This is a genomic window from Streptomyces sp. AMJ-169 (genome assembly GCF_055597585.1).
Window position 1 is genome coordinate 631,558 of sequence record NZ_JBVLTJ010000001.1, and the last position, 57,671, is coordinate 689,228.

At 72.6% G+C, this 57,671-nt stretch carries 43 protein-coding genes; 27 read left to right on the forward strand and 16 right to left on the reverse strand.

What is annotated here, in order from left to right; all coding sequences use genetic code 11:
• Positions 1–413 precede the first annotated feature (413 nt).
• The 5 genes from ACYUD3_RS02705 (at position 414) to ACYUD3_RS02725 (ending at position 12,128) form a co-directional block, all read left to right on the forward strand.
• A complete protein-coding gene (locus tag ACYUD3_RS02705) occupies positions 414–4,517 on the forward strand; it encodes a molybdopterin-dependent oxidoreductase (RefSeq protein ID WP_470963917.1) in 4,104 nt (1,367 codons plus the stop codon).
• 125 nt (positions 4,518–4,642) lie between these two features.
• Positions 4,643–5,965 carry an aminotransferase class I/II-fold pyridoxal phosphate-dependent enzyme gene (locus tag ACYUD3_RS02710; RefSeq protein WP_470962822.1) on the forward strand — a complete coding sequence of 441 codons (1,323 nt, stop codon included), beginning with the start codon at positions 4,643–4,645 and terminating at the stop codon, positions 5,963–5,965.
• Positions 5,966–6,173: 208 nt separating this feature from the next.
• Entirely contained in the window at positions 6,174–10,067 is a 3,894-nt protein-coding gene (locus ACYUD3_RS02715; RefSeq protein WP_470962825.1) for a glycoside hydrolase family 2 TIM barrel-domain containing protein, read from the forward strand.
• Positions 10,068–10,149: 82 nt separating this feature from the next.
• On the forward strand, positions 10,150–11,613 hold the full coding sequence (locus ACYUD3_RS02720; RefSeq protein WP_470963920.1) for an AlkA N-terminal domain-containing protein: 1,464 nt from the start codon (positions 10,150–10,152) through the stop codon (positions 11,611–11,613).
• A 26-nt stretch (positions 11,614–11,639) separates the two neighbouring features.
• Positions 11,640–12,128, forward strand: coding sequence for a methylated-DNA--[protein]-cysteine S-methyltransferase (locus ACYUD3_RS02725; protein ID WP_470962828.1), 489 nt, complete (start codon positions 11,640–11,642; stop codon positions 12,126–12,128).
• Between the two features lie 94 nt (positions 12,129–12,222).
• Here the strand turns inward: ACYUD3_RS02725 and ACYUD3_RS02730 are convergent, their stop codons facing one another.
• Positions 12,223–12,714 carry an NUDIX domain-containing protein gene (locus ACYUD3_RS02730; protein ID WP_470962831.1) on the reverse strand — a complete coding sequence of 164 codons (492 nt, stop codon included), beginning with the start codon at positions 12,712–12,714 and terminating at the stop codon, positions 12,223–12,225.
• Positions 12,715–12,938: 224 nt separating this feature from the next.
• Here ACYUD3_RS02730 and ACYUD3_RS02735 point away from each other — a divergent pair, with 224 nt between their 5' ends.
• The gene (locus tag ACYUD3_RS02735; RefSeq protein ID WP_470963923.1) at positions 12,939–14,057 is read left to right on the forward strand and encodes a glycerate kinase; all 1,119 of its coding nucleotides are present in this window, start codon (positions 12,939–12,941) and stop codon (positions 14,055–14,057) included.
• 160 nt (positions 14,058–14,217) lie between these two features.
• Here ACYUD3_RS02735 and pssA read toward each other — a convergent pair whose 3' ends face one another.
• From pssA to ACYUD3_RS02780, 9 genes are all read right to left on the reverse strand, one after another.
• The gene (gene pssA / locus ACYUD3_RS02740) at positions 14,218–15,072 is read right to left on the reverse strand and encodes a CDP-diacylglycerol--serine O-phosphatidyltransferase (protein WP_470962834.1); all 855 of its coding nucleotides are present in this window, start codon (positions 15,070–15,072) and stop codon (positions 14,218–14,220) included.
• Positions 15,059–15,715 carry a phosphatidylserine decarboxylase gene (locus tag ACYUD3_RS02745; protein WP_470962837.1) on the reverse strand — a complete coding sequence of 219 codons (657 nt, stop codon included), beginning with the start codon at positions 15,713–15,715 and terminating at the stop codon, positions 15,059–15,061. The genes pssA and ACYUD3_RS02745 overlap by 14 nt, the downstream gene beginning before the upstream one ends.
• Positions 15,716–15,886: 171 nt before the next feature.
• A complete protein-coding gene (locus tag ACYUD3_RS02750) occupies positions 15,887–17,092 on the reverse strand; it encodes an acyl-CoA dehydrogenase family protein (RefSeq protein ID WP_470962839.1) in 1,206 nt (401 codons plus the stop codon).
• Between the two features lie 5 nt (positions 17,093–17,097).
• Positions 17,098–17,604 (reverse strand): MaoC family dehydratase, encoded by a 507-nt coding sequence (locus ACYUD3_RS02755; protein WP_470962842.1) that lies wholly within the window; start codon positions 17,602–17,604, stop codon positions 17,098–17,100.
• 5 nt (positions 17,605–17,609) lie between these two features.
• A complete protein-coding gene (locus ACYUD3_RS02760) occupies positions 17,610–18,623 on the reverse strand; it encodes an HpcH/HpaI aldolase/citrate lyase family protein (protein WP_470962845.1) in 1,014 nt (337 codons plus the stop codon).
• Entirely contained in the window at positions 18,620–20,692 is a 2,073-nt protein-coding gene (locus tag ACYUD3_RS02765) for a protein meaA (protein WP_470962848.1), read from the reverse strand. The genes ACYUD3_RS02760 and ACYUD3_RS02765 overlap by 4 nt, the downstream gene beginning before the upstream one ends.
• A gap of 17 nt (positions 20,693–20,709) precedes the next feature.
• On the reverse strand, positions 20,710–22,047 hold the full coding sequence (gene ccrA / locus ACYUD3_RS02770) for a crotonyl-CoA carboxylase/reductase (protein ID WP_470963926.1): 1,338 nt from the start codon (positions 22,045–22,047) through the stop codon (positions 20,710–20,712).
• 433 nt (positions 22,048–22,480) lie between these two features.
• Positions 22,481–23,284 (reverse strand): TetR family transcriptional regulator, encoded by an 804-nt coding sequence (locus tag ACYUD3_RS02775; protein ID WP_470962851.1) that lies wholly within the window; start codon positions 23,282–23,284, stop codon positions 22,481–22,483.
• A gap of 59 nt (positions 23,285–23,343) precedes the next feature.
• On the reverse strand, positions 23,344–25,143 hold the full coding sequence (locus ACYUD3_RS02780; RefSeq protein WP_470962854.1) for a 3-hydroxyacyl-CoA dehydrogenase family protein: 1,800 nt from the start codon (positions 25,141–25,143) through the stop codon (positions 23,344–23,346).
• A gap of 411 nt (positions 25,144–25,554) precedes the next feature.
• Here ACYUD3_RS02780 and ACYUD3_RS02785 point away from each other — a divergent pair, with 411 nt between their 5' ends.
• The gene (locus ACYUD3_RS02785) at positions 25,555–26,130 is read left to right on the forward strand and encodes an adenylosuccinate lyase (RefSeq protein ID WP_470962857.1); all 576 of its coding nucleotides are present in this window, start codon (positions 25,555–25,557) and stop codon (positions 26,128–26,130) included.
• 146 nt (positions 26,131–26,276) lie between these two features.
• On the opposite strand, the gene ACYUD3_RS02790 is transcribed toward ACYUD3_RS02785, so the two are convergent.
• Entirely contained in the window at positions 26,277–27,845 is a 1,569-nt protein-coding gene (locus ACYUD3_RS02790; RefSeq protein ID WP_470962860.1) for an alpha/beta hydrolase, read from the reverse strand.
• Between the two features lie 136 nt (positions 27,846–27,981).
• Positions 27,982–29,028, reverse strand: coding sequence for an Rv2578c family radical SAM protein (locus ACYUD3_RS02795; RefSeq protein ID WP_470962863.1), 1,047 nt, complete (start codon positions 29,026–29,028; stop codon positions 27,982–27,984).
• 157 nt (positions 29,029–29,185) lie between these two features.
• Here ACYUD3_RS02795 and ACYUD3_RS02800 point away from each other — a divergent pair, with 157 nt between their 5' ends.
• From ACYUD3_RS02800 to ACYUD3_RS02855, 12 genes are all read left to right on the forward strand, one after another.
• On the forward strand, positions 29,186–29,629 hold the full coding sequence (locus tag ACYUD3_RS02800; protein ID WP_470962866.1) for an SRPBCC family protein: 444 nt from the start codon (positions 29,186–29,188) through the stop codon (positions 29,627–29,629).
• A gap of 184 nt (positions 29,630–29,813) precedes the next feature.
• Positions 29,814–32,186: an MFS transporter gene (locus tag ACYUD3_RS02805; RefSeq protein ID WP_470962869.1), complete on the forward strand. Its 2,373-nt coding sequence runs from the start codon at positions 29,814–29,816 to the stop codon at positions 32,184–32,186.
• 233 nt (positions 32,187–32,419) lie between these two features.
• The gene (locus ACYUD3_RS02810; protein ID WP_470962871.1) at positions 32,420–34,849 is read left to right on the forward strand and encodes a SpoIIE family protein phosphatase; all 2,430 of its coding nucleotides are present in this window, start codon (positions 32,420–32,422) and stop codon (positions 34,847–34,849) included.
• 266 nt (positions 34,850–35,115) lie between these two features.
• A complete protein-coding gene (locus ACYUD3_RS02815) occupies positions 35,116–35,841 on the forward strand; it encodes a class I SAM-dependent methyltransferase (protein WP_470962874.1) in 726 nt (241 codons plus the stop codon).
• 129 nt (positions 35,842–35,970) lie between these two features.
• Positions 35,971–36,684, forward strand: a complete 714-nt coding sequence (locus ACYUD3_RS02820) for a hypothetical protein (RefSeq protein ID WP_470962877.1) — start codon at positions 35,971–35,973, stop codon at positions 36,682–36,684.
• 142 nt (positions 36,685–36,826) lie between these two features.
• Complete coding sequence (locus tag ACYUD3_RS02825; protein ID WP_470962880.1) at positions 36,827–37,411, forward strand: sigma-70 family RNA polymerase sigma factor; 585 nt, start codon at positions 36,827–36,829, stop codon at positions 37,409–37,411.
• Between the two features lie 11 nt (positions 37,412–37,422).
• Positions 37,423–38,256: a M55 family metallopeptidase gene (locus ACYUD3_RS02830; RefSeq protein ID WP_470962883.1), complete on the forward strand. Its 834-nt coding sequence runs from the start codon at positions 37,423–37,425 to the stop codon at positions 38,254–38,256.
• Positions 38,249–39,553, forward strand: coding sequence for a M20/M25/M40 family metallo-hydrolase (locus ACYUD3_RS02835; RefSeq protein ID WP_470962886.1), 1,305 nt, complete (start codon positions 38,249–38,251; stop codon positions 39,551–39,553). The genes ACYUD3_RS02830 and ACYUD3_RS02835 overlap by 8 nt, the downstream gene beginning before the upstream one ends.
• Positions 39,550–41,490, forward strand: coding sequence for a dipeptidyl-peptidase 5 (locus ACYUD3_RS02840; RefSeq protein WP_470962890.1), 1,941 nt, complete (start codon positions 39,550–39,552; stop codon positions 41,488–41,490). Before ACYUD3_RS02835 ends, ACYUD3_RS02840 begins: the two co-directional genes overlap by 4 nt.
• Before the next feature lie 64 nt (positions 41,491–41,554).
• Entirely contained in the window at positions 41,555–42,481 is a 927-nt protein-coding gene (locus ACYUD3_RS02845; protein ID WP_470962893.1) for a S66 peptidase family protein, read from the forward strand.
• A 182-nt stretch (positions 42,482–42,663) separates the two neighbouring features.
• On the forward strand, positions 42,664–42,906 hold the full coding sequence (locus ACYUD3_RS02850) for a LapA family protein (RefSeq protein WP_470962897.1): 243 nt from the start codon (positions 42,664–42,666) through the stop codon (positions 42,904–42,906).
• 79 nt (positions 42,907–42,985) lie between these two features.
• Entirely contained in the window at positions 42,986–43,534 is a 549-nt protein-coding gene (locus ACYUD3_RS02855) for a GNAT family N-acetyltransferase (protein WP_470962900.1), read from the forward strand.
• Here the strand turns inward: ACYUD3_RS02855 and ACYUD3_RS02860 are convergent.
• Positions 43,506–43,853 carry a DUF6204 family protein gene (locus ACYUD3_RS02860; protein ID WP_470962903.1) on the reverse strand — a complete coding sequence of 116 codons (348 nt, stop codon included), beginning with the start codon at positions 43,851–43,853 and terminating at the stop codon, positions 43,506–43,508. The two genes, ACYUD3_RS02855 and ACYUD3_RS02860, sit on opposite strands and share 29 nt — an antisense overlap.
• A gap of 163 nt (positions 43,854–44,016) precedes the next feature.
• On the opposite strand from ACYUD3_RS02860, the gene ACYUD3_RS02865 reads away from it, so the two are divergent.
• Positions 44,017–45,843: a DUF5107 domain-containing protein gene (locus ACYUD3_RS02865; protein ID WP_470962906.1), complete on the forward strand. Its 1,827-nt coding sequence runs from the start codon at positions 44,017–44,019 to the stop codon at positions 45,841–45,843.
• 110 nt (positions 45,844–45,953) lie between these two features.
• On the opposite strand, the gene ACYUD3_RS02870 is transcribed toward ACYUD3_RS02865, so the two are convergent.
• Entirely contained in the window at positions 45,954–46,769 is an 816-nt protein-coding gene (locus ACYUD3_RS02870) for a class I SAM-dependent methyltransferase (RefSeq protein ID WP_470962909.1), read from the reverse strand.
• A 210-nt stretch (positions 46,770–46,979) separates the two neighbouring features.
• Here ACYUD3_RS02870 and ACYUD3_RS02875 point away from each other — a divergent pair, with 210 nt between their 5' ends.
• The 5 genes from ACYUD3_RS02875 to ACYUD3_RS02895 all read left to right on the forward strand — a co-directional run bounded on the left by ACYUD3_RS02875 (position 46,980) and on the right by ACYUD3_RS02895 (position 53,328).
• The gene (locus ACYUD3_RS02875) at positions 46,980–48,599 is read left to right on the forward strand and encodes an ABC-F family ATP-binding cassette domain-containing protein (RefSeq protein WP_470962912.1); all 1,620 of its coding nucleotides are present in this window, start codon (positions 46,980–46,982) and stop codon (positions 48,597–48,599) included.
• Between the two features lie 292 nt (positions 48,600–48,891).
• Positions 48,892–49,683: a SigB/SigF/SigG family RNA polymerase sigma factor gene (locus ACYUD3_RS02880; RefSeq protein ID WP_470962915.1), complete on the forward strand. Its 792-nt coding sequence runs from the start codon at positions 48,892–48,894 to the stop codon at positions 49,681–49,683.
• Between the two features lie 319 nt (positions 49,684–50,002).
• Positions 50,003–50,653 (forward strand): hypothetical protein, encoded by a 651-nt coding sequence (locus ACYUD3_RS02885; protein ID WP_470962918.1) that lies wholly within the window; start codon positions 50,003–50,005, stop codon positions 50,651–50,653.
• Between the two features lie 201 nt (positions 50,654–50,854).
• Positions 50,855–52,222, forward strand: coding sequence for an aminotransferase class I/II-fold pyridoxal phosphate-dependent enzyme (locus tag ACYUD3_RS02890; protein WP_470962921.1), 1,368 nt, complete (start codon positions 50,855–50,857; stop codon positions 52,220–52,222).
• Positions 52,219–53,328 carry an MBL fold metallo-hydrolase gene (locus tag ACYUD3_RS02895; protein ID WP_470962924.1) on the forward strand — a complete coding sequence of 370 codons (1,110 nt, stop codon included), beginning with the start codon at positions 52,219–52,221 and terminating at the stop codon, positions 53,326–53,328. Before ACYUD3_RS02890 ends, ACYUD3_RS02895 begins: the two co-directional genes overlap by 4 nt.
• 19 nt (positions 53,329–53,347) lie before the next feature.
• Here the strand turns inward: ACYUD3_RS02895 and ACYUD3_RS02900 are convergent, their stop codons facing one another.
• Positions 53,348–53,995 (reverse strand): DedA family protein, encoded by a 648-nt coding sequence (locus tag ACYUD3_RS02900; protein WP_470962927.1) that lies wholly within the window; start codon positions 53,993–53,995, stop codon positions 53,348–53,350.
• A gap of 60 nt (positions 53,996–54,055) precedes the next feature.
• Complete coding sequence (locus tag ACYUD3_RS02905; protein WP_470963929.1) at positions 54,056–54,829, reverse strand: MBL fold metallo-hydrolase; 774 nt, start codon at positions 54,827–54,829, stop codon at positions 54,056–54,058.
• 83 nt (positions 54,830–54,912) lie between these two features.
• Here ACYUD3_RS02905 and ACYUD3_RS02910 point away from each other — a divergent pair, with 83 nt between their 5' ends.
• Positions 54,913–55,335 (forward strand): hypothetical protein, encoded by a 423-nt coding sequence (locus ACYUD3_RS02910; RefSeq protein WP_470962930.1) that lies wholly within the window; start codon positions 54,913–54,915, stop codon positions 55,333–55,335.
• 69 nt (positions 55,336–55,404) lie between these two features.
• The gene (locus ACYUD3_RS02915) at positions 55,405–57,540 is read left to right on the forward strand and encodes a phage holin family protein (RefSeq protein ID WP_470962933.1); all 2,136 of its coding nucleotides are present in this window, start codon (positions 55,405–55,407) and stop codon (positions 57,538–57,540) included.
• Positions 57,541–57,671 lie beyond the last annotated feature (131 nt).

The window sequence follows — 57,671 nt, forward strand, 5'->3', positions numbered from 1 at the left end:
GTGGAGAGCGAGAAGAGCGCGGCCAGCGCGGCGAGGGCGGCGGCGATGCGGGGGGTGGGTTTCACTCGTACTCCTTCGGGGCGGCCGGGGGGTCGGCCCGCGCGGTGGCCGCCGCCGGTCAAGGTGTGGGGGTCGCGGGCCGGGTCGCAGCCTGACATGTCTGACGCGTACATGCCATCCAGGGCAGGTAAAGTCATATCGTCACGCTCACATCCGTCCACACTGCCCTGTGCGGCGGGCTTAACCCCCGGCGACCCGCGCGGGAGACACCCGCGTAATCAGCCCTCCGTAGTGTCTCTGAGGCTCTCACCAGGCCGAACGTCAGACAGAAGGGGGTGCCCGTGCCGGATTCGCCGACCGTCGGCGCGACCGAGGTGCGCACGGTCTGCTCGTACTGCGGGGTCGGCTGCGGCATGGTCCTCGACATCGGCCTCGGGCCCGACGGCCGCCGCAGTGTCCTCAAGGCGTCCGGCGACAAGGAGCACCCCGCGAACCACGGCCGGCTGTGCACCAAGGGCGCGACGACGGCCGACATGCTGGCCGCGCCCGGCCGGCTCGCCGCCGCCCTCGTCCGCGCCGAGCGGGGCGCCGAACCGCGCCCCGCGCCGGTCGCGGAGGCGGTCGCGCAGACGGCGCGGCGGCTGCGCGCGATCGTCGACGAACACGGCCCCGACTCCGTCGCCCTCTACGTCTCCGGGCAACTCGGCCTGGAGGCACAGTACTTGGCGAACAAGCTCGTCAAGGGCTATCTGCGGTCCAACCAGATCGAGTCCAACTCGCGGCTGTGCATGGCGAGCGCGGGCACCGGCTACAAGCTGTCGCTGGGCGCCGACGGCCCGCCGGGGTCGTACGACGACCTCGACAAGGCGGACGTCTTCCTCGTCATCGGCTCCAACATGGCCGACTGCCACCCCATCCTCTTCCTGCGCATGATGGACCGGATCAAGTCGTCCGGCGCGAAACTGATCGTCGTCGACCCGCGCCGCACCGCCACCGCCGCGAAAGCCGACCTGTTCCTCCAGGTCAGACCGGGCACCGACCTCGCCCTCCTCAACGGACTGCTGCGGCTGCTGGTCGAAGACGGCTCCACGGACCCGGAGTTCATCGCCGCGTACACCGAAGGCTGGGAGGCGATGCCGGAGTTGCTCGCCGACTACCCGCCGGACACGGTCGCGGAGCTGACCGGCGTCCCGGAGGCCGACCTGCGCGAGGCGGCCCGGCTCATCGGCGCGGCCGGCGAGTGGACCAGCTGCTGGACGATGGGCCTCAACCAGTCCACGCACGGCACCTGGAACACCAACGCCCTGATCAACCTGCACCTCGCGACCGGCGCGATCTGCCGCCCCGGCAGCGGCCCGTTCTCCCTCACCGGCCAGCCCAACGCCATGGGCGGACGCGAAATGGGTTACATGGGACCGGGGTTGCCCGGCCAGCGCTCCGTACTCGCCGCCGCCGACCGGGAGTTCACCGAGAAACTGTGGGGACTCGAACCCGGCGCGATCCGGGCCGACGGCGTCGGCAAGGGAACCGTCGAGATGTTCCGCCGGATGGCCGACGGCGAGATCAAGGCCTGCTGGATCATCTGCACCAACCCGGTCGCCTCCGTCGCCAACCGCAGAACCGTGATCGAAGGTCTGGAGCGGGCCGAACTCGTCGTCGTCCAGGACGTGTTCACCGAGACCGAGACCGTCGCGTACGCCGACATCGTCCTCCCCGGCACCCTGTGGACCGAGACCGAGGGCGTCCTCATCAACAGCGAACGCAACCTCACCCTCGCCGCCCCCGCCGCCGACCCGCCCGGCGAGGCGACCGCCGACTGGCGGCTCATCGCCGACGTCGCGTGCGCGATGGGGTACGCGAGCGGCTTCACGTACGGCAGCGCCGAGGAGATCTTCGAGGAGCTCAAAGGCGCCCACAACCCGGCAACCGGCTACGACCTGCGGGGAGTTACGTACGACCGGCTGCGCGAGACGCCCGTGCAGTGGCCGGCCGCGCCCGGCGGCCCCGACCGCAACCCCATCCGGTACGTCCGCCCCGACGGCACCCTGTCTTTCCCGACTCCCTCCGGCCGAGCCGTCTTTCACGCCCGCCCGCACATCCCACCGGCCGAAATGCCCGACGACGACTACCCGTTCGTCCTCAACACCGGACGGCTCCAGCATCAGTGGCACACGCTCACCAAGACGGGCAAGGTCGCCAAGCTCAACAAGCTGAATCCCGGGCCGTTCGTCGAGATCCATCCCGAGGACGCGGATCAACTCGGGCTGGTGGAGGGCGATTCGGTGGAGGTCGCCTCGCGGCGGGGGCGGGCCGTGCTGCCCGCCGTCGTCACCGACCGGGTGCGGAAGGGGAGTTGCTTCGCGCCGTTCCATTGGAACGATCTCTTCGGGGAGTATCTGAGCGTCAACGCGGTCAGTAGCGATGCGGTGGATCCGTTGTCGTTCCAGCCTGAACTCAAGGTGTGCGCGGTGTCGTTGACGAAGGTGTCGGGGGCGGTGCGGGTGCGGGTGCCGGGGGAGGTGTCGGCTGTGGGAGCCGGGGCGGCCTTGCCGGCGGAGCAGCCCTCGCCCCTGGCCCCTGGCCAACTCCAGTCCTCCGCAGCCCTGTTCGGCATAGACCCCACCCCACCCCCCGTCCTCACCGACACCGAACGCCACTACCTGCTCGGCTTCCTGGCGGCCATCCCCTCCGGCGCCCCCGGAGTCCCCGTACTCCCGCCCGACGCCCCCTTCAGCCCCGAGCACGCCCTATGGGTGAACGGCACGCTGGCGGGCCTGTATTCACGCACGACCTCCCAGACCGTCCAGCCCGCGCCACCCCCCACCGTCACCCGGCAGATCGTGATCCTCTGGGCCTCCCAGACCGGCAACGCAGAAGAGTTCGCCGCCTCAACTGCCGCTCACCTCACGGCCGGAGGCCACCCCGCGTCCCTCGTCCCCATGGACCAGGCCGACCCCGCGACCCTCCCCGCCGACGCCGACCTGCTCCTCATCACCAGCACTTTCGGCGACGGCGACGCCCCCGACAACGGCGCCGGCTTCTGGGCCGGCCTCACCGCCCCCGAGGCCGCCCGCCTGGAGGGCCGCCGGTACGCGGTGCTGGCCTTCGGCGACTCGTCGTACGACGACTTCTGCGGGCACGGGCGCCGACTCGACGACCGGATGGGCGAGTTGGGGGCGGTACGGCTCGCGCCGCGGACGGACTGCGAGCCGGATTATGAGACTCGGGCGCAGGAGTGGCTGGAGCGGGTGGAGGGGGCGCTCAAGGAGGAGACGGGGTCAACAGGAGGGCTGCCGAGCGGAGTTGAGCAGCCGAAGACGACCGGACCACTCACGAGAGCCGAACCGCGCACGACGCCCGAACCACTCACCGGAGCCGCACAGCCCACCCGCTCCACCCCCACCCCCATCACCGCCCGCCTCATAGGCAACGACCTGCTCAGCGGCCCAGGTTCGGCCAAGGAGGTGCGCCGGTTCACCTTCGACACGCGGGGCGCCGAGACCCTGTTCACCTACGAGGCCGGTGACGCGCTCGGCGTGCGCCCGCTCAACTCACCGGCCCTGGTGGAGGAATGGCTCGCGGTGACCGGAATCGGCGCGCAGACGGTCGTACGCGTGGACGGTGTCGGTGAAGTCCCCTTCGAGGACGCCCTGTTGAGGCATCTGGACATCACCCGGGTCACCGCGTCCCTGCTGCGCTTCGCCGCCGACCGGACCCGTGACCCGCGTGAGCTGCGCAAGCTGCTGCGGCCGGACAACAAGGACGAGCTGGCGAAGTGGTCGTGGGGGCGCCAAGCGGTGGACGTGGTGGGGGAGTTGGGGGTGCGGGCGCAGGCCCAGGAGTGGGTGCGGACGCTCGGCCGGCTGCGTCCCCGCCTGTACTCGATATCGTCGAGCCCCCTCAGCGACCCGGACCTCGTCTCCGTCACCGTCTCGGTCGTCCGCTACGAGAACCGTGCAGGACGCCCCCGCCAGGGCGTCTGCTCCCCGTTCCTCGCGGACGCCGCGCCCGGCACCGAGGTCGCCGTCCACGTCCAGCGCTCCCCGCACTTCCGCCCGCCCGCCGACCCGGCCACCCCCATGGTGATGGTCGGCCCCGGCACCGGCGTCGCCCCCTTCGTCGGCTTCCTCCACGAACGCCGCGCCCGCGGCCACCGCGCCCCCAACTGGCTCCTGTTCGGCGAACAGCACCGCGCGACCGACTTCTACTACGAGACCGAACTGGCCTCCCTCCGCACCGACGGCACCCTCACCCGCCTCGACACCGCCTTCTCCCGCGACCAGCGCGCGAAGGTCTACGTCCAGGACCGGATGCGCGAACACGGCCCCCAACTCTGGTCCTGGCTCCAGGAAGGCGCCCACTTCTACGTCTGCGGCGACGCCTCCCGCATGGCCAAGGACGTCGACCGGGCCCTACGCGACATCGCGACCCTCCACGGCGGCCTCGGCGAGGAGGAGGCGACGGCGTACCTCAAGCAACTCGCGGCGGAGAGGCGGTATGTGCGGGACGTGTACTGACCGGGCCCCGGCGTACAGAAACCGCTCACACCCGATCAAGCCCCCGTCAATACCGCAGGTACGCCCCCCACCCGCCCCTAACGTCAACCTCGCAATCCCCCAGGACACAAGAGGAAGACACCCCCATGAGCACCACCACCGAGGCCGAGAACGGCCGTCTGGCCGACGCCAGGGCGAAGGACATCATCCGGTTCCGGACGGCGAAGGGCGCCGATCTGACGACCCGGAACAACCCCTACCTCGCCTGGCAGCGCGACCGCGAACAGGCCGAACTGTGGCCGTACTTCCGCCGCTACGACACCGCGCTCACCCCGCGCGCCACGGCGGTCTCGGACCGGGGGATCGTCACCAGTGGTCCCAACTTCGGCGGCCAGGACTACCTTTCGCTCACCGCCCACCCCGCGATCCTCGACGCCGCCCACCAAGCCCTGCGCGACTACGGGCCGTTGACGGCCGGATCGCCCGCGCTCGGCGGGGGCAATCCGCTCAGCAGAGCCCTGGAGGCCGGCATAGGCCAGGCGCTGCGCACCGAGCACGTGATGCTGTTCCCGACGGGATGGGCGTCGGGGTTCGGGACGATCCGGGCGCTGCTGCACCGGGGCGACCACATCCTGCTGGACAAGCTGTCGCACGACTCGCTGCGCCAGGGAGCCCAAGCCAGCGGCGCCACGGTCGAGTTCTTCCGGCATCTCGACAACGACGCGGTCCGCCGGCACCTCAAGGGCATCCGCGCCGCCGACACCGAACACGCGGTGCTGGTCGTCACCGAGGGCGTCTTCTCGATGGACTCCGACACCCCTCAGCTCGCCGAACTCCTGAAGATCTGCCGGGAGTTCGGGGCCCAGCTGATGGTCGACGTCGCGCACGACTTCGGCGCCATGGGGGAACACGGCGGCGGCCAGCCGGAGTTGCACGGCGTCCTCGGGCAAGTCGACTTCGTGGTCGGCGCGTTCTCGAAGACGTTCGCGACGACCGGCGGCTTCCTCGCCACCCGCTCCGCCTCGGCGCTCGCGTACGTGCGGATGTTCGGCGGCCCGCAGACGTTCTCCAGCGCCATCACCCCGGTCCAGACGGCGGTCGCGCTGGCCGCCCTGGACGTCGTCACCTCGCCCGAAGGGGCCCGGCGCCGGGCGGCGGTGCTGGCGAACGCGGCCCGGCTGCGCGACGGGCTCACCGCGCGGGGGCTCGACGTCATGGGCGACGTGGTCTGCCCGGTCGTCCCCGTCCTCATCGGCGACACCCCGGCCGGCCGCACCGCCTCCGGGCTGATCGCCCGCGCGGGGCTCATCGCGCACCTCGTCGAGCAGCCCGCCGTCGCCTCCGACGCGGCCCGCTTCCGGCTCCAGGTCATGGCGGGGCACAGCGCGGACGACATCGACGCGGCGGTCGGCATCCTCGACACGTGCATCCGCGAGGCCCGCGAGACGGCGGCCGCGCCGCGCGCGTGAACCCGGGCCCCGCGAAAGGCCACGCGACTTTGCGAGGTGATTGCCTCGGCCGTACTCGGGATTTAGGGTGACCCTGGCTCAGGAGCCACCGGTCCACCAGCAGTATGCCCACGTCCCGGCGGCCAACGACCCTCGGGACAAGCGGAATTGACGGACCATCAGATCGGCCCGCACCGCCGTACTGTCCGCCCCGAGGAAGGCCACGCCCATGCCGCACCCGCACCTGCCCATGGACGCCCCGGACCCGGCGCGGCGGCCCGCCGTCAGCCGCCGCCGGCTGCTGGAGGGCTCGGCCGCCGCCCTCGGCGCCCTCGCCCTCCCGGCGTCGGCGCCCGCGGCGGCCGGCACGAGAGCCGCGCCCGGCGCCACACCCCCCGAGTGGAACGGCCGCATCGACCTCTTCCGCGTCGGCACCGAACCCCCGCACACCACCCTCATGCCTTACGCCGGCCTCCGGCAGGCCCTCGCCGCCGACCGCACCGACTCCCCGTACCGCCTCAGCCTCGACGGCACCTGGAAGTTCGCGTACGCCGACCGCCCCGACGACCGCGACCCCGACTTCCACCGCACCGACCTCGACGACAAGGACTGGGAGACGATCCCCGTCCCCTCGGTCTGGCAGCGGCACGGCCACGACTTCCCCATCTACGTCAACATCACGTACCCCTACTGGGGCCCGAACGGCCTAGAGGAGAACCCCCAACCGCCCGCCGCACCGACCCGCTACAACCCCGTCGGCCAGTACCGCCGCACCTTCACCCTCCCGCCCGGCTGGACCGGCCGCCGCACCTTCCTGCACTTCGAGGGCGTCAAGTCCGCGCACTACGTGTGGATCAACGGCCGACTCGTGGGCTACAGCGAGGACTCGTACACCCCCGCCGAGTACGACATCACCCCGCACCTGAGAGCGGGCGGCAACCAGATCGCCGTCGAGGTCTACCGCTACTCCGACGGCGACTGGCTGGAGGACCAGGACATGATCCGCCTCAGCGGCATCTTCCGCTCGGTCCACCTCTACTCGACACCACCCGTCCGGCTGCGTGACTTCAAGCTGGAAACCCCGTTGGCGGAGGGCTACACAAAGGCGTCCCTGTCGGTCACGGCGAGCGTCCGCGCCTACGACACCACCCGGGGCACCCACACCGTCGACGCGATGCTGTACGACGCCCAGGGCCACCCCGTCTGGCCGCGCCCCCTCAGCCTGCGCGCCGACGTGACGGCGCCGGGCGCCGACGTCACCGTCACCGCCGCGAGAGCCGTCCCCGCCCCGCGCCTGTGGTCCGCCGAGGACCCCTACCTCTACACGGCCGTCCTCCAACTCCGCGACCCGGCCGGGGAGATCGTCGAAACCCTCTCCCACCGCGTCGGCCTGCGCGAATTCGCCCTGAAAGACGGGCTGATGCGCATCAACGGCAGACCGGTCTCCCTGCGCGGCACCAACCGCCACGAGACACACCCCGACCGCGGCACCGCCCTCACCCGCGCGGACCTCGTCAAGGACCTGCGGATCATCAAACAGCTCAACATGAACTCGGTCCGCACCTCCCACTACCCCAACAACCCGCAGTGGTACGAACTCGCCGACGAATACGGCCTCTACCTCGTCGACGAGACCAACCTCGAAACCCACGGCATTCGCGGCCAGTACCCAGGCGACCACCCCGACTGGAGCGCCGCCTGCGTCGCCCGCGCCCAGAACATGGTCCACCGCGACAAGAACCACGCCTCGGTGGTCATCTGGTCCCTCGGCAACGAGGCGGGCGGCGGAAAGACGTTCGTGAACATGCACGACTGGATCAAGTCGTACGACACCACCCGCGTCGTCCAGTACGAGGGCGACGACCGCCCCGGCATCAGCGACATCCGCTCCCGGATGTACGAGACGCCCGCCCGCGTCGAGGCCCGCGCCAAGGACACCGCCGACACCCGGCCGTACGTGATGATCGAGTACTGCCATGCCATGGGCAACTCGAACGGCAACTTCACGAAGTACTGGGACCTGGTGCGCCGCCACGACGTCCTCCAGGGCGGCTGGATCTGGGACTTCGTCGACCAGACCCTCACCGAACCCACCCCGGTCCGCCAACTCCTCACCGAAGAGGGGCCGTTGCGGCTGCGCGGCGAACTCATGTCGTCCGCAGGGGAGTTCACCCGAGCCAAGGGCGTCTCCGGCGCCACCGTCTTCCCCCGCCACCCCGGCCTCGATCTCACCGGCTCCCTCACCCTCGAAGCCTGGATCACCCCGAGGACGACCGGCTACCACCAGCCGATCATCGCCAAGGGCGACACCCAGTACGCGCTCGAACAGACCGACCAGAACCTGGAGTTCTTCATCCACGGCGACGGTCAATGGGCCCGCGCCAGCTGGCAGTTGCCCGCCGACTGGACCGGCCGCGAACACCACGTGGCAGGCGTCTTCGACGCCGACGCGGGCACCCTCACCCTGTACGTCGACGGCACGGTCCGCGCCACCCGCACCACCACCCGCCACCCCACGAGCAACACCGCGCCCCTCGCCCTCGCCAACGACACCGACAACCACACCCGCGAGTTCAGCGGCACGGTCCGCCGCGCCCGCGTCTACGCCCGCGCCCTGGGCGCCGCCGAACTCGCCTCCACCGCAAGAGGCCCGGCGGACAAGGGAGTTCGCCTCTGGTTCGACGCGGCCACGGTGAGCCGCACCGAGAAGAGGCCCGCGCAGAAGACGTACTTCGCGTACGGCGGCGACTGGGGCGACCTCCCCAACGACGGCAGCTTCGTCGCCGACGGCGTCATCACCGCCGACCGGGGCCACACCGGCAAAGCCGCCGAGGTCAAACGCGTCTACCAGCAGATCGGCGTCACGGCGGGCAGCACGCCGGACGCGGTCACCCTCGTCAACGAACACCTCTTCACCAACCTCCGTGACTTCGACGGGAGTTGGACCCTCGTCGCCGACGGCGAACCCGTCCAGAAGGGCAAGCTCGGCCGCGCCCAGCTCGACGTGGCGCCGCTGACCAGCAAGGCGATCACGATCCCGCTGAAACTCCCCGCCAGGCCGGCCCCCGGAGCCGAGTACTTCCTCCAACTCGCCTTCACCCTCAAGGAGTCCACGCTCTGGGCCGACGCCGGCCACGAGGTCGCCCGCGCCCAACTCCCCCTGGCCGCAGGCAGCCCGGCGGTAACACCGGTTCCCCTGAAGGAAGTTCCGGCCCTCACCCACACCGAGTCCGCGAGGTCCGTCACGGTCGAGGGCGGCAACTTCACGGTCGTCGTCGACAAGCAGACCGGCGTCATCACCTCGTACGTCGTCGACGGCGCGCCCCTCCTCGTCTCCGGGCCCGCCCCCAACTTCTGGCGGGCGCCCACCGACAACGACAAGGGCAACGGGCAGCACGTCCGCAACCAGACCTGGCGGGACGCGGGCACCCGGCGCAAGGTCACCGGCGTCACCGTGCGCGCGCTGGGCGGGCGGGCCGTCGAGATCAAGGTCGCCGGGACCCTGCCGACGGCCACGCAGTCGTCGTACACGACCGTCTATACGGTGTTCGGGAACGCCGAGGTCAAGGTCGATCATACGCTGCGGCCGGGGGCGGGGCTGCCGTACCTCCCGGAGGTGGGGAGTCTGCTGGTGCTGCCCGCGCGGCTGGAGCAGCTGCACTACTACGGGCGGGGGCCCGAGGAGAATCACTGGGACCGCAACAGCGGTACGGACGTGGGGCGTTGGGGCGGGAGTGTGAGCGGGCAGTGGACGCCGTACATCCGGCCGCAGGAGAACGGGAACAAGACCGACGTGCGGTGGGCGGCGCTCACCGACGGGCGCGGGCGCGGGCTGCTGGTGACGGGGGAGCCGCTGGTGGAGATCAACGCCTCGCACCACACGCCGGAGGACCTGTCGGCGGGCGTGCGGCACGATTATCAGCTCACGCCGCGCGCCGAGGTCGTGCTGCGGGTCGCGTACCGGCAGATGGGCGTCGGCGGCGACAACAGCTGGGGCGCGCACACCCACGACGAGTACAAGCTGTTCGCTGACCGTGACTACGCGTACACCTACCGGCTGCGGCCCCTGACGTCCGTCGCGGAGGCGACGGCCCTGTCCCGGCGGCCGACTGCCACTGCCTAGCCGCAGGCCGCGCGAGGTCCATGTCGGATTTCCGCCAGCCGAAACCCCGGGCGGTGGGCATCCTGGAGTCATGCACAACGGGATGCACACCGACCGGGAGCGCTGCGTACGCGCGGTCCGGTCCAAGGACGAGAGGTTCGACGGCTGGTTCTTCACGGCGGTCACGACCACCGGCATCTACTGCCGGCCCAGCTGCCCCGTCGTCCCGCCGAAGCCCCAGAACATGACCTTCTACCCGAGCGCGGCGGCCTGCCAGCAGGCCGGGTTCCGGGCCTGCAAACGCTGCCGGCCCGACACGAGCCCGGGTTCGCCGGAGTGGAACCAGCGCGCCGACACGGTCGCCCGCGCGATGCGGCTGATCGCGGACGGCGTCGTCGACCGCGAGGGCGTCCCCGGCCTCGCCGCCCGCCTCGGCTACAGCGCCCGCCAGGTCGAACGCCAACTCCGCGCCGAACTCGGCGCCGGACCCCTGGCGTTGGCCCGCGCCCAGCGCGCCGAGACGGCCCGGCTCCTCATCGAGACCAGTCAACTCCCCATGGCGGACGTCGCGTTCGCCGCCGGGTTCGCCTCGGTCCGCGCCTTCAACGAGACCGTCCGTGAGGTCTTCGCCCTCTCCCCGACCGAACTGCGCACCCGCGCCCCGCAGTCGACGACGACCCCGGGCACCCTCCAACTCCGGCTGCCCTTCCGCGCCCCGCTCACCCCGGACAACCTGTTCGGCCACCTCGCCGCCACCGCCGTACCCGGCGTCGAGGAATGGCGCGCCGGCGCGTTCCGCCGCACCCTGCGGCTCCCGTACGGCCATGGCGTCGTCGCGCTCACCCCGCACCCCGACCACATCGCCTGCCGCCTCGCCCTCAGCGACCTGCGCGACCTGACCGTCGCCACCAGCCGCTGCCGCCGCATGCTCGACCTCGACGCCGACCCGGTCGCCGTCGACGAACGGCTGCGCACCGACCCCCAACTCGCCCCGCTGGTAGACAAATCACCCGGGCGGCGGGTGCCGCGTACGGTCGACGAGGCCGAGTTCGCGATCCGCGCCGTCCTCGGCCAGCAGGTCTCCACGGCCGCCGCCCGCACCCACGCCGCCCGCCTCGTCACCGCCCACGGCGACCCGGTGGCCGACCCCGAAGGCGGCCTCACCCACCTCTTCCCGACCCCCGAGGCGCTCGCGGACCTCGACCCCGAGACCCTCGCGATGCCCCGCACCCGCCGCACCACCTTCACCACCCTCGTCTCCCAACTCGCCTCCGGAGCACTCCACTTGGGCCCCGACAGCGACTGGGACCGCACCCGCGCCGCCCTGCTGGAGCTGCCCGGGTTCGGCCCCTGGACCGTCGACGTCATCGCCATGCGCGCCCTCGGCGACCCCGACGCCTTCCTCCCCACCGACCTCGGAATCCGGCGCGCCGCACAGGAGTTGGGGCTGCCCGCCACCCCGGCGGCGCTCACGGCCCGCGCGGCGGCCTGGCGGCCCTGGCGGGCGTACGCCGTCCAGTACCTGTGGGCGACCGACGACCATCCCATCAACTCCCTGCCCGCATGAGCCCGTTATCTGCTAGGACACCTCTCATGAAGCAGCACAAAGTCATGGAAAGCCCCTACGGGCCGCTCACCCTCGTCGCCGACGACGGGGTCCTGTGCGGCCTCTACATGACCGACCAGCGCCACCGCCCGCCCGAGGAGAGCTTCGGCCCGCGCGCCGACGACGCCTTCGGGGCGGCCGAGGAACAGCTGGAGGCCTACTTCGACGGCGAGTTGAAGGAGTTCACCCTCCAACTCCGGCTGCACGGAACGGACTTCCAGCGGTCCGTCTGGGAACAGCTGTGCGCGATCCCCTACGGCGAGACCCGCGGCTACGGCGAACTCGCCGGGCTCCTCGGCAACCCCAACGCCTCCCGCGCGGTGGGCCTCGCCAACGGCAAGAACCCGATCAGCATCATCGTCCCCTGCCATCGGGTCGTCGGGGCGTCCGGGGATCTCACCGGGTACGGCGGCGGGCTGGGGCGGAAGAGGCGGTTGCTGGACTTCGAGCGGGGGGTGGGGGAGGGGTTGTTCTAGGGGGGCGTGTTCCGGAGGGGCGGTCGCCCATAGGGAAGCGCTCACCTATAGGGAGCCGCTCACCTATAGGAGGCCGCTCAGCCATGGGGCGCGCTCACCCCACCCGCACCCCGTCCTCCAGCTCCGCCACTCCCGCCCCCGCCGCCAGCGAGTCCAGCCCCGCCAGTACCCGCAGCCCCAGCGAACCCGGCAGCAGCGCGGTCAGCTCCTCGCGGGGGACCAGGCGCCAGGACAGCAGCTCCTCCTCCTGGAGGCGGATCGACTTCAGGTCCTCCTCGGTGAGGACGCCGCCGTCGTACAGGTAGGCCGCGATCGGCGGGCGGGCCGGGCCGCGGACCCAGTCGACCGCGAGCAGCCGGCCCAGTTCGCGGTCCAGGCCGATCTCCTCCAGGGTCTCCCGGCGCGCGCCCGCGCGGGGCGACTCCCCGGTGTCCGACTCGACCGTGCCGCCCGGAAGCGCCCACCCCTCACGGTAGTTGGGCTCCACGAGCAGCACCCGCCCCTCGGCGTCGCGCAGGAGGGCGGCGGCGCCGGCGAGGACGCGGGGGAGGGAGGCGATGTACTCGGCGTAGTCAGGAGTGCTCATGGCTGAAGCGTAACCAGGCGGGCCGGAAGACGTCGGGTGCGCCGAACTGGCATGCAGCGGCCGTGAGTTGGTTCGCCGGGTCCGGCGCCCGCGCACAGCCGCCGCTCAGCCTTCGGGCGGGGCATGACGGCGGCGGCGTCCGCCGGTTAAGGTCACTGCGGCCCGACCGGTCGGCAGCAAGGGGATGGGAACAGGTGGCGGAGGCTTCGGACAAGGGCACGCGCGTGCTCGTGGCGGCGGACAAGTTCAAGGGCTCACTGACGGCCGTGGAGGTCGCCGAGCGGGTCACGGCGGGGCTGCGCAGGGTCGTACCGGACGTCGAGGTCGAGGCACTGCCGGTGGCCGACGGCGGCGACGGCACGGTCGCGGCGGCCGTCGAGGCCGGCTTCGTACGGCACGAGGTGCGGGTCGCGGGCCCCCTCGGCAACGAGGTGGGCGCGGCGTTCGCGCTGCGCGGTGACACCGCCGTCGTCGAGATGGCCGAGGCCAGCGGCTTGCAGCGGCTGCCTGCCGGGGTGTTCGCGCCGCTCACCGCCTCCACTTACGGCGCCGGTGAACTCCTGCGGGCCGCGCTCGACGCGGGCGCCCGGAGCATCGTCTTCGGCGTCGGCGGCAGCGCCACCACCGACGGCGGCGCCGGGATGCTGACCGCGCTCGGCGCGCGGTTCCTCGACGCCGACGGCGAACCGGTCGCCCCGGGCGGCGGCGGCCTCACCGACCTCGCGCGCGCTGACCTCAGCGGCCTCGACCCCCGGCTGAAGACGGTGACGCTCACCCTCGCGAGCGACGTCGACAACCCGCTCACCGGCCCCAAGGGCGCGCCCGCGGTCTACGGCCCGCAGAAGGGAGCCTCCCCGGACGACGTCGAACTCCTCGACGCGGCGCTCACCCGGTTCGTGGCCGTCCTGGAGGAGGCCGTCGGCCCGAGTGCCGCCGAACTCGCCTCGGCGCCCGGCGCGGGCGCGGCCGGCGGCATCGGGTACGGCGCGCTGCTGCTGGGCGCTCGGTTCCGCTCCGGGATCGAGATCATGCTGGACGTCCTCGGCTTCGCACCGGCGCTGGAGCGGGCGGATCTGGTCATCACCGGGGAGGGGTCCCTGGACGCGCAGACGCTGCACGGCAAGGCTCCGGCGGGGGTCGCCGCCGCCGCGCGCGCCGCCGGGAAGGACGTCGTCGCCGTCTGCGGGCGGCTCGCGCTGTCCCCGGAGGCTCTCGCGGGCGCCGGGATCTCGCGGGCGTACCCGTTGACCGAGGTCGAGCCGGATGTCTCGCTGTGCATCGCGGAGGCGGGGCCGATCCTGGAGAGGGTGGCGGAGCGGATCGCCAGGGACAGGTTGATCTGAACGCCGGGTTCGTTGACGGGCTCGTACATATTGACGGTCTCGTACACGTTGACCGTATTGATCAGCTTGTGCACATTGAGGCCCCCGTACACATTGATGGCCCCGTACATACGAAAGCGCCCCGGATCAATGTCCGGGGCGCTTTCGTCGTACCGAAGGGCTACGGCAGCTGGGCCGTCCGTGCCTCGCGGCGGTTGCCGCGGAAGTTGTTCACCCGGCGGGCCGTGGCGAACAGCGGGATGACCGCGCCCATGACGAGCTGCAACGCGCAGCCGGTCTGGAGCAGCAGCTGGCCGCCGGGGGCGCCGAAGGCCCAGGCCGCCAGAAGGCCCATGGCCAGGACGATCCACGACAGCATCGCGCCCGCGAGCGGACCGCGCGGCTTGGGGTACTCGACGCGGCTCACCATCAGCCAGGCGGTGCCGATGATCGCCAGAACCGTCGCCACGAACGGCAGCTCCAGCAGCACGATCGCCACGACCGTCAGCGCGCCGAACGGCGACGGCATGCCCTGGAACATCCCGTTCGCGGGCGTCACGCACGAGAAGCGCGCGAGTCTGAGCACCACGGCGAGCAGCACCACGACCGCGCCGACCGCGGCCACCCGCTGATGCGCGTCGCTGGCGACCATGCCGTACACCAGGACGAAGTACGCCGGGGCCAGGCCGAAGCTGATCAGGTCGGAGAGGTTGTCCAGCTCCGCGCCCATCGGGGACGAGCGCAGCTTGCGCGCGACGAGGCCGTCGAACAGGTCGAAGACGGCCGCGCACAGCATCAGGATGACGGCGGTGGCCGCGCTGCTGCGGGCCATCCCGCTCTCCTGGCTGCCCGTGAGGTGCGGGATCAGGATGCCGGTGGTGGTGAAGTACACCGCCATGAAGCCGCAGGTCGCGTTGCCGAGCGTGAGGGCGTCCGCTATCGACAGCCGGAGCGAGAGGGGCATCTCCTCCTCTTCGTCCGCCTCATCGGCCTCCGGCACCCAGCCGGTCTGTGTCTCAGGGTCAATCACGGTCAAGACGAGTCACCCCCGCCACGGTCTTCTGCCCGACCTCGACGGCGACCTCCAGCCCCTCGGGCAGGTAGACGTCGACGCGCGAGCCGAACCGGATGAGGCCGATGCGCTCGCCCTGCTCGACCTTCGTGCCCTCGGGGACGTAGGGGACGATGCGGCGGGCGACGGTACCGGCGATCTGGATCATCTCGATGTCGCCGAGCTCGGTGTCGAAGTGCCAGACGACGCGCTCGTTGTTCTCGCTCTCCTTGTTGAACGCCGGGACGAAGCCGCCGGGGACGTGCTCCACCGACGTCACCTGGCCGGCGAGGGGCGCGCGGTTGACGTGGACGTTGAGCGGGCTCATGAAGATCGCGACCCGGGTGCGTCCGTCCTTCCACGGCATGATGCTCTGCACCACACCGTCGGCGGGGGAGATGACCCGGCCCGAGGCGATCTCGCGCTCGGGGTCGCGGAAGAACCACAGCATGCCCGCCGCGAGCGCGGTGGCGGGCACGGCGACGGCCTTCGCGGCGCCCGAGCGGCGGGCGCGCAGAAGGCTGACGGCTGCGGTGGCGACGGTCGGGAGTAGCCACGGCGATGCTCCGCGCGCAAGGCGTACGCCGGCGAGGCTGTCGCGAGGTGCAGAGGTTTGGCTGTGGGGCATGGATGACCTTCGTAGCGGATGATGCCGCGCTCTGATCGGGGGACGGCGGCTTTCCGGCGATCGTAGCGGTTCACGACCACAACTGGGTAAGCCAGGAAGACGAGTCGGGGGCCGAGAGCGATGGACAGGGTGTGACCTTCTTCTCGAAGAAAACACCCCCAATCGGGACATCTAGCCGTGGAACCGATACTCTTCGAGCAACCTGCGCCCGATGATCATTTTCTGGATCTCGGCGGTGCCTTCACCGATCAGGAGCATCGGCGCCTCGCGGTACAGACGCTCGATCTCGTACTCCTTGGAGAAGCCGTAACCGCCGTGGATCCGGAAGGCGTCCTCGACCACTTCCTTGCAGTATTCGGAGGCGAGGTACTTCGCCATTCCGGCCTCAAGGTCGTTTCGCTCGCCCGAGTCCTTTTTGCGTGCCGCATTGACCATCATCGCATGGGCGGCCTCGACCTTGGTAGCCATCTCCGCGAGCTTGAACTGGATCGCCTGGTGCTGCGCGATCGGCTTGCCGAAGGTCTGGCGCTGCTGGGCGTACCCGATGCCGAGCTCGAAGGCGCGCTGGGCGACACCGCAGCCGCGCGCCGCCACGTTGACGCGGCCGACCTCCACGCCGTCCATCATTTGGTAAAAACCTCGGCCGGTGACGCCCCCGAGGACACGGTCCGCGGGCAGCCGCAGCCCGTCCATGAGCATCTCGGTGGTGTCGACGCCCTTGTACCCCATCTTGTCGATCTTCCCGGGGATCGTGAGCCCTTGGCGGACCTGGCCGAACCCGGGTTCCTTCTCGATGAGGAAGGTCGTCATCGACTTGTGCGGCGCGGTCCCCTCAGGGTGTCCCTCGTCGCTGCGCACGAGGACGGCGACCAGGGACGACGTCCCGCCGTTGGTGAGCCACATCTTCTGCCCCGTGAGGACGTACTCGTCGCCCTCCCTGACGGCCTTGGAGGTGATCGCCGAGACGTCCGAGCCGAGCCCCGGCTCCGACATCGAGAAGGCCCCGCGTACGTCCCCTGCGGCCATCCTGGGCAGGAAGTGCTCCTTCTGCTCCGGAGTGCCGTGCTGCTTGAGCATGTACGCGACGATGAAATGCGTGTTGATGATCCCGGAGACCGACATCCAGCCCCGGGCGATCTCCTCCACGCACAGGGCGTACGTCAGCAGCGACTCGCCCAGACCGCCGTACTCCTCGGGGATCATCAGACCGAAGAGGCCCAGTTCCTTGAGGCCGTCGACGATCTGCTGGGGGTATTCGTCGCGGTGCTCCAGCTCGGTCGCGACGGGGATGATCTCTTTGTCGACGAAGTCACGGACGGTGGAGAGGATCTCCTGCTGTACGTCCGTGAGGCCGGCCGTCTGCGCGAGGCGTGCCATGTGCTTCAGCCCTCCTGAAGTTCCGGGCGGCCGGGCTGCTCGCCGCCGCGCTCCTTGATGTAGGTGGCCGTCGGCACCATGACCTTGCGGCGGAACACGCACACCAGGGTGCCGTCCTGCTTGTAGCCCTTGGTCTCGACGTGGACGATGCCCCGGTCGTCCTTGGACTTCGACGGGCGCTTGTCCAGGACGGTCGTCTCGCCGTAGAGGGTGTCCCCGTGGAACGTCGGCGCGACGTGCCGCAGCGACTCGATCTCCAGGTTGGCGATCGCCTTGCCGGAGACGTCCGGGACGGACATGCCGAGCAGCAGGGAGTAGATGTAGTTGCCGACCACCACGTTCTTGCCGAAGTCGGTCGTCCGCTCGGCGTAGTGGGCGTCCATGTGGAGCGGGTGGTGGTTCATGGTGAGGAGGCAGAAGAGGTGGTCGTCGTACTCGGTGACCGTCTTGCCGGGCCAGTGCTTGTACACCGCGCCGATCTCGAACTCCTCGTAGGTGCGCCCGAATCGCATGGGTCTCAAGCCTCCGGGATCTCGAACGTGGAGGTGCGGGTCAGGCCGGCCGCGCGGCCCTTGCCGGAGATGACCAGCGCCATCTTGCGGCTCGCCTCGTCGATCATCTCGTCGCCGAGCATCGCCGAGCCCTTCTTGCCGCCGGCCTCGGATGTGCAGTAGTCGTACGCGTCCAGGATCAGCTCGGCGTGGTCGAAGTCCTCCTGGGAGGGGGAGAAGACCTCGTTGGCGGCGTCGACCTGGCCGGGGTGCAGGACCCACTTGCCGTCGAAGCCGAGGGCGGCGGCGCGGCCGGCGACCTCGCGGAAGCCGTCGACGTCGCGGATCTGGAGGTAGGGGCCGTCGATCGCCTGGAGGTCGTTGGCGCGGGCCGCCATCAAGATCTTCATCAGGATGTAGTGGTAGGCGTCGGCCGGGTAGCCGGGGGGCTGTTCGCCGACGACGAGCGTCTTCATGTTGATCGACGCCATGAAGTCGGCCGGACCGAAGATGATCGTCTCAATACGTTGACTGGCTTGAGCGATCTCATTGACATTATTGAGTCCCTGGGCATTCTCGATCTGCGCCTCAATACCGATGCGGCCGACCTCGAAGCCCATGGTCTTCTCGATCTGCGTCAACAGGAGGTCCAGGGCGACGACCTGCTGGGCGTTCTGCACCTTGGGCAGCATGATGCAGTCAAGGTTCTGGCCCGCGCCCTCGACGACCGTGACGACATCCCGGTACGTCCACTCGGTCGTCCAGTCGTTGACGCGCACGACCCTCGTCTTGCCCGTCCAGTCACCCTCGTTGAGGAACTTGACGATGGTGTGCCGCGCCTCCGGCTTCGCGAGCGGCGCGCACGCGTCCTCCAGGTCCAGGAAGACCTGGTCCGCGGGGAGCCCTTGGGCCTTCTCCAGAAAGCGGGGGTTGCTTCCGGGGACGGCCAGACAAGAGCGCCGGGGGCGAAGGCGATTAAGGGGGTGTGCGGCGGAGCCGCTCGTTGAAAGGGTGGTGGTGGGAGACGGGCGGGCGGTCATGCGGGGACCTCCAGGGGGTCGAGCTTGTTCGCGGTGCGGATCTCGTCGACGATGCGGCCGATGATGCCGGTGATGTCGAAGTCCTTCGGGGTGAAGACGGCGGCCACTCCGGCGGCCCTGAGCTGCTCGGCGTCACCATTCGGGATGATGCCACCGGCGATCACGGGGATGTCTGTGGCACCGGCCACACGCAGCCGTTCCAGGACATCGGGCACCAGCTGGGCGTGCGACCCGGACAGGATCGACAGCCCGACCGCGTGCACGTCCTCGGCGAGCGCCGCGTCCACGATCTGCTCGGGCGTCAGCCGGATCCCCTGGTACACCACCTCGAAGCCGGCGTCCCGCGCGCGTACGGCGATCTGCTCGGCCCCGTTGGAGTGCCCGTCCAGCCCCGGCTTGCCGACCAGGAACCGCAGCTTGCCGACGCCCATCTCCTTCGCCGTGCGGTCGACCCGCTCCCGTACGCCGGCCATGGCCGAACCCGCCTCGGCCGGGACCGCGACGGGCGCCGACGAGACGCCTGTGGGCGCCCGGAACTCGCCGAACACCTCGCGCAGGGCGCCCGCCCACTCGCCGGTCGTCACTCCGGAGCGGGCGCACTCCAAGGTGGCCTCCATGAGGTTCTCCGTGCCCTGGGCGGCCTCCTTGAGCCGGTCGAGGGCCTGGCGGACGGTCGGGTAGTGGAACGGGTCGCCCATGCCCTGGCGGTCGGAGGACTCCTGACGCGTCGTACGCCATGTGTCGATGGCCGACACGACGCGTTCCTCGACAGCTGGATCAACTGTCTGGATCGCTTGATCGAGGTCGGACGTCAAGGGATTGGGCTCGGTCGTATTGAATATATTGACGCCCACGATCTTCTCTTGACCGGACTCAATACGAGCCCGGCGTTCCGCGTGCGACGACACCAGCTGCGACTTCAGGTACCCGGACTCCACGGCGGCCATCGCGCCGCCCATCTCCTCGATCCGCGCCATCTCCGCGAGCGAGTCCGCGACCAGCTCGCCGACCTTCGCCTCGATCACGTGCGAGCCCGCGAAGACGTCCTCGTACTCCAGCAGGTCGCTCTCGTGCGCCAGGACCTGCTGGATGCGCAGCGACCACTGCTGGTCCCAGGGGCGCGGCAGCCCCAGCGCCTCGTTCCACGCCGGCAGCTGCACGGCCCGCGCGCGGGCGTCCTTCGAGAGGGTCACCGCGAGCATCTCCAGCACGATCCGCTGGACGTTGTTCTCCGGCTGCGCCTCCGTCAGCCCCAGCGAGTTGACCTGGACGCCGTAGCGGAACCGGCGCTGCTTGGCGTCCTCGATGCCGTAGCGCTCCCGGGTGACCTGGTCCCAGATGCGGGAGAACGCCCGCATCTTGCACATCTCCTCGATGAACCGGACACCCGCGTTGACGAAGAACGAGATCCGGCCGACGACCTGGCCGAACCGCTCGACGGGTACCTGGCCCGAGTCACGCACGGCGTCCAGGACGGCGATCGCCGTGGACATCGCGTAGGCGATCTCCTGGACCGGCGTCGCCCCCGCCTCCTGGAGGTGATAGCTGCATATGTTGATCGGGTTCCACTTGGGGATGTGGTTGACCGTGTAACAGATCATGTCCGTCGTCAGCCGCAGCGACGGCCCCGGCGGGAACACGTGCGTCCCGCGCGAGAGGTACTCCTTGACGATGTCGTTCTGCGTCGTCCCCTGGAGCAGGGCGACGTCCGCGCCCTGCTCCTCGGCGACGACCTGGTAGAGCGCCAGCAGCCACATGGCGGTCGCGTTGATCGTCATCGAGGTGTTCATCTGCTCCAGCGGGATGTCCTGGAACAGCCGCCGCATATCACCCAGATGGGCGACCGGCACCCCGACCCGGCCGACCTCGCCGCGCGCGAGGACGTGGTCGGGGTCGTAACCGGTCTGGGTCGGCAGGTCGAAGGCGACCGACAGGCCCGTCTGCCCCTTGGCGAGATTGCGCCGGTACAGCTCGTTGGACGCCTCGGCGGTGGAGTGGCCGGCGTACGTGCGCATGAGCCACGGCCGGTCCTTCTTCCGCTCGCCGTCAGTGGTCTGACGCTCAGTCATCTGTTGATCCCGGTGTCTCAGACGTTGCGGAAACGGTTGATGGCGTCAATGTGTTGATCGCGCTTGGCCTGGTCGCGCACACCGAGGCCTTCCCCGGGCGCCAGGCACAGGACGCCGACCTTGCCCTGGTGGAGGTTGCGGTGGACGTCGTACGCGGCCTGGCCGGTCTCCTCCAGGGCGTACACCTTCGACAGCGTCGGGTGGATCTTGCCCTTCGCGACCAGGCGGTTGGCCTCCCAGGCCTCGCGGTAGTTGGCGAAGTGGGAGCCGATGATGCGCTTCAGGGACATCCACAGGTAGCGGTTGTCGTACTCGTGGCGGTAGCCGGAGGTCGAGGCGCAGGTGACGATCGTGCCGCCCTTGCGGGTGACGTACACGCTCGCGCCGAACGTCTCGCGGCCCGGGTGCTCGAAGACGATGTCGACGTCCTCGCCGCCCGTCAGCTCCCGGATGCGCTTGCCGAACCGCTTCCACTCGCGCGGGTCCTGGGTGTGCTCGTCCCGCCAGAACTTGTAGTCCTCGGCGGTCCGGTCGATGATCGCCTCCGCGCCCATCCGCCGGCAGATCTCCGCCTTCCGGGGGCTGGAGACGACACAGATCGGCGTCGCGCCGCCCGCGAGCGCGAACTGCGTGGCGTACGACCCGAGTCCGCCGCTGGCGCCCCAGATGAGGACGTTGTCGCCCTGCTTCATCCCGGCGCCGTTGCGCGAGACCAGCTGCCGGTACGCCGTCGAGTTGACGAGCCCCGGGGAGGCGGCCTCCTCCCAGCTCAAGTGGGCGGGCTTGGGCATGAGTTGGTTCGACTTGACCAGCGCGATCTCCGCGAGCCCGCCGAAGTTCGTCTCGAAGCCCCAGATCCGCTGCTCGGGGTCGAGCATCGTGTCGTTGTGCCCGTCGCTGGACTCCAGCTCGACGCTCAGGCAGTGCGCGACGACCTCGTCGCCGGGCTTCCACGCGTTGACGCCGGGCCCGGTGCGCAGCACGACGCCCGCGAGGTCGGAGCCGATGACGTGATAGGGCAGGTCGTGACGCTTCGTCAACTCGCTGACCTTGCCGTACCGTTCGAGGAATCCGAAGGTCGACAGCGGCTCGAAGATGGACGTCCACACGGAGTTGTAGTTCACCGAGGACGCCATGACGGCCACCAGGGCTTCTCCGGGGCCGAGTTCGGGCACGGGCACCTCGTCCAGGTGCAGCGACTTGCGCGGGTCCTTGTCGCGGGTCTGCATCCCCGCGAACATCTCCGTCTCGTCCTTGTGCACGGTGATCGCCCGGTACGACTCGGGCAGCGGCAGCGCGGCGAAGTCGGCCGGCGCCGAGTCCGGCGACTGGATCGCGTCCAGGATGTCCTTCACGGTCACGGTGTTGCCTCCGGCGGTGTGCGCCCTTGAGGGAAAGGGCGCGGTGAGGGTTACGGCTTGGCGGTGCGGCGGCGCTTTGTGGCGCGGGAGGTTGCCTGTGACGCAGGCGTCCGGATGTGCGGCAAGTGGTGCGCGGGGACAGCCGGCGGACGGCGGTTCACCGTCGCGCCGGTCACCCGGACGACTTCAAGGTATGGCACTGCGTGTCGCACGGCAAGGCACTGGGTGCCAGGAATTATGCTCAGGTGAAATCTTTACTTGACAAGTGAGCGATGATCGATCAAGTGGGGGTGGAGAGGTGCCTGAAAACGGGTCCTGACATGGCAAAACGGCCACCCGTGGGGGTGGCCGTCATCACAAGGGGGGCTCGCCGCGTCCGCCGAGGGGCGTCTGCCAGGGAGGGGCGTCTGCCGGGAGGCGGGGTCGCTCAGCGCTCCTTGAGTGCCTGCTCGATGGCGCGCATGACCTCGTCCAGCGGGGCGTCCGTGCGGGCGACCGTCACCAGGACCTCGCCGTGCGCGGAGAGCGCCGCCGGGGACGGTGCGGGCGAGGCGGTGCGGCCGGCGCCGATACCGGTGCCGAAGGTGCGGCGCACGATCGCGAACGCGTGGTCCAGCTGCGCCTCCACGTCACCCTGGCCGTCCGCGCGCAGCCAGCGCCGCAGCACATGGTTGTGCGCGGTGACCACGGCCGACGCGGCGACCTCCGCCAGCAGCGGCTCGTCGCCCGCCTCGTCGTCGTGCGCGTGCTCGTCGAAGTGGCCGAGGAGATAGCGGGTGAACAGGCGCTCGTAGCGGGCCACGGACGCGATCTCCGCCTCGCGCAGGGTGGGCACCTCGCGCGTCAGCTTGTAGCGGGCGATCGAGATCTCCGGGCGTGCCGCGTACATCTTCATGACTTCCTTGATGCCGCGGCACACGGTGTCGAGCGGGTGCTCGTGCGCCGGGGCCGCGTTCAGGACGGCCTCCGCGCGGATCAAGGTGTCGTCGTGGTCGGGGAAGATCGCCTCTTCCTTGGAGCGGAAGTGACGGAAGAACGTACGGCGCGCGACCCCGGCCGCGGCCGCGATCTCGTCGACGGTGGTCGCCTCGTACCCCTTGGTCGCGAACAGCTCCATTGCGGCAGCCGCCAGCTCTCGGCGCATCTTGAGCCGCTGGGCCGCGGCACGGCTGCCCGCGGCGCTCTCCGGCGCGTCGGACGGGGTACGGGAGGACTTGGCGGGCTGGGACATGACCCGAAAGTACTGCATGCGCGCAGCTCGATGCGCAGGTCCGGTCCCTGAGGCCCGCGTCAGCGCCTCGCGTGCTCGCGGAAGCCGCGGCCCGTCTTGCGGCCGAGGCAGCCCGCGGCGACCAGGTGCTCCAGGAGCGGGGCCGGGGCGAGGCCCGGGTCGCGGAACTCGCGGTGCAGGACCTTCTCGATCGCCAGGGAGACGTCCAGGCCGACGACGTCCAGGAGCTCGAAGGGGCCCATGGGGTAGCCGCCGCCCAGCTTCATCGCCGCGTCAATGTCGTCAAGAGATGCATAGTGCTCCTGCACCATCTTGATCGCGTTGTTGAGGTACGGGAAAAGCAGGGCGTTCACGATGAAACCTGCACGGTCTGCACAGTGGACGGCATGTTTCTTGATCGATCCACATATCCCGTCAACAGTTGACCGGACGTCGTCCCCGGTCAACACGGTGCAGACGACCTCAACCAGCTTCATGGCCGGCGCCGGATTGAAGAAGTGCATCCCGATGACGTCCTGGGGCCGCGACGTCGCCCGCGCGCACGCGATCACCGGCAACGACGACGTGGTCGTCGCGAGCACCGCCCCCGGCTTGCACACCTTGTCCAGCGCCGCGAACAGCTGCCGCTTGACCTCCAGGTCCTCGGCGACCGCCTCCACCGCCAGGTCGACGTCGGCGAAGGCGTCGTAGGAACCGGCCGGAGTGATCCGCTCCAGCGCCCGCGCGGCCGTCTCGGCGCTCAGCCGCCCCTTGTCGACGGAACGGGCGAGGGAGGCGCCGACGCGGGCCTTGGCGGTGTGGGCCTTCTCCACGCCGCGGGCGGCCAGGACGACGTCGTACCCGGCCTTCGCGAAGACCTCGGCGATGCCGGACGCCATCGTCCCGGACCCGGCGACGCCGACCGCGCGCACCTCGCGGGCGGGCGCGGAGAAGGCGCCCGGAGCCGGGGTGAGGGCGTCGGGGACGACGGCCGCGCCGCCGGGGGAGGCGTAGGTGTAGAAGCCGCGGCCCGCCTTGCGGCCCGTCAGGCCCGCCTCGGCGAGCTGGCGCAGGATCGGCGCCGGGGCGTGCAGCCGGTCGTGGGAGGCGGCGTACAGGGCGTCCAGGACCGTGCGCGCGGTGTCGACGCCGATCAGGTCGAGCAGCGCCAGCGGGCCCATCGGCAGCCCGCAGCCCAGCCGCATCGCCGCGTCGATGTCCTCGCGGGAGGCGTACTTCGCCTCGTACATCGCGGCGGCCTGGTTGAGGTAGCCGAACAGCAGCCCGTCCGCGACGAACCCCGGCCGGTCGCCGACCGCCACCGGCTCCTTGCCCAGCTCCAGCGCGAGCCCGGTCACGGCGGCGACGGCGTCCGGCGCGGTCAGCACCGACGAGACCACCTCCACCAGCCTCATCGCGGGCGCAGGGTTGAAGAAGTGCAGCCCCAGCACCCGCTCGGGCCGCGCGGAGTCGGCGGCCAGCCGCGTCACGGACAGCGCGTTGGTCCCCGTCGCGAGCACGGTGTCCGCCCGCACGATGCCGTCCAGCGCGCGGAAGATCTCCTGCTTGGTCTCGTACGACTCCGGCGCGACCTCGATGACCAGGTCGGCGTCGGCGGCCTCCCGCAGATCGGTGCCGGTACGCACGCGCGCGAGAGCCTGCGCGCGCTGCTCCTCGGTGAGTTTGCCGCGGGCGACCGCGCGGGCGGTGGCGTGCTCCAGGGCTGCCGTGCAGCGGGCGGCCTGGGCGGCGCTGATGTCGACGCCGATCACCTCGCGGCCGGCCAGGGCGAGGACTTCGGCGATGCCGGTGCCCATGGTGCCGAGGCCGACGACCGCGACCGTGCGCAGGGGCGTGCGGGGGGACAGGGGAGGGGCCATGGAGGGACTCCAGGATGAGAAGAGTGACGTCTGGGAGGGCGCGAGGTGCGCCGAGGGGGCGCGCGGGGCGCGTGATGCGCGGGTGTCGACCGGGCTGTCGAGCGCACACGCCCGGGTGGCTGCCGCCGGGGCGGGCGGCGCGGGCACCAGGGCCCGTCCGGCCGTACGGCGGCGGATCGTCCGACCGGCCCTGTCCCCAGGCCGGGTCGCGCTGCCCGGTACACGCACATGCACCGGTGACCGTGGCGGCTGCGTCACCAGGCCGCCACGAGGGAATACCTGCGGGAGGGTGTCCCGCTCGTCTGAGCTTAACCCGTGGGTAACGAGCGCGCCAGACCCGGGAGTCGACGGACTCCGGCGACTTCGCCAACGGCCTGCCTCACGGGGCGTACCCCGCCTACGCTCGGCCCCATGGACGAAGAGTTGCGATCACTCACGGAGCGCTTACGGGCGGAGTCGGGGGGCGGCGCCGCCTTCGAACGGCTCGCGGCCACCGAGGACCCCGACGCGCTGGCCGCCGTCCTCACCGCGCCCGGACAGCCCCTGTGGGCCCGTGAGTCGGCCGCCTTCCGGCTGGGCCTGGCCGGCGACCGGCGGGCCTTCGAGTCCCTCGTCCTGCTCCTCAACCACCGCGACCCCCCGCGCTGCGCGTCCGCCGCCCACGCCCTGGCCCGCCTCGGCGACCCCCGCACGGCCCGCGCGGCGGCGGCCCTCGCGACCAACGAACTCCGCGTCGCCTACGCCCTCCACCCGGTCCGCCTGCTGACCGAGCTGAGGGCCCCGGAGTCGGTCCCCGCCCTCATCACCACCCTCCAGCGGCGGCTGAGCCCCCACGACCCCTACAAGCGCGTCGCCCTCGCGTGCGTGGAGGGCCTGGGCGTCCTCGGTGACGGCCGGGCCCGCGCGGTGCTCCGGCAGGCCCTGGCGCATCCGGCGTTGGCGGAGGCGGCGGTGCGGGCGCTGGGGAGGATTCCGGCGGAGCGGTAGGTGGCGTCGTAGGGAGCTGGGGCGTCGGGTCGGTGTCGGGGGCGGTCGGTTGCCTGTGCGGCCATCATGCCGCACGGGTCTGACAACGCTCCCTCGGCGCCGGGCGGGGCCGGTGTTCCGGCCGGGGAGGCCCGGCCGGACGGGGTTCAGCCCCGGAAGCCCAGCAGCCCGTGCAGCGCCGCCCCGCGGGACGCCGTCGAAGCCGCTTTCGCGGTCAGCGGCTCGGGGTCGGGCAGGGCCGCGCAGACGGCGTCGACGCCACCGGAACCGCGCGGGACCGTGCCGTTCGCCAGGTACGCCGCCAGGTGCTTGTCGAGGCAGGCGTTGCCGCTCAGCGTGATGCCGTGGTTGCCGCCGCCCTCCTCGACGACGAGGCTGGAGCCGCGCAGCAGCGAGTGCACCCGCGCGCCGCCCTCGTACGGGGTCGCCGCGTCGTTCGTCGCCTGGAACAGCAGGGCCGGCGGCAGCTCGGCGTTGGCTACGTCCACCGGGCGCAGCGACTTGACCGGCCAGAACGCGCACGGCGCGTTGTACCAGGCGTTGTTCCAGGTCATGAACGGGGCCTTCTCGTACAGCGCCCAGCTGTCGGCCCGCCACTGCCCCCAGTCGCGCGGCCAGGCGGCGTCGCGGCACTGGATGGCGCCGTAGACGCTGTAGCCGTTGTCGCCGGAGGCGTCGACCGCGCCCAGGTTCTCGTACGCCTCGACGAGCGGTTCGGCGTTCTTGGTGTTCACGTACGCCGCGAACGCCTCGGCGAGATAGGGCCAGTAGCCGTTGAAGTAGCCGCCCGGGAGGTAGGTGTCCTCCAGCTCCGAGGCGCCCACCTTGCCGTCGGCCGGCTTCTTCAGCAGCGCCGCGCGCATCGCGTACCACTTGGCCTCGACCTTCGCGGGGTCGGTGCCGAGGTGGTAGGTGGTGTCGTACTTGGCGATCCAGGCCATCAGCGCGCGGTGGCGGTCGTTGAAGGCGACGTCCTGGTTGAGGTTGTCGTCGTACCAGACGCCTGTGGGGTCGACGATCGAGTCCAGCACCAGGCGCCGCACGCGCTCCGGGTACAGCTTCGCGTAGACCGCGCCCAGGTAGGTGCCGTACGAGTAGCCGAAGTAGTTCAGCTTGGGCGCGCCGGTGGCCCGGCGGATCGCGTCCAGGTCGCGGGCGGTGCTGAGGGTGTCGATGTACGGCAGGACCTTGGCGTACTTCTTGCCGCAGGCCTGGGCGAAGTCCCGCGCGCGCGTGAGGTTGGCCTTCTCGACGGCCCGGGTGACCGGTACCGAGTCGGGGCGCACCGGGGTGAAGTGGCCGGGCGCGCAGTCGAGTGCGGGGGTGCTCTTGCCGACGCCGCGCGGGTCGAAGCCGATGACGTCGTACTGGGCGGCGACGTCCTTGGGGAGGTTCTTCGCGACGAACCCGGCGAGGGTCAGCCCGCTGCCGCCGGGGCCGCCGGGGTTGACCAGGAGGGGGCCCTGGGAGGTCTTCGCGGTGTGCTCGATGCGGGACAGCGCGAGGGTGATCTGCTGCCCGCGCGGGTTGGCGTGGTCCAGGGGCACCTTCAGGGAGGCGCACTGGAGCGACGGGTAGTTGGTCGTACCGCAGCTCTTCCAGGTGAGCGAGGCCGCGGGGGCGGGCTGTGGTGCGGCGGCCTCGACGGGCGCGGCGGTGAGCGTCGCGGCCACGATCGCGCCGGCGCCGCACAGTACGGCTGCGCGTTTTCTCATGGAGCCTCCCAGGGGTGGAGGGTGGACGGACCGTGTGGGTCACGGGTCCCGCCGCATCGTCCCGGGAAGCGCCGCCGGAAGAACCTGTTCCGGTGATAGTTGACCCGATTGCGTCGCCGGATGCCCTCGAACGCGGTCAGATCAGGCTGAGTTGGACCGGACCGGACGGTTCGGACTCCTCCGCGCGCGCGGGTTGCGGTGTCCGGCGGGGCATCCCCCCGCGCGCGGGGCCGATGCCGTACTCCTGCGCCAGCTCGTGCACCTGACGGGTGATGCGGCGCTGGTACCACTTGGGCGCGTAGGCGCCGTCCGCGTACAGCCGCTCGTAACGCGTCACCAGGGAGGGGTGTTCGCGGGCGAGCCAGCTCATGAACCACTCGCGCGCGCCCGTGCGCAGGTGCAGCACCAGCGGTGTCACGGACGTGGCGCCCGCGGCGGCGATCGCCCGTACCGTGTCGCGCAGTTGGGCCGGGTGATCGCTCAGGAACGGGATCACCGGGGCCATCAGCACCCCGCAGCCGAGCCCGGCGTCCGACAGGGCGCGCACGGCGTCCAGGCGGCGCTCGGGGGCCGGGGTGCCCGGCTCCACGGTGCGCCACAGCCGTTCGTCGGTGAAGCCGACCGACAGGGAGACGCCGACGTCGGTCACCTCGGCGGCCCGCCGCAGCAGGTCGAGGTCGCGCAGGATCAGCGTGCCCTTGGTGAGGATCGAGAACGGGTTGGCGTGCTCGGTCAGGGCGGTGAGGATGCCCGGCATCAACCGGTAGCGGCCCTCGGCCCGTTGGTAGCAGTCGACATTGGTGCCCATCGCGACGTGCTCGCCCCGCCAGCGCGGCGAGGCCAGTTCGCGGCGCAGCACCTCCGGGGCGTTCACCTTGACGACGATCTGGGTGTCGAAGCCGATCCCGGTGTCGAGGTCCAGATAGCTGTGGGAGCGGCGGGCGAAGCAGTACACGCACGCGTGCGTGCAGCCCCGGTAGGGGTTCACCGTCCATTCGAACGGCATACGGGAGGCGCCCGGCACCCGGTTGAGCACCGAGCGGGCCCTGACCTCGTGGAAGGTCATGCCGCGGAACTCGGGCGTGTCGAAGGTACGGGTGGTCACCGCGTCCGCGCGGAACAGCGCGGGGCTGTCCGCGCGGCCGTGCTCGTCGGGCTCCTGGGTGAGGTTCTGCCAGCGCATGAACGCCTCCTCGGTAGCGCTGGCCACAGAATAGAACACTTGTTCCCATGATCGTGCGCGTGCCGTTTCCGCTCGCTTTGGGACCCCCGATTTGGGTGGCCGACCGGCGGGGTGGTTGGCTTGACCCGATCCCGAGAAACAGGCCCTGGAGGAACTCATGGCGCAGGTCGAGGCCACCACCGAGCGCGTCGTCGCGGCGGACCCGGAGACGGTGTTCGACACGCTCGCCGACTACAGCGGCAGCCGCGCGAAGGTGCTGCCCGAGCAGTTCAGCGAGTACGAGGTGCGCGAGGGCGGCGACGGCGAGGGCACCCTCGTCCACTGGCGGCTCCAGGCCACCAGCAAGCGCGTGCGCGACTGCCTCCTGGAGGTCACCGAGCCCGCCGACGGCGAGCTCGTCGAGAAGGACCGCAACTCCTCCATGGTCACCGTCTGGCGCGTCACCCCGGCCGGCGAGGGCAAGTCCCGCGTCGTCGTCACCACCACCTGGCAGGGCGCCGGCGGCATCGGCGGCTTCTTCGAGAAGACCTTCGCCCCCAAGGGCCTCGGCCGCATCTACGACGCCCTCCTCGCCAAGCTCGCCGCCGAGGTCGAGAAGTAGAAGCAGGGCAGAACCAACGCGCGACCGGGGGGACAAGTTCCCCCGGTTCACCGTTCGTTGACCGTTTTCACCGGTTCGAGTGGAACTCCACCCGAACCTGGGCGGCGCCGTAACTCGTCGCGTTCGCCGGGAGTTGTCGCTTTACGCGGGAAGTGTGCGAAAGGCGCGACGAGGGGAGCGGCACGTGGGCGGGATCACTCTGGTGCAGGACGGGCCGGCCATCGCGCCGCCCCCTCCGCCCGCCCGCACGGCGCCGAAGGAGCGGGCCGACGGCCTCAGCCCCCGCCGGGTGCGCCTGGTCTTCGTCGGCCTCATGCTCGCGCTGCTGCTCGCGGCGCTGGAGCAGATGATCGTCGCGACCGCCCTGCCCAAGATCGTCGGCGAACTGCACGGCCTGGACCGGATGTCCTGGGCCGTCACCGCCTACCTGCTCACCTCGACGGTCGGCCTGCCCGTCTACGGCAAGCTCGGCGACCTCCTCGGCCGCAAAGGCGTCTTCCAGTTCGCCATCGTCGTCTTCGTCATCGGCTCCGCCCTCGCCGGCCGCGCGCAGACCATGGACCAGCTCATCGCCTTCCGCGCGGTGCAGGGCGTCGGCGCGGGCGGGCTGATGATCGGGGTCCAGGCGATCATCGCCGACATCGTCCCGCCCCGGGAGCGCGGCCGGTACATGGGCCTGATCGGCGGCGCCTTCGGCCTCGCCTCCGTCGCGGGCCCGCTGCTCGGCGGCTACTTCACCGACCACCTCTCCTGGCGCTGGTGCTTCTACGTCAACGTCCCCTTCGGCCTGGTCACCCTCGCCGTCGTCACCGCCGTCCTCAAGCTCCCCAAGCCCGCCGCGCGCGCCCGGCTCGACGTGCTGGGCATCCTGCTGCTGGCCACGCTCTCCACCTGCCTGGTGCTCCTGACCAGCTGGGGCGGCACCGAGTACGCGTGGGGCTCGCGCACCATCGTCGGCCTCGGCGCCGGCGCCGTCCTCGCGAGCCTGCTGTTCGCCGTCGTCGAACACCGCGCGGCCGAACCCCTCATGCCGCTCAGGCTGTTCAGGGACTCCGTCTTCAACCTCAGCGGCCTCATCGGGCTCGTCATCGGCGTCGCCCTCTTCGGCGCCGCCAGCTATCTGCCGACCTTCCTCCAGATGGTCGACGGCGCCAGCGCCACCGAGTCCGGGCTGCTGATGCTGCCCATGATGGCGGGCGTCGTCGGCGCCTCCGTCGTCTGCGGCCAGCTCATCAGCCGCACCGGCCGCTACCGCCTGTACCCCCTCCTCGGCAGCCTCCTCGCCACCCTCGGCATGTGGCTGCTGTCGCGCCTGGAGGCCGACACACCCCGGCTGCACTACAGCCTCTGGATGGCCGTCCTCGGCGCCGGCATCGGCCTCGTGATGCCCGTCCTGGTCCTCGCCGTGCAGAACTCGGTGCGCCCCGCCGACCTCGGCACCGCCACCAGCGCCAACAACTACTTCCGCCAGATCGGCGGCAGCGTCGGCGCCGCGATCTTCGGCACCCTCTTCGCCGACCGGCTCACCGCCGCCCTGCGCGAGCGCCTCCCCGCGCACGCGGGCCTGCCCGACGCCGAGTCGCTCACCCCGCAGCTCGTCCACGCGCTGCCCCCGGCCCTGCGCGACGCCTACATCCGCGCCTACGCCGACGCCATGCCGAGGGTCTTCCTCTACCTCGTGCCGGTCCTCGCCCTCGGCCTGGTCCTCGCCTTCTTCCTCAAGGAGAAACCCCTCGTGTCCCACGACGAGACCGAGACCCGCCAGTACGCCCTGCCCCCGGCCCGCGCGGCGTACGGCGCCGGCGTCCCCGTCTGCGGCACCGTCCAGCACCCCGACGGCACCGTCGTCCCGCGCGCGGCCCTCACCCTCATCGACGTCTCGGGACACCAGATCGGCCGCGGCGCCAGCGGCGAGGACGGCCGCTACGCCCTGTCGACGCCCGGGACCGGCTCCTACGTCCTCATCGCCGCCGCCGGCGGGCACCAGCCGCAGGCCGTCTCCGTCACCGTCGGCGAACGCCCCGTCGACCTGGACATCGTCCTGGGCGGCGCCGGACGCCTCGCGGGCAGCGTGCGCACCGCCGACGGCGCACCCGTGCCGGACGCCACCGTCACCCTCACCAACGTGCACGGCGAGGTCGTCGCCGCCACCCGCAGCGGGCGCGAGGGCGGCTACGTCATCACCGAGCTGATCGCCGGCGAGTACACCCTCGCCGCCAGCGCGCCCGCGTTCCGGCCCACCGCCCTGCCGGTCACCGTCCAGCAGGCCCGCGAGACCCGCCAGGACATCGAGCTCTCCGGCGGCGCGGTCCTGCGCGGCACCGTCCGCGCGGGCGGCGGCCGGCCCGTCGAGGACGCGCGCGTCACCCTCCTCGACGCCGCGGGCAACGTCGTCGACACCCTCACCACAGGCCCCGACGGCACCTTCCGCTTCATCGACCTCTCCTCCGGCGAGTACACCGTCATCGCCGCCGGATACCCCCCGGTCGCCACCGTCCTCCAGGTCGCCGGCGGCGGCCGTACGGAACGCGACCTCCAGCTCGGGCACGAGGACTGAGAGGGGCGGCCGGGATGCGCGGGAGCCGGTGGACGAGGGACGGCCTTCAGGGCCGTACGGCCCCCGCGCGGGCGGCCGTACCGCGGCTCCTCCCGCGGGCGGACGCCAGGCGCGCATGGGGGCGCACGGTGGCGACCAATTCCCGTATTGCCGCACATCCCGGCCCGCCGCCCCCGTACGGTGGTGGCTGCGGGACAGATCTTGCGAAGCTCTGGGGAGAGAGGGCCTGGGCCATGGACCGTGGCACGGAGCGGGACGCGCCCCCGGGCAGCGGTGAGGCGGACGGGGCCGCGGGGCGGATCCCGCTCGCCGTCGTCCTGGTCGACCGGGACGGACTCGTCTCCCACTGGAGCAGCGGCGCCCGCAAGCTCTTCGGCGTCCCCAAGGAGGACGCCATCGGCGAGGCCGCCCTCGACCTGCTGCCCGTCGCGGGCGCCCTCCACGACCCCGAGGACACCCCCGCGTACGACGGCCTCGACGGCTACGACGGATTCGGCCCCGGCCTCGACACCTCGCTCGACGGCCGCTCCGGCTACCGTTCGGCGGGCCGCGCGCGGCTGACCGTACCGGGGCAGGGCCGCGCGGACGTGCTCTGGTGGGCCTATCCGCTCGTCGGCCCAGGACGCGAACGCCTCCTGGTGCTCGCCGCCGACGCGGCAGGCCTGGACGGCGACGGCACCGCCCTGCGGATCGCCCCCAACTTCGCCCTGCACACCGACTTCCCCGGCGCCGAGGACCTCGCGCGCGGGCTGCCCGAGATCCTGCCCAGCATGAGCGTCGGGGAGAGCGCCCGCATCGTCTCCCAGGTCCTCGAACTCGGCTACCCCGTCCTGGAGTTCAGCCAGAACGAACGGGTGCCCGTCACCCCCGACTGGGGCGTCTCGCGGCGCACCGAACGCAAGGCGCGCAAGGAACGCGCCGCCCGCGCGGTCGCCGAGGGGCTGCCGCTGCCCGAGGGGCAGACCGACGAGGGCGAGGACCTGGAGTACCTCGCCGTGCGCGAGCGCCTGGAGTTCCTCAACGAGGTCAGCGGCCGTATCGGCACCTCCCTCGACCTCTCCAGGACCATCCTGGAGGTCAGCCGGGCCGTCGTACCGCGCTTCACCGACGTCGCCGGGACCTATCTGCGCGAACAGGTCGTCGCCGGTGAGGGGTTCGCCGAGGGCGTGCCCGACACGCGCACGATGTGGCACCGGGTCGCCGTCGAGCACACCGACGAACCCGGCCGCTGGGACGACGTCGTCCCGGTCGGCGAGGCCATGCCCTTCCCGGCGCACACGCCGTTCTTCCAGTGCATGACCACCGGCGAGCCCGTCCTGGTGCCGCGCATCAGCGAACAGATGGGGCACGCGATCGCCTCGCAGTTCGAGAAGCGCGACATCCGGCCCCTGATCAGCCACCGGTCGATGCTCGTCGTCCCGCTGAAGGCGCGCAACGTCGTCCTGGGGTTCATGATCCTGCTGCGCCACCCCGAGCGCGTCGAGTTCAACGACATGGACCGCGTCACTGGCGCCGAACTCGCCGCCCGCGCGGGGCTCGTGCTCGACAACGCGCGCATGTACACGCTCCAGGAGTCGGTCGCCGAGACCCTCCAGGACAGCATGCTGCCGCACATCCCCGCGCGCCTCGCGGGCTGCGACATCGCCACCCGCTACCTGCCCGGCACCCAGCTCGGCCGCATCGGCGGTGACTGGTTCGACGCGGTCAAACTCCCCGGCGCGCGCACGGCGTTCGTCGTCGGCGACGTCATGGGACACGGCCTCGGCTCCGCCGCCAAGATGGGCCAGCTGCGCACCGCGATCCAGACGATGGCGGGCCTCGACCTGCCGCCCGCCCAACTCCTGCGCAACTTCGACGACTTGGCGCAACGCCTGGGCGGCGACTACCTCGCGACCTGCCTGTACGCCGTCTACGACCCGATCGCGAGCGAACTGCACATCGCCAACGCGGGCCACATCCCGCCCGTGCTGGTGCGCGGACTCGACGGGCGCGGTGAACTCCTGGACGTGCCCACGGGCGCGCCGGTCGGGGTCGGCGGGGTGCCCTTCGAGGCGGTACGGGTGCCGGTCGAACCGGGCGACCGGCTGGTGATGTGCACCGACGGGCTCGTCGAGGTCCGCGGCGAGGACATCGGCGTCGGCCTGGAGGCGCTGTGCGAGTCCGCCGCGCACCCGGCGGCCTCCATGGACGACGCCTGCGACACGATCATCCGTGCGCTCAACCCGCGCGGGGGCCGCAAGGACGACGTCGCCCTCCTCATGGCCCGCCTCAACGGCGTCGAGCCCGACGATGTCGCCGAATGGCGGCTGCCCCTCGACCCCGCCGAGGTCCCGCGCGCCCGCGCGGTGGTGCGTGAACAGCTCCACGAATGGGGCCTCGCGCGCCTGGCCGACACCACCGAGCAGATGGTCAGCGAGCTGGTCACCAACGCCGTACGGCACTCCCACGCGCGGCCGGTCGTGCTGCGGCTGGTGCGCGGGGAGACGCTGCTGTGCGAGGTCGACGACGACGATCACGAGCTGCCGACACTGCTGAGCGCCGGGCCGCTGGACGTGGAGGGGCGGGGGCTGAGAGTGGTGAGCACGCTCGCGCGGGAGTGGGGCGCGAGCCGGTCGGGGGCGGGGAAGACGGTGTGGTTCGAGATGACGCTGCGGAGGCGGTGAGGGGGTAAAGGGCTTGGGGGATTGGGGAGTTGGGGTGGGTGCGGTGACGGGGTGAGAGGCGCGCGGAGGGGGCCGGTGCGCCGGGACGGCGCGTGGCTTCTGGGGGTGCGCGGTGTCGTAGGGGCGCCGGGGGCGCACGACGGCGCACGTTTTCCTGGACGAGGCGTGAAGGTTGTATGCGGGGCGCTTGTGGGGGCGGACGGGGAGCGGTAGACCGTACCCGCCCGTCACTTACGGCGGTCCGCCGCGCACTCTGGGGAGCTGGCATGAGCGTGACACAACGGTACCGGGAGTCCTGGGAAGGCTTCTGGCGCGAGGCCTCCGACGAACCCGGGGCCGTGTTCTGGGACGCCGAACCCGCCGTCACGGCCGGCCTCCACCTCGCCCTGTTCACCCCTTACCTCACCGACCCCGCCCTGCCCCTCGTCGACCTGGGCTGCGGCAACGGCACCCAGACCCGCTTCCTCGCCGACCGGCTGCGCCACGTGATCGGAGTCGACCTCGCCGAGGCCGCCCTCCGTCACGCCCGCCGCGCGGACCCCGCCGCCCGCGCGTCGTACCGCCCGCTGGACGCCGCCGAGCCCGGCGCCGCCGAGACCCTCCACGCCGAGCTGGGCGACGTCAACGTCTACATGCGGGGCGTGCTCCACCAGTGCGCGCCGCAGGACCGCCAGCCCCTCGTGGACGCCATAGCCGCCCTCCTGGGCGCCCGCGGCCGGGCCTTCCTGGTCGAACCCTCCGAGGCCGCCGGCGCGGTCCTCGGCGGCCTCGCGCAGGGCCCCGCGGGCCCGCCCCCGAAACTCGCCCCGGTCCTCCGCCACGGCATCGCCCCCGCAGAGGTCCCCGACGAGGCCGTCCCCACTCACCTCGACACCGCCGGCCTCACCGCCCTCGCCTCCGGCGACCTGCCCCTGACGACGACCGAGCACACCGCCGACGGCACGCTCATCGTGCTGCCCTCGCGATGGGTCATCGCGGGCAGGGCGGGCTGAGGCGCCTTCTGGGTCTGTGATCCGTGTCCCTAGGTGGTACGGATCACAGACCCAGGGGTGAGCGCTTCACCGGGTGGTTGTGCGTACCACCCGCCGACGGCCGGGACCCGGATGCGAGGATGAGGCGCCATGACTGCCGGGTGGTGCGCACGCACAGGACGGGCCGCGATGTTCGCGGCCGTCTGCGTGCTGCTCGCCGCGCTGAGCCACGTCACCATGTCCGGCGCCGGCGTCCCCGCCTGGGTGCTCGGCGCCGGGTTCCTCGTGACCGGGGCGCTCGGGTGGTGCCTGGCCGGGCCGGGCGAGCGGGGAGTGCCGTTCGTCGTGGCGGGTGTGGTCGGGGCGCAGGCCGCGCTGCACTGGGGGTTCGGGGCGGTGCAGTCCGCGGTGGGGAGCGTGGGGGGTGCCGGTGGGGGTGCGGCTGACTGCGTAGACATGTCTGACTGCGGAGTCATGTCGCAGGTCATGGGCGTGGGCGTGCCTGACAGCGCAGTCATGTCCGGCGCCATGTCCATGTCTGACACCGCAGTCATCTCCTCCTCGCACGCCATGCACATGGCTGACTCTGTAGTCATGCCGCACGGGATGCTGCTCGCCCACCTGCTGGCCGCGCTGCTGTGCGGGCTGTGGCTGGCGTGCGGTGAGCGGGCGGTGTTCCGGATCCTGCGGGCCGTGGCGGCGCGGCTGGTGGAGCCGCTGCGGCTGGCGCTGGCCGTGCCGGTGGCGCCGGAGCGGCCGGGCGTGGCGGGCCGGCGCGGGCGGTCCGCGCGGGCGCCGCGCAGGCTGTTGCTCGCGTGTGCGCTGACGTCTCGGGGACCGCCGCTGGGGGCCGCTGCCGCTTGACGGCAGCCGGTGTCCCGGGCCGCCCCTGTGCGCCCTGGGCCGCGGCCGTACGCCTTCGGGCGGGGCCGCGTCTTCCCCCTTTCGCCCGGTGCCCCGCGCGCGTGCGTGGCGGGCCGGGTGTGATCCGAGAAGGACACGACACGTGACTCTCTCCACGCTGCCCGTGCCGTCCCCGTCGACCGTTCCTGCGGCGGACGCTTCGATCACCGCGTGGGCGTTGTCCGCGCGGGACGGCGATCCGGTGGCCGTCGACCGGTGGGTGCGGGCGCTGCACCGGGACGTGCTGCGGTACGTCCTGTATCTGAGCGCCGATCCGCAGGGCGCCGACGACCTGGTCCAGGACACCTTCGTGCGGGCGCTGGGGAGCCTGCACCGGTTCGAGGGGCGGTCCTCCGCGCGCGTGTGGCTGCTGGCGATCGCCCGGCGGGCGGTGGTCGACAGTCACCGCCGGGCGGCGGTACGGCCCCGGGTGTGCGACTCCGCTGCGTGGGAGGCGGTGGTGGCGCCCGGGTTCGAGGAGGGGGTGGCGCTGGCCGACCTGCTGGCGGCGCTGCCCCGGGAGCGGCGGGAGGCGTTCGTGCTGACGCAGGTGGCCGGGTGGTCGTACGAGGAGGTGGCCGGGTGGTGCGGGTGTCCGGTGGGGACCGTGCGGTCCCGGGTCGCCCGGGCGCGCGCCACGCTGGCCGAAGAGCTGACGGCCGGCCGCGCGGAGGACGCCGTGGCGTAACGTGACGCCTCATGAAGATCCTGATCAGCGCGGACATGGAGGGTGCCACCGGGGTCACCTGGCCGGCGGACGTGCTGCCGGGGACCCCGCAGTGGGAGCGGTGCCGGGGGATGTTCACCTCGGACGTCGACGCGGCCGTGCGCGGCTTCTTCGACGGCGGGGTTGATCAAGTGTTGATCAACGAGGCGCACTGGACGATGCGCAACCTGTTGCTGGAACGTCTTGACGAGCGGGCCGAGATGTTGACCGGTCGTCATAAGTCCCTGTCCATGGTTGAGGGAGTCCAGTACGACGACGTTGATGGCATCGCGTTCATCGGGTATCACGCGGGCGCCGGCATGGAAGGCGTCCTCGCCCACACCTACCTCGCCAACTCCATCACCGGCGTGTGGCTCAACGACGTGCGCGCGAGCGAAGGGCTGCTCAACGCGCACGTCGTCGCCGAGTACGGCGTCCCGGTCGTCCTGGTCACCGGGGACGACGTCGCCTGCGAGGACGCCCTGGGCTACGCCCCGGAAGCGCTGAAGGTCGCCGTCAAGGACCACGTGTCGCGGTACGCCGCCGTGTGCCGCACACCCGCGCGGACCGCCGCCGACATCCGTGCGGCGGCGCGCGAGGCGGTGGGGCTCGCGGGGCGCAGGGCACCGGTCGACGCCGGCCCGTACACGGTCGCCGTGGAGTTCGACGCGGAGCACCTGGCGGCGGCCGTGACCGTGGTGCCCGGTGTGACGCGAGTGGGGGAGCGCAAGGTGGCGTACACGAGTGAGCGCATGTACGACGGCATCCGCACGTTCAAGGCGGTCACCACGATCGCCTCGGCGGCGATCGAGGAGCAATATGGCTGACCAGCAGTCCCGGGACGAGGTCGTGCGGTTCACCTCCGACCTGATCCGTTTCGACACCACCAACAGAGGCGGCGGCGACTGCCGTGAGCGGCCCGCCGCCGAGTACGCGGCCGAGCGGCTCGCCGAGGCCGGCCTGGAGCCGGTCCTGCTGGAGCGCACGCCGGGGCGCGCGAACGTCGTCGCGCGCATCGAGGGCACCGACCCGTCCGCCGCCGCGCTGCTCGTCCACGGGCACCTGGACGTCGTCCCCGCACAGGCCGACGACTGGAGCGTGCACCCGTTCTCGGGCGAGGTCCGCGACGGGGTCGTGTGGGGGCGCGGGGCCGTCGACATGAAGAACATGGACGCGATGGTCCTCGCCGTCGCCCGGTCCTGGGCACGTGAGGGGGTACGGCCGCGCAGGGACGTCGTCATCGCCTTCACCGCCGACGAGGAGGCGAGCGCCGAGGACGGCGCCGGGTTCCTCGCCGACGAGCACCCCGGGCTCTTCGAGGGCTGCACGGAGGGCATCAGCGAGTCCGGCGCGTTCACCTTCCACGACGGCACCGGACGCGAGATCTACCCCATCGCGGCGGGCGAACGCGGCACCGGCTGGCTGAAGTTGACCGCGCGGGGCCGCGCCGGGCACGGCTCCAAGGTGAACCACGAGAACGCCGTCACCCGGCTCGCGGGTGCGATCACGCGGATCGGCGAGCACGAGTGGCCCGCCCGGCTCACCCCCACCGTGCGCGCCGCGCTCACCGAACTCGCCGCGCTCTACGGCATCGAGCCCGACCTCGACGACGTCGACCTGCTCCTGGAGAAGCTCGGACCGGCCGCGAAGCTCGTCGAGGCGACCGTCCGCAACAGTGCCAACCCGACGATGCTGGACGCCGGTTACAAGGTCAACGTGATCCCCGGCGAGGCCGTCGCCTACGTCGACGGACGCTATCTCGCGGGCACCGAGGACGAGTTCACGGCGACACTGGACCGGCTCACCGGACCCGACGTCGACTGGGAGTTCCACCACCGCGAAGTCGCCCTCCAGGCACCCCTGGACACCCCGACCTACGCCAAACTGCGGGTGGCCGTACGGGAGTTCGCGCCCGAGGGGCACACGGTGCCATACTGCATGTCCGGCGGCACCGACGCCAAGCAGTTCTCCCGCATCGGCGTCGTCACCTACGGTTTCGCCCCGCTGAAGCTGCCCGAAGGCCTCGACTACCAGGCCCTGTTCCACGGCGTCGACGAGCGAGTCCCCGTCGAGGCACTGCACTTCGGCGTCGACGTCCTCGACCGCTTTCTGCGCACCGCATGAACACCCGCCTCCCGTACGGAAGTTGGCCGTCCCCGGTGACGGCCGCGCTCGCCGCCGCGCACGACGGGCGGCCCGACCACGTCGCCTTCGTCGGTGACGAGGTGTGGTGGACCGCGCCCCGCCCCGCCGAGGCCGGCCGCCGCACTCTGATGCGCCGCCGCGCCGACGGCACCGAGGAGTCCGTCCTGCCCGCCCCGTGGAACGTGCGCAACCGCGTGCACGAGTACGGCGGCCGGCCGTGGGCCGGGACCGTCCACGAGGGCCAACTCCTCGTTGTCTTCAGCCACTTCGCCGACCAGCGGCTCTACCGTCACGACGGGGACGGCGACCCCCGGCCCCTCACCCCCGTCTCCGAGGTGGGCGGCGGGCTGCGCTGGTCCGATCCGGTGCTGCTGCCCGGGCGGGGTGAAGTCTGGTGCGTGCTGGAGGAGTTCACCGGCGCGGGGCCGACCGACGTGCGGCGCGTCCTGGCCGCCGTACCGCTGGACGGGTCGGCCGCGCACGACCGGGGGGCCGTGCGTGAACTCACCGACGACACAAGGCGGTTCGTGTCCGGGCCGGTGCTGTCGCCGGACGGGCTGCGGGTGGCGTGGCTGGCCTGGGAACATCCCCGGATGCCGTGGGACGGGACCGAACTGCTGGTCGCCGACGTGGACGCGCTCACCGCACCTCAGGTCGTCGCCGGGGGAGCGCGGGAGTCGGTCGCGCAGGTCGAATGGGCCCCGGACGGCGGGCTGTTGTACGTGTCCGACCGCAGCGGCTGGTGGAACCTCTACCGGGACGGACGCCCGCTGTGCCCGCGCGAGGAGGAGTTCGGCGGGGCGCTGTGGAAACTCGGGCAGCGGTGGTTCGCGCCGCTGGCGGACGGGACGGTCGCCGTCGTCCACGGCAAGGGCGCCGCAGGGCTCGGTGTGCTCGACCCCGGCAGCGGGCGGATCGCCGAACTCGTCGGCCCCTGGACCGAGTTCGCCGCCACCCTCGCCGTGCGCGGCGGCCGGGTGATCGGCGTCGGGGCCGGTCCTGAGCGCGGGTACGAGGTCGTCGAGCTGGACACCGGGCAGGGGCGGGCGCGGGCGATCGGGGCCGTGCACACCGACGTCGTGGACCCCGGCTGCTGTCCGCGGCCGGTCGCGCGCGTCTTCGCCGGACCCGGCGGCCGGGAGATCCACGCCACCGTGTACCCGCCGCGCCACCCCGAACACACCGCACCTGAAGGGGAGTTGCCGCCCTACGTCGTGTGGGCGCACGGCGGGCCGACCGACCGGGCGCCGCTCGTCCTCGACCTGGAGATCGCCTACTTCACCTCGCGCGGCATCGGGGTCGTGGAGGTCGACTACGGCGGGTCCACCGGGTACGGGCGGGCGTACCGCGAGCGGCTGCGCGGGCGGTGGGGCGTGGTGGACGTCGAGGACTGCGCGGCCGTCGCCCGCGCGCTCGGCGAGGAGGGCGCGGCCGACCCGCGACGGCTCGCGATCCGCGGCGGCAGCGCCGGAGGCTGGACCGCCGCCGCCTCGCTGACCAGCACCGACGTCTACGCCTGCGCGTCGATCAGCTACCCCGTCCTCGACCCCGTCGGCTTCGCGGACGGCGGCACGCACGACATGGAGTCCCGCTATCTCGACGGCCTGATCGGCCCGTACGACGAGGTGCCCGAGCGGTACGCCGAACGCTCGCCCGTCGCCCGCGCGGACGCCGTCTCCGTGCCGTTCCTGCTGCTCCAGGGGCTCGACGACGTCATCTGCCCGCCCGAGCAGTGCGAACGCTTCCTCGCCCGGGTGCGGGGCGTGCCGCACGCGTACCTCACCTTCGAGGGCGAAGGGCACGGATTCCGCAAGGAGTTGACGAACGTGCGCGCGCTGGAGGCCGAACTGTCCCTGTACGCCCAGGTGTTCGGGGTGGACGCGCCCGGGGTGCCGAGGCTGGAGCTGTCCTCCTGAGCGCCGCCCGCCGCCCGAGCGCCCCGGACCTCCGGCGCACGAACGACCTTGGAGCTGACCCGAGTTGAACGAGCTGACCCGTCCCGCCCGCCTCGTCCCCGGCGACCGTGTCGCGGTCGTCGCCCCCAGCGGCCCGGTGCCGCAGGAGCGGCTCGAGGCCGGGCTCGACGTCCTGCGCGGCTGGGACCTGGACGTCGTCGTCATGCCTCATGTCCTCGACCGGCACCGGGAGTTCCCCTACCTCGCGGGCCAAGACGCGGACCGGGCCGCCGACTTCCAGCGCGCCTGGTGCGACCCGTCCGTCGCCGCGGTGCTGTGCGCACGCGGCGGGTACGGCACGCAGCGCATGGCGGACCTGCTCGACTGGACGGCGTTGCGAGCGGCCGGTCCGAAGGTGCTCGTCGGGTTCAGCGACATCACCGCGCTGCACGAGGCGTTCGCCGCCCGCCTCGGCCTCGTCACCCTGCACGGGCCCATGACGGCCGCCCTCGACTTCCTGAAGAACGCCCGCGCCCAGGACCACCTCAGGGCCACGCTGATGGCCCCGGAGACGGTCCGCACCCTCACCGCGACCGGCGGCGGTGCCCTTGTCGGCGGCCGGGCCCGGGGCGTCCTGCGCGGCGGCTGCCTCAGCCTCCTCGCCGCCGAACTGGGCACCCCGCACGCCCGTCCCGCCGTACCCGGCGCGCTGCTGTGCCTGGAGGACGTCGGTGAGGAGACCTACCGGCTGGACCGCTACCTCACCCAGCTGCTGCGCGCCGGGGCGCTCGACGGGGTGCGGGGGGTGCTGCTCGGGTCCTGGGCGGAGTGCGACGACTACGCGCTCGTCCGCGCGATGCTGGCCGACCGGCTCGGGGGGCTCGGGGTGCCGGTCGTCGAGGAGTTCGGGTTCGGGCACGGTCCGGGGGCGCTGACGATCCCGTTCGGGGTGGCGGCGGAGCTGGACGCCGACGCGGGGACGCTGACCTTGGACGCGCCGGCGCTGCGGTGAGGCGTGCGCTCCGGCGCGCGGAACGGGATGCGCTCCAGCGTGCGCCTCGGCGTGAGGTTCTCGCGCGCGCCCGCATGCACGCCCCACCCATACCCCGGCGCGTGGCCCAACCCGTACCCCGGGCGTGCGGCCCACCCGCGCTCCGGCGTGCGGACCGGGCGTGACCGGCGCACCCTGGTCGCATGAGCCCGAAGACGGCCTCCGAGAGCGGGGCGAAGAAGGGGGCCCGCGGTCTGTTCACGCCGGGGCGGATCACCGTCGTGGTGCTGGCCGTGCTCGCCCTGGTCTTCATCTTCGAGAACACCCGCGCCACCAAGATCCGGCTGCTGGTCCCCGAGGTCACGATGCCCCTGTGGACGGCGCTGCTGGCCACGGCCGCCGTGGGGGCGGTGTGCGGGGCGTACTTCGTGCGCAGGCGCCGCTAGCGGCTCAGGCGGGGCCAGGGAGCCCCGGGCCCGGCCGGCGGCGCCGAACGGTCCGCCAGGGCCGTCGTACGCTGGGGCGATGCCGCACACCGAGCGTTATCTCGCCGAGGGACCCCGCGTGGGGATACGTCATTTCACCTACGCGGACGGCGCGGAGTTCACCGCGCGGGTGCGCGAGAGCAAGGCGCTGCACCACCCGTGGCTGTTCCCGCCCGACAGCCGCGACGCGTACACGGCGTACGCCGCGCGGCTGATCGAGGACCCTACGAAGGCCGGTTTCCTGGTGTGCGCCAAGGACGACGGGTCGATCGCCGGGTTCATCAACATCAACAACATCGTCGAGGGCGCCTTCCAGTGCGGCGCGCTCGGGTACGGCGCCTTCGCGCACGCGGCCGGGCGCGGGCTGATGCGGGAGGGCCTGGGGCTGGTCGTACGGCACGCGTTCGGGCCGATGCGGCTGCACCGGCTGGAGATCAACGTGCAGCCCGGCAACACCGCGTCCGTCGCCCTCGCGCGGGGCGCCGGTTTCCGCAGGGAGGGGCTCTCGCCGAAGATGCTCTACGTCGACGGCGCCTGGCGCGACCACGAGCGGTGGGCGATCACCGCCGAGATGCCGGTTTCCGGTTGACCTTCATGGTGTCGAGATCGGTGACCGTGGAGCGCAGCCGGGCGAAACCGTAGCCCCGCGCGGTCAACGCGCTCTCCGCGCGGTCCTCCGCGATCGCCCCGGCCATCTCCTCGCCGTCCGCCGCGTCGGAGACGACGACGTACCGCATCGAGAAGTGCTTCAGCGGGCGCGCCTCGTACGTCAGGGTGCCCTCCTCGGTGAAGCGCATGCTCGCGAGCCCATGATCCGGTGCCGCGGCGAGGAGGCGGTCCCTGGCCTCGTCGGTGAGCGCGTCCCAGGTGCCCCGGACGATCACCCGGTAGGTGTGCTGCTCGGTCATCGGCTTCCCTCCGTCTTCGCGCGCCGGAGCGTGCGCCGGCGCCGGACGACTCTACGGCGGGCGCGGCGGACGGCACCCGGAATTTCGGTGCTCATGCCTTTGCGCAATCCTGACCTGCGACTCCTCTGGCGGGGGCGGCAGGCGGCGGGTTCCATGGGGAAGCGTGACCACGATCCGCAGCACCACCGTGACGCTGCCCGCCGCCCCGTTCGGTCCCGACAATCCGCTGCCGCGTCTGGCGCCGCTCCCCGAGGCGCCGTGGGACGAACGCGAGCGCGGGCCGTATCCGGTGCGGGTCCGCGACGGGTACGAACGGGCGCGCGCGTTACAGGACCTGTCCGCGCTGGTCGTCGAGAACGACCGGCTGACGGCCACCGTCCTGCCCGGCCTCGGCGGCCGGATCGCCTCCCTCGTCCACCGGCCCACGGGACGCGAACTCCTGTACCGCAACCCGGTGTTGCAGCCGGCCGCCCTCGGGCCCGACGGCGTCTGGTGCGCGGGCGGCCTCGTCTGGGACCTCGGCGCCCTCTCCTGCGCGCCCGTGCACGCGGCCCGCGTCACCGCCCCCGACGGCGGCCCGATGCTGCGGCTGTGGGAGTGGGAACGCGTCCATGACCTGCCGTTCCAGGTCGACTTGTGGCTGCCGGACGGCTCCGACTTCCTGTACGCCGCCGTCCGCGTCCGCAACCCCCATGAGAAACCTGTCCAGTTGACCTGGTGGTCGCGCGCGGCCGTCCCCGAGGAACGGACCGTCCTCGCCCCGGCCGACGAGCTCCGCCTCTCCGCCGGACCACGGCCCCAGACCGGCATCGTTCCGCGCCAACTCCCTTGCGCGGAGCACGGGTTCTACGGTTTTCCGGCCGACCGGCGCCGCTGGGTCGCCGCCCTCGACGCCGACGGGCAGGGGCTCGTACAGACGTCCACCGACGGGCTGCCCGGCCGGACGCTGTTCGCGTGGGGGAGCGGTCGCGGCGGCCGGCGCTGGCAGGAGTGGCTGACCGGTCCGGACGGCGGCGGCCACGCCGAACTCCGCGCCGGACTCGCCCGCACGCCCCGGGACCGGGTACGGCTCGCGGCGGAGAGCGAGGTGTCCTGGCTGGAGGCGTACGGCTCGCTCCAATCCCCGCTCGCGGAAGGCGAATCGGGGGTCGGGAAGCGGCTCACGGCGGCCCTGCCCCGGCAGGCCGTCGACGCGGCGTACGCGGCCTGGAAGCCGTACGCCGACGCCGAACCGGTGGAGCCGCTCGCCGTCGGCTCCGGCTGGGGCGCGCTCGAAGTGCTGCGCGCCGACTGGAAGTTGCCGGGGACACCGTTCCCCGAGTCCACGCTGGGCGAACTCCAGGAGCCCTGGCGGGAGTTGCTGCGCACCGGTGCCCTCCCCGAGCCGCGCCGGGTCCGGCCGCCCGGGGAGACGCTGGTCGCCTCGCACTGGCGGGACATGCTGGAGAACGCGCCCGCCGTCCCGTGCGCCGAGTACCACCTGGGCGTCGCCCAATGGCACGCCGGCGACCGCGCCCAGGCGGTGCGCAGCTGGGAACGGGCGCTGCAACTCGCCCCGTCCGTCTGGCCGTTGCTGCGCTGCCTCGCCGTCGCCGACCGGGAGAGCGGGCACCGGGAGCGGGCCGCCGACCGGTACGCCGACGCCTTCGACGACCTGTGCCGCGAGCGGCGCGACAGCGGCGAGGCGTGGACCGCCGCCACCGCCGCGCTGGGCCGCGAGACGATCGCCGCCCTGCTCGCCGTACGGCGCACGGCAGTTGCGCGCGGCGTGTGGGAGCGGCTGCGCCCCGAGACCCGGGCGCGCGGCCGATTCCGGCTCCTGGAGGCCGAGTTGCTGCTCGCCGAGGGCCACCGCGAGGCCGCCCGCGCGGTGCTCGCGGAAGGGGTCGAGGTGGCCGATCTGCGGGTGGGGGACGATGTACTGGAGTGGCTGTGGGAGCGGTGCGGGGAAGGGGAGTTGCCGGAGGCGTACGACTTCCGGGTGCGGTGAAAGGGGGGGCCGGCCGAAGCGGTGCGGCTTCCGGAGGCGGGAGTGGCGGCGGCTTCCGGAGGCGCTGGGACGGTCCCCGGCGGATGCTTCGCGCCCCCGGTGACGCGTCTCTACTTCCGGCAGAGGATCTCACCATGCAAGACGCAGAACCACGCGTCCTCCTGCCGCCCCCACTCCCGCCACGCCTCCGCGATCGCCTCCAGCTCGTCCTGGGTGGCGTGGCCGCCCTCGGTCGCGCGGGCGGCGTAGGAGGAGGTGACCGTGCGGTCCGCCCACAGGCCGCTCCACCACGCGCGCTCCTCCTCGGTGGCGAACGTCCAGTTCCCCGAGGTGGCCGTGACGTCCGTGAAACCCGCCGCCAGCGCCCAGGACTTCAGCCGCCGCCCCGCGTCCGGCTCGCCCCCGTTGGCGCGGGCCACCCGGCGGTACAGGTCGGACCAGGCGTCCATGCCGGCCGAGGCCGGGTACCAGATCATGCCCGCGTAGTCCGCGTCGCGGACGGCGAGGTAACCGCCCGGCTTGGTCACCCGGCGCATCTCGCGCAGGGCCTGCACCGGGTCGCCGACGTGCTGGAGGACCTGGTGGGCGTGGACGACGCAGAACGTGTCGTCGGCGTAGTCCAGATCGTGGACGTCGGCGACCGCGAAGTCGACGTTGGCCAGGCCCCGTCCGGCGGCGGTGGCGCGGGCCTGGTCCAGGACTTCGGGGGCCCGGTCGACGCCCGTGACGTGGCCGTCGGGGACCAGGGCCGCCAGGTCGGCGGTGATGGTGCCGGGGCCGCAGCCGATGTCGAGGACCTTCATGTGCGGTTTCAGCGAACTCAGCAGGTATCCCGCCGAGTTGGCGGCGGTCCGCCGGGTGTGGGACCGCAGCACCGACTCGTGGTGGCCGTGCGTGTAGACGGCCGTCTCGTGCGCCTTCGACATGGCTGTGCTCCTTCGCGTCGCCGTACGCCGCGGAGGCCTGGCGGGGCTCCGGGCGCTGTTCCTCCACCGTACGCGCGTGGCCGTATCGTGAGATAGATCGTTCCGAATCGTGGACTGACTAGGTGTCAGGGGCATCCCTTAAGGGGCGCGCGGGACGGCGTACCCGGTAATGCATTTGCATCGATGTGGCAGGTCAGGGACATTTCCTGTATGGGACATCTGGAAGCCGCGCACCTTGAGCACTACCTCCCCGACGGGAGGGCGTTGCTCGGCGACGTGTCCTTCCGGGTCGGCGAGGGGGCCGTCGTCGCCCTGGTCGGGCCGAACGGGGCGGGCAAGACGACGCTGCTGCGGCTGCTGTCCGGTGAGTTGAAGCCGCACGGCGGGAGTGTCGCCGTGGGCGGCGGGCTCGGGGTGATGCGGCAGTTCGTGGGGTCCGTGCGGGACGAGTCGACCGTGCGCGACCTGCTGGTCTCCGTCGCCGCGCCGCGCATCAGGGAGGCCGCCGAGGCCGTCGACCGCGCGGAGCACGCGCTGATGACCGTCGACGACGAGGCCGCGCAACTGGGCTACGCGCAGGCGCTCGCCGACTGGGCCGAGGCGCGCGGCTACGAGGCGGAGACCCTGTGGGACGTGTGCACGACGGCCGCGCTCGGGGTGCCGTTCGAGCAGGCCCAGTGGCGGCAGGTGCGCACGCTGTCCGGCGGTGAGCAGAAGCGGCTGGTGCTGGAGGCGCTGCTGCGCGGCACCGACGAGGTCCTGCTGCTCGACGAGCCGGACAACTACCTCGACGTGCCCGGCAAACGGTGGCTGGAGGAGCGGCTGAAGGAGACGCGCAAGACGGTGCTGTTCGTCTCCCACGACCGTGAACTCCTCTCCCGCGCGGCCGAGAAGATCGTCTCCCTGGAGCCGGGTCCGGCCGGCGCGGACGCGTGGGTGCACGGCGGCGGGTTCGGCACCTTCCACGACGCGCGGCGCGAACGCTTCGCCCGCTTCGAGGAGTTGCGCCGCCGCTGGGACGAAAAGCACGCCCAGCTCAAGAAGTTGGTCCTCAACCTGCGCCAAGCAGCCGCCGTCAGCCATGAGATGGCCTCCCGGTACGCCGCCGCCCAGACCAGGCTGCGCAAGTTCGAGGAGGCGGGCCCGCCGCCGGAGCCGCCGCGCGAGCAGGACATCAAGATGCGCATCAAGGGCGGCCGTACCGGCGTGAGAGCCGTCACCTGCAAGGGACTTGAGCTGACCGGGCTGATGCGGCCGTTCGACCTGGAGGTGTTCTACGGCGAGCGCGTCGCCGTCCTCGGCTCCAACGGCTCCGGCAAGTCGCACTTCCTGCGGCTGCTCGCCGGGGACACCGTGGCGCACACGGGCGAGTGGAAGCTCGGCGCGCGGGTCGTCGCCGGACACTTCGCGCAGACCCACGCCCACCCCGAGCTCCAGGGGCGCGCGCTGCTGGACATCCTGTGGCAGGAGCACGCCCAGGACCGGGGCGCGGCGATGTCCCGGCTGCGCCGCTACGAGCTGACCCAGCAGGCCGAGCAGTCCTTCGACAGGCTCTCCGGCGGCCAGCAGGCCCGCTTCCAGATCCTCCTGCTGGAGCTTCAGGGCGTCACCGCGCTCCTGCTGGACGAGCCCACCGACAACCTCGACCTGGAGTCCGCCGAGGCCCTCCAGGAGGGCCTGGAGGCCTTCGACGGCACTGTCCTGTCGGTCACCCACGACCGCTGGTTCGCGCGCTCCTTCGACCGCTTCCTGGTCTTCGGCAGCGACGGCAAGGTGCGCGAGACGCCGGAGCCGGTGTGGGACGAGCGGCGGGTGGAGCGGGCGCGGTAGGGGGCGCCGGGCGTGGCAGGGGGCGCGGCAGGGGGCGCGAAAGGGGGCGTGTCGGGCCGGGCGGGGGTGCGCGGTCCGTCGTCGTGTGACGTCGGTGACCCGCCCGTCCGCGGGGGCGCGGCGGGTGTTTGTGCGGCGGGGGCCGGGGCAGGCGGTTCTACGTGCCTCGGACCGGAGGCACGTCCGTGGGGGACCTCGCGCCGCGGCCTTCCGGCAGAGCTGTCCGCGCCGTGCGCGCGCCCCTCGGTGAACCGTCCAACCCTCAGCATCCGCAAGGGAGTTGCGACGCACCATGCAGAACCGAGCGAGCGTGAGGCACCATCCGCACGACGACGCGCCCGACACCGCCCAGGACTTCCGCCGGCTCGCGACGCTGCCGGCCGGACCGCGCCGCGACCTGCTGCGCGCCCAGATCGTCGAGGCCTGGCTGCCGATGGCCGACCGCCTCGCCGGGCGGTTCCGCAACCGGGGCGAGAGCTTCGAGGACCTGAAACAGGTCGCCGCCCTCGGTCTCGTCAAGGCCGTCGACCGTTACGACCCCGCGCGCGGGAACGCGTTCGAGAGCTACGCCGTGCCGACCGTCACCGGCGAGATCAAACGGCACTTCCGCGACCACCTGTGGACCCTGCACGTCCCGCGCCGCGTCCAAGAGCTGCGCAACCGGGTCCGCTCCGCCTGCCAGGACCTCGCCCAGGACCCCTCAGGAAGCCGCCCGACGGTCGCCGAGATCGCCGTACGGGCCCGGCTGAGCGAGGAGGACGTCCGGGCCGGCCTGGAGGCCCTGGACAGCTTCACCGCGCTGTCCCTCGACGCCGAGCCGCCCGGCGCCGAAGGGTCCTCCCTCGGCGACGTCCTGGGCTCGCCCGACCCGGCCCTCGACACGGTCGTCGACCGCGAGGCCGTCAAGGGGCGGCTGGCGGCGCTGCCCGAGCGGGAGCGGGCGATCCTGTACATGCGGTTCTTCGACGACATGACCCAGCGGCGCATCGCGGAACGGCTGGGCATCTCCCAGATGCACGTCTCCCGGCTGATCAGCCGGTGCTGCGCGCGCGTGCGGGAGGAGGTGCTGGGGGAGGTGGCTTAAGGGAGGGGTTTTCGCGGGGGAGTCGGGGTGGACCGGCGGGGCCTTTGGCGGGCGCCCGCGCGGGGTGCTGATGAAGTACCGCGCGGAGTGCTGGTGAGGCGCCGCGCGGGATGCCCGGCGAGGCGTCCCCTGGGGAGCCGGGCAGGAGTCCAGTGGGCCTCCTATGGGGCGTCCAGCGGGCGTCCAGCGGGCCTCCTATGGGGCGTCGTTCACCCGGTCGGGTTCCCCGGTTGCCGCCAAACGTGGGCACGCGCGCGCGGCATGCGGCCTTACGGGCTGTGATGGGTGTACGTCAGCCCCCGCGCGCCCTAGGAGTCCCATGCGCCGCCGCCCTGTCCGTGCCCTGTCCGTCGCGGTGGTCGTCTGCGGTGCGCTCGCCGCGATACCGGCTGCCGCCGTCGCCGACCCCGCCGCCGAGGTCGGTCCGGCGTCCGTCCCGCCGGGCGGCAGCGTCACCGTCACGGTCCGCTGCGACACGCTCCCCGGTACGGCCCCGGCGACCATCGACGCCACGTCGCAGGCGTTCGCCGACGGCACCGTGCGGCTGCCCCGGGTGCCCGGCGAGGACGGGGCCGCCTACCGGGGCACCGCGCGGGTCGCCGGCCCCGGGGAGTTCCTCGACGTCGACGGCAAGGGGCCCGACTCGGCCTGGACCGTCGACGGGACGTGCCCCGGTGCGAAGGGCGGTCCCGGGCGGCCCTGGAGCGCCACGTTCGACGTCCCGCGCGTGGGCGGCGCCGGACCCGCCCCCTGTCCGCCGCCGCGCGCATGGCAGCAGCCCGGACCGGCCGAGCCCCCCAGGAACGACTCCTGCGCCGGCCCTTCGGTCCAGTACGGCGTCCAGGCCGGCTCGGGCGGCACCTTCACGGACTCCGTCCCCGCCCTGGCCGCCGGGGGCCTGCTGATCGCCGGGGCCTTCGGTGCAGCCGCCCACCGCCTGCTGCGCCGCCGCTCCTCGCCGGACGCCTGAAACGGCATGGGGCCCGGACCGGGTGGCGTGGGGGGAAGCGGGGGGTGGGGTGGGGCTGGGGGCGGTCCGGGGCGCGTGAAGGGGCCTGGGAGCGCCGAGGGCGGTTCCGGGCGCGTGCGGGGGGCCGGCGGGCCAGGGAGCGCCGAAGGAGGCGGCCGTCCGCAGAACTCCGGAGGGCCGGAGAACGGCTCCAGTGCGGCCATGGGGGCCGGGCCGCACGAGGGCACCGGCGGGGGCGGCTCTGGAGGGCCGGGCGGTGCGGGAGGCGCCAGGGGTGGTCTTGAGGGTCCCGCACGGGCGAGCGGCGCCGGAGGACCAGGTGACGGCTTCGGTGCGGCCACCGGGCACGGGCCCGTCCGGTACGGGCCCGCTCCGCCCGGGGACGGGCTTCCTGTGGGGGACGGGCTCGCTCGGGTGCTGGCGGGGGCCGCCGTGCGGGCGGGGGCCGAGCCGGTGGGGGGTGGGGTGCGGCTGCTGGAGGCCGCGTGCGGGTACTGGGAGCGGCGGGGGACGGTCGTCTCGCCCGCGCGCGTGGCCGCCGGGCCCGGGGCGCCCTCGCTGCTGCTGGCGCTGACCGCCGCGCTCGGCGGGGACGTCCTGGTGCCGCGGCCTTGCGCGGCCTGGTGGGCGCCTTACGCGCGGCTCCTCGGGCAGCCGGTGTTCCATGTGGCCACGCCCGCCGAGTGCGGGGGCGTGCCGGACGCGGCGGCGCTGCTGGAGACCGTGCGGCGGGTGCGTGCCGAAGGGGGTGACCCGCGGCTGCTGGTGCTGTCCGTGGCCGACGATCCGACGGCGACCGTCGCTCCCCCGGAGGTGGTCCACGAGGCCGTGGAGGCGGCCGTGGGGGAGGGGCTGCTCCTGGTCAGCGACGAGACCTGGAGCGACACCGTGCACGCCCCGCACGACACCGTCCTGGTCAGCCCGGCCGAGATGCTGCCCGAGCAGGTCTGCGTGGTCAGCGACCTGGCCGGCTGGGCGCTCCCCGAGGGCTGGCCCGCCGCCGTCGCCCGCTTCCCCGGCACGGACACCGGGGACGACCTCCACGCGCGCGTGCTGGATGTCCTCACCGCACTCGGCGCGCGCGTGGCGACACCGGTCGCCGCAGCCGCCGCGCACGCGCTGGACGAACCCGAGGACATCACCACGCGCGCGCGGGACGTCGTACGGCTGCACGCGCGCGTGGCCGGGGCCGCGCACCAGGCTGTCGTCGGGGCGGGCGCCCTGGCCCGGCCGCCGCAGGCCGGGCGGCATCTGTACGCCGACCTCGGACCGCTGCGGCCCGCGCTCGCCGCGCGCGGGGTCGGGGACGCGCAGGACCTGGAGGAGTACCTCACCGCCCGGCTCGGCATGCCCGCGCCGGGCGGCCACCGCTTCGGGGACGACCTGGGGGCACTGCGCGTACGGCTGTCCACGGGCCCCCTGCTGGGCGCCACCGGCACCGAGCGCGCGGAATGCCTCACCTCACCCTCGCCGTTGGAACTGCCACACGTGCAACGCGCGTTGAACCTTCTGAGGTCGGTCTTCGACGATCTCCGCGACGACGCTCAGCGATGGGAGCCTCCTCGATGACGCAGCAGTCCGAGTCGACCACGTCCACGACCACGCGGGACGCCGGGGCGCCGGCCGCCCCGCCGCCGTACGCGCCCCCGCGCCCGCCGCTTGCCGCGCCCCGCCCGCTGGGGGAGCGCCGGGTCTGGCCACGCGCCTTCCACGACCGGCTGACCGCCCCGCTGCCCGGCCTGAAAGCCATGGCCCGCTTCGCCCGAGAGGGCTCGATACGGCCCGGCGGACAAGGTCTCGCCGACGTCCCCCGACTGCCCGTCACCCTCGGGACGCCGCCCCGCGTGGACGCCCGCACGATCGCCGTCACATGGGCGGGGCACGCCAGTTGGGTGGTGGGCGTCGGCGGGCTGACCGTGCTGACCGACCCCGTGTGGTCGCGCCGCATCCTCGGCACACCCGCGCGGATCACGCCCGTCGGCGTCCCCTGGGAGGCGCTGCCCCCGGTCGACGCCGTCGTCATCAGCCACAACCACTACGACCACCTGGACGCCCCCACCCTGCGCCGCCTCCCGCGCGACACCCCGGTGTTCGTGCCGGCCGGGCTCGGCCGCTGGTTCCACCGCAGGCGCTTCACGCGCGTGACGGAGCTCGACTGGTGGGAGGCCGCCGAACTCTCCGGCGTACGCTTCGACTTCGTACCGGCCCACCACTGGTCCAAGCGCTCCCTGACCGACACCTGCCGCTCCCTGTGGGGCGGCTGGGTGCTCACCGCGCCCGACGGCGGGCGCGTGTACTTCGCCGGGGACACCGGCTACGGCCACTGGTTCGCGCGCATCGGGCAGCGCTACCCGGGCATCGACCTCGCCCTGCTGCCCATCGGCGCCTACGACCCGCGCTGGTGGCTCAGCGACGTCCACTGCGACCCCGAGGAGGCCGTACGCGCCGCGCGGGACGTCGGTGCGCGCAGGATGGCGCCGATGCACTGGGGGACGTTCGTCCTGTCCGCAGAGCCCGTCCTGGAGCCCCTCACGCGCGTGCGGGCCGCCTGGGAGGGGGCCGGGTTCGACCGGGGCGACCTGTGGGACCTGCCGATCGGCGGCTCACGGACGCTCGACCGGGAGGACCGGGAGGACGCCGGCAACGTCAACCTGCTTCAGCCGACGGCGGACTGAGGGAGCGTCAGGAAGGGGGTCAGGTCGTACGCGTCCCCCGCGCCCTGCGCCACAGCACCGGGGCCGCGCTGATCACCACGGTCAGCGCGACCGCGGCGACCACGCCCTCCCAGGGCTCCGGGAACAGGGAGCCGCCCAGGACGCCGATCAGCTGGTAGGTCGCCGCCCAGGCGAGGCAGGCGGGGAGGTTGCCGCGCACGAAGCGGCGCAGGGGCCAGCCCGCGAGGAGGCAGGCCAGCATCACCGGGATACGGCCCGCGGGCACCAGCCGGGACAGCACCAGGACGGCCACATTGTGCTCGGCCAGCTGTTCCTGGGCCTTCGCCAGCCGCTCCTCGGGCGCCCGCGCGCGGATCGCCTCCAGCCAGCGTGAGCCGTTGCGTGAGCGCATCCCGCGCATCCCCAGCCAGTACAGCGCCGCGTCCCCGCAGAACGCCGCCAGGGACGCCGTCACGAACACCAGGGCCATCGCGAAGGGCGCCGTCTGATGGAACGCCACCACGGCCGCCGAACTCACCAGCGCGCCCGTCGGCACGACCGGCACCAGCGCCCCGAACAGCACCAGCAGGAACAGCGACGGATAGCCGATCGCCTGCTGCGTCGACTCGGTCGACGGGGACGTCGCCGTCGCCGCGTGCACGCCGGCCGCCAGCCACAGCCACTTCACCGGGCCACCCCCACTGGCCGCTCCCGTCTCACCAGGCCACCCCCGCCGACCGTCCCCGTCTCACCGCGCGACCTCCGGGCGCACGCTCTGCCCGTGCCCCAGCCGGTGCACGCTCACCCCGGGCGCGCGCCGGGCCGCCAGGCGTACGAACTCCTCGCCGGGCGCATGGAATTCGTGGGGGCGCACGGCGTCCATGCCGATCGGCCAGTACGTCCCGTAGTGCACCGGCACCGCGCTGCGCGCCCCCAGGCGCGCGAGCGCCTCGGCCGCGCGCCCCGCGTCCAGATGCCCCTCCCCGAGGTACGGGCCCCAGCCGCCGACCGGCAGCAGCGCCACGTCCACCGGGCCGACCTCCTCGGCCATCGCGTCGAACAGCCCGGTGTCCCCGGCGAAGTACGTACGGGCCTCGCCCTCGACGACGTACCCCAGCGCGGGCGCGCGTTGCGGGCCGACCGGCAGGCGCCGGCCGTCGTGCCGGGCCGGCACCGCGCGCACGCGCACGGGACCCACCGCCACCTCGTCGCCCGGCTCCAGCTCCGTCAGCTCCAGGTGGGACAGCCGGCGCAGCCCGGGGACCGCGCGCGGTGCGCCCCGGGGGACCAGCAGGCGGGTGCCCGGCGCGAGCCGCGCCAGGGAGGGGATGTGCAGATGATCGGAGTGCAGATGGGAGACCAGCGCGACATCCGCGCGCGCGGCCCGCGGCGGCGGCACCGCGCCCCGGCGGCGCCTGAGATGCGCGAGCCTGCGCGCGAACAGGGGGTCGGTCAAGAGGCGTACGTGCGAATCCTCGATCGTGCAGGTGGCATGACCCCACCAGGTGATCTCCACCGGCACTCCCATGCCTCCTTCGCGCGACTCCCCCGAAGCCTACGGGCAGGAGTAGGGTCGGCGGCGAAACCCGGAGGTGAGGGGGCGCCATGGGAGGACCGGTCCGCGTCGTTCGTGCCATCCGCGTGACGGCCATCGCGAGCCTGACGCCGCTCGAAGAACTGGACGCCGACCCCTTCCTCGTGGACACCCGCACCCAGCACGCGATCTGCGCCCGCTGGGCCGAGGAGCGCGGCTACACCGTCGTACGCGAACTCGTGGTGCGCGGGCTGCGGGCCGATCACTGTGTGCTGTGGGACGGCGTGCGGGCCGGCGGGGATCTGTTCGTCGCGCCCAGCCGGCGGGTCCTGGAGAGCGCCCTGTCGTCGGTCGAGGAGTTCACCGCCGAGTGCGCCCGGCGCGGGGTCAGGGTCGAGACCGTGGGGGGCGCGGAACCGGCGTACGACGCGCAGATGAAGGCCTGCGTGCACCGGCGGCTGTCGATGCCGACGGCCGGGTACGACGGCCGCTAGCCCAGAAGATACGGCGGTTTTGGGACACGGCGCCGGGCGTTGTCAGTGCCGTGTGACAGGCTTGACGACATGGAGAGCGGAGGGCGCCTGCGCAAGGCCGCGAGTCAGATCGGACGCAGTGTCGTGGTGTGGGCGGCGTCCACAGTGACCATGCTCGTGCTCGCCGGGATCCTGCCCGACTTCCGCCTCCAGTCCGACGACGGCGACAGCGCGACCCGCATCGCCGTCACGGCCGCCGCGGGCGCCGGCGTCTTCGGCGTGCTGTCCGCCCTCGTGTGGCCGCTCCTCGTCCGCCTGCTGCTGCTCGTCCCCGCGCTCGTCCTCGGCCTGCTGGTGTTCGCGCTCAACGGCTCGCTGCTGCTGGTCGCGCTGCGCCTCAACCCCTCCGGGCAGGGCGCCGCCGCCCCCGAGACCGCCGTCATCGTCGCCGCCGTGATGTCGGCCGTCGCCTCCGCGACCGGCGGCGCGCTCGCCGTGCGCGACGACGACGCCTACCGCCGCCGTCTCTACCGCCTCTCCGACCGCCGCCGCAGAGGCGGCCCCGCCGCCCCGGCGACCCCCGGGACGGTCTTCCTCCAACTCGACGGCGTGGGCCATGACTTGCTGCGCGCCGCCGCCCACACCGGCGTGATGCCGACCGTCGGCCGCTGGCTCGACGACACCGGCGGCAGCCACCGCCTCACCCCCTGGCGCACCGACTGGTCCAGCCAGACCGGTGCCAGCCAGCTCGGCATCCTCCACGGCTCCAGCTTCGACGTACCGGCCTTCCGCTGGTACGAGAAGGACACCCGCGAGGTCATGGTCTGCAACCGGCCCACCAGCGCCGCCGAACTCCAGCGCCGCGCGGTCGAGCGCACGCGGGACGCCGGCCTGCTCTCCGCCGACGGCGCGAGCCGCGGCAACCTGTTCGGCGGCGGCGCCGACGAACAGGCCCTCGTCCTGTCCATCGCCGCCCGCCGCCGGCGCGAGACCCGCTCCCGCGACGGCTACTTCGCCTACTTCTCCGACCCCGCCAACGCGGTGCGCACCGCCCTGTCCTTCGGCGCCGAGGTCGCCCGCGAGATCGGCCAGTCCACCCGCGCGCGGGTGCGCGGCCGGGGCCCGCGCGTGAGCCGCGGCGGGCTCTACCCGCTGGTGCGGGCGTTCGCGACGGTCGTCGAACGCGACGTCGTGGTCGCCGCCGTGACCGGCGACATGCTCGCCGGGCGCACCTCCGTCTACGCCGACCTCGTCGCCTACGACGAAGTCGCCCACCATTCCGGCCCGTTGAGCTCCGACGCCGAGAAGGTCCTCGCCCGCCTCGACCGCTGTCTCGCCCTCATCGAGAAGGTCGCCGAGCACGCCCCGCGCCCGTACCGCATCGTCGTCCTCTCCGACCACGGCCAGAGCCCCGGGGAGACCTTCCAGGCCCGCTTCGGGCTGACGCTCGGCGACCTCGTGCGCGCGGGCTGCGGGCTGCCCGTGTCGCGCCGCGCGGTGGGGGTCCCCCCAGGCTTTCGGCTCTGGGGGAGGACCCACAGCGGCGCCGAGGCGCGGGCCGCCGTCCGCGCGGCGCTGCGCCGGCCCGTCGAGGAGCACGGCGAACGGCACCGGCCCTCACGCCGCTCCGAGCCGGTCGTGCTGGCCTCCGGGAACCTCGGCCTCATCTCCTTCCCGGCCGTCCCGCACCGCATGACCAGGGAAGAGATCGACGCCCGCCACCCGGCCCTGCTGACCACCCTCGCCAACCACCCCGGCATCGGCTTCCTCCTGGTCCGCAGCGAAGAACATGGCGGCGTCGTCCTCGGGTCGTACGGTGCCGAAGTCCCGGTCGACCGGCTGGAGGACGGCCACGGGCCGCTCGCCCCCTTCGGCCCCGGCGCCGCCCACGCGGTGCGCCGCACGCACTCCTTCCCGCACACCGCCGACATCATGGTCAACTCCTTCCACGACCCCGCCGGCGGCGAAGTCCTCGCCTTCGAGGAGCAGATCGGCTCCCACGGGGGGCTCGGCGGCGCCCAGGGCAAGCCGTTCCTGCTCTCCCCGCGCGTGCTGTCCGAGCCGGTCGGGGTGGGCGGGGAACTGGTCGGCGCGGAGCAGGTGCACGAGGTGCTGCGGCGGTGGCTCGCGGAGGCGGGCGGGCCGCAGATACCGGTTCCGGCCGGCGAGGGGCGCGGGCGCGCGGACGAGGGCGGGCGCGCGGACGAGGACCGGCGGGTGGCCTAGGACGCCGACAGGGTCGTATCCGTCAGGCCGCGCGGTGGCCGGACGCCGAAGTGCCGTATCGCGTAGACCGTTTCGCGACTGGCGTGGACGTGCTACGCGCCGCGGCGGGGAGTGTGATCGGATGGGGGCAC

Bases quoted from the DNA above. Each gene is read 5' to 3' on its own strand.
- ACYUD3_RS02890 (WP_470962921.1), top strand. From the start codon at position 50,855: ATGGGGGCCGGGCCGCACGAGGGCACCGGCGGGGGCGGCTCTGGAGGG.
- ACYUD3_RS02850 (WP_470962897.1), top strand. From the start codon at position 42,664: ATGAGCCCGAAGACGGCCTCCGAGAGCGGGGCGAAGAAGGGGGCCCGC.
- ACYUD3_RS02875 (WP_470962912.1), top strand. From the start codon at position 46,980: ATGGGACATCTGGAAGCCGCGCACCTTGAGCACTACCTCCCCGACGGG.
- ACYUD3_RS02835 (WP_470962886.1), top strand. From the start codon at position 38,249: ATGGCTGACCAGCAGTCCCGGGACGAGGTCGTGCGGTTCACCTCCGAC.
- ACYUD3_RS02765 (WP_470962848.1), bottom strand. From the start codon at position 20,692: ATGACTGAGCGTCAGACCACTGACGGCGAGCGGAAGAAGGACCGGCCG.
- ACYUD3_RS02840 (WP_470962890.1), top strand. From the start codon at position 39,550: ATGAACACCCGCCTCCCGTACGGAAGTTGGCCGTCCCCGGTGACGGCC.
- ACYUD3_RS02800 (WP_470962866.1), top strand. From the start codon at position 29,186: ATGGCGCAGGTCGAGGCCACCACCGAGCGCGTCGTCGCGGCGGACCCG.
- ACYUD3_RS02710 (WP_470962822.1), top strand. From the start codon at position 4,643: ATGAGCACCACCACCGAGGCCGAGAACGGCCGTCTGGCCGACGCCAGG.
- ACYUD3_RS02720 (WP_470963920.1), top strand. From the start codon at position 10,150: ATGCACACCGACCGGGAGCGCTGCGTACGCGCGGTCCGGTCCAAGGAC.
- ACYUD3_RS02755 (WP_470962842.1), bottom strand. From the start codon at position 17,604: ATGCGATTCGGGCGCACCTACGAGGAGTTCGAGATCGGCGCGGTGTAC.
- ACYUD3_RS02895 (WP_470962924.1), top strand. From the start codon at position 52,219: ATGACGCAGCAGTCCGAGTCGACCACGTCCACGACCACGCGGGACGCC.
- ACYUD3_RS02780 (WP_470962854.1), bottom strand. From the start codon at position 25,143: ATGGCCCCTCCCCTGTCCCCCCGCACGCCCCTGCGCACGGTCGCGGTC.
- ACYUD3_RS02795 (WP_470962863.1), bottom strand. From the start codon at position 29,028: ATGCGCTGGCAGAACCTCACCCAGGAGCCCGACGAGCACGGCCGCGCG.
- ACYUD3_RS02705 (WP_470963917.1), top strand. From the start codon at position 414: ATGGTCCTCGACATCGGCCTCGGGCCCGACGGCCGCCGCAGTGTCCTC.
- ACYUD3_RS02820 (WP_470962877.1), top strand. From the start codon at position 35,971: ATGACTGCCGGGTGGTGCGCACGCACAGGACGGGCCGCGATGTTCGCG.
- ACYUD3_RS02855 (WP_470962900.1), top strand. From the start codon at position 42,986: ATGCCGCACACCGAGCGTTATCTCGCCGAGGGACCCCGCGTGGGGATA.
- ACYUD3_RS02915 (WP_470962933.1), top strand. From the start codon at position 55,405: ATGGAGAGCGGAGGGCGCCTGCGCAAGGCCGCGAGTCAGATCGGACGC.
- ACYUD3_RS02860 (WP_470962903.1), bottom strand. From the start codon at position 43,853: ATGACCGAGCAGCACACCTACCGGGTGATCGTCCGGGGCACCTGGGAC.
- ACYUD3_RS02730 (WP_470962831.1), bottom strand. From the start codon at position 12,714: ATGAGCACTCCTGACTACGCCGAGTACATCGCCTCCCTCCCCCGCGTC.
- ACYUD3_RS02745 (WP_470962837.1), bottom strand. From the start codon at position 15,715: ATGCCCCACAGCCAAACCTCTGCACCTCGCGACAGCCTCGCCGGCGTA.
- ACYUD3_RS02790 (WP_470962860.1), bottom strand. From the start codon at position 27,845: ATGAGAAAACGCGCAGCCGTACTGTGCGGCGCCGGCGCGATCGTGGCC.
- ACYUD3_RS02810 (WP_470962871.1), top strand. From the start codon at position 32,420: ATGGACCGTGGCACGGAGCGGGACGCGCCCCCGGGCAGCGGTGAGGCG.
- ACYUD3_RS02715 (WP_470962825.1), top strand. From the start codon at position 6,174: ATGCCGCACCCGCACCTGCCCATGGACGCCCCGGACCCGGCGCGGCGG.
- ACYUD3_RS02880 (WP_470962915.1), top strand. From the start codon at position 48,892: ATGCAGAACCGAGCGAGCGTGAGGCACCATCCGCACGACGACGCGCCC.
- ACYUD3_RS02885 (WP_470962918.1), top strand. From the start codon at position 50,003: ATGCGCCGCCGCCCTGTCCGTGCCCTGTCCGTCGCGGTGGTCGTCTGC.
- ACYUD3_RS02910 (WP_470962930.1), top strand. From the start codon at position 54,913: ATGGGAGGACCGGTCCGCGTCGTTCGTGCCATCCGCGTGACGGCCATC.
- ACYUD3_RS02750 (WP_470962839.1), bottom strand. From the start codon at position 17,092: ATGGCACGCCTCGCGCAGACGGCCGGCCTCACGGACGTACAGCAGGAG.
- ACYUD3_RS02870 (WP_470962909.1), bottom strand. From the start codon at position 46,769: ATGTCGAAGGCGCACGAGACGGCCGTCTACACGCACGGCCACCACGAG.
- ACYUD3_RS02785 (WP_470962857.1), top strand. From the start codon at position 25,555: ATGGACGAAGAGTTGCGATCACTCACGGAGCGCTTACGGGCGGAGTCG.
- ACYUD3_RS02830 (WP_470962883.1), top strand. From the start codon at position 37,423: ATGAAGATCCTGATCAGCGCGGACATGGAGGGTGCCACCGGGGTCACC.
- ACYUD3_RS02815 (WP_470962874.1), top strand. From the start codon at position 35,116: ATGAGCGTGACACAACGGTACCGGGAGTCCTGGGAAGGCTTCTGGCGC.
- ACYUD3_RS02725 (WP_470962828.1), top strand. From the start codon at position 11,640: ATGAAGCAGCACAAAGTCATGGAAAGCCCCTACGGGCCGCTCACCCTC.
- ACYUD3_RS02760 (WP_470962845.1), bottom strand. From the start codon at position 18,623: ATGACCGCCCGCCCGTCTCCCACCACCACCCTTTCAACGAGCGGCTCC.
- ACYUD3_RS02775 (WP_470962851.1), bottom strand. From the start codon at position 23,284: ATGTCCCAGCCCGCCAAGTCCTCCCGTACCCCGTCCGACGCGCCGGAG.